The sequence below is a fragment of the Campylobacter sp. CNRCH_2014_2849 genome (genome assembly GCF_025772845.1).
Lineage (GTDB): Bacteria > Campylobacterota > Campylobacteria > Campylobacterales > Campylobacteraceae > Campylobacter_D > Campylobacter_D lari_D.
Genome location: NZ_JAKMSW010000002.1, coordinates 173,014 through 220,522 on the forward strand (window position 1 = coordinate 173,014; position 47,509 = coordinate 220,522).

Sequence of the window (47,509 nt, forward strand, 5' to 3'; positions counted from 1 at the left end):
AAATCACCTTTTTTTACAAATTGCCCTGCTTTGACAACATCCTGACGCGTCATATGCGCATAAACCGTTTTAAAACCAAAATTATGGATCAAAATCACTGAGTAACCATAGCCATTATTGCTATATGCAGCGTATTCAACCACTCCATTTGCAGGCGCATAAATAGGAGTTTTTAAAGCTGCTCTTAAATCAATACCTGGATGAAATTCTTTTTTATTTAATATAGGATGATGACGCCATCCGAAATTACCTGTGACTCCATTATCTTCTATCACATGACCATTTGGAATTTGTGTTAAAAATAAATAAGCTTGATCATTAGTAAGTTTGACTTTTTCTAATCTTTCTGGTATATCTAAACTTTCATCTTGCTTTAAGCCTAAATTATCCTCAATATCTGCAAGTTGGGTTTGGAGTTCATCATATAAGGCTGTTTTTTCCTCTAAACTTTTTTGCATACTCTCATTTTGAGAAAACAATTTAGTATTCTTTGAAGATAATATTTCTTGTTCTTTTAAAAGCTCTGAACGCTTATCTGCTAGATAATTAATATATAAAGCACCTAAAACTATAACAACAAAAACAAAAGTAGTAAAATAAATTATTACTTTTTTTATAATCTGACTTAATAAAAAATGTCTAGAACCATTTACATCTGTAATAGTTAGCGTAAATTTATCTTTCATTATAGCCTCTTAAAAATTTTTCTACCAATACAAAAGAACCAAAAACTAAATATAACTCATCTTTTTTTATTTGTTCAAATTTTTGATAAACAATATCTAATTTTTCTAAATTTTCTAGCAAAACAGAACCCGCCAAAGGTCTATCTTTACTTTCATAATCATAAATTTCAACTATTTTTATTATAGGTTTTAAAACCTTTAAAATTTTATAAGAATCTTTATCTAAAAAGCAATTATAAACTAAATGAACTTTTTTTTCCTTGAAAATTTCAACTAAAGCTAAAGCCGCCATTTCATTATGTCCTACATCAATAAAAATATTTTGACTTATTTGCTCGCACCTTCCTTTTAAATCAAGTTTTGGTAGATTTTTGATACTTTGAATTAATTCTTTTTCATTTTTAGCACAAATTTTAGAAAAAGCTTCTAAAGCTAAAAAAAGATTATCTTTTAAAAAAGTTGCAAAATTGTGCTTTTGAATATATTCTTGCACATAAGGATAAATAAAATTATTTTTTTCTAGCAAACTGATACTTAAACTAGCTCGTTTTAAATTTGCTATTTTTTGAGCCAAATTTAATACTTTTGCTTCTTGCTTATGATTAATTAAAGCTTTGGCACTCATGGCTTTTAATTTTGTTCTTGCTATTTCTTCTAAATTTTTACCTAATAAATCTTGATGATCAAATCCTATTTTAGTAAAAACACTAAAATTTATTTCAAAAACACTTGTCGCATCATACTCCCCACCTACTCCGGCTTCTAAAATCACATAATCACAATCTTTAAAAATAAAAAAAGCTAAAAAAGTAGCGTATTCAAAATAACTAAGTTTTTTTACATCTTCCAAAAAAACACTTTCTAGTTTTTCATGCGCTTTTTCTAAAAGTTCATTGCTTACAATTTTGCCATTTAACCAAAATCTTTCATTAAATTCAAAAATATGTGGACTTGTATAATGACCTACTTTATATCCTTGATCTAAAAGTAAAAGCGCTAAAAATCTACCCGTACTTCCTTTGCCATTAGTGCCAATAATTTGGATATTTTTAGTTTTTGGAATAAATTTTTTATACTTCTCATACATACTAAACATAAAAAATCTACTAATTTTTTGCACATACATAGTTTTTTGTGAAAGTATTTGTTGAAATTTCATGCTAAGCTTTTTGGATTAATTCTTTTAAAATATCGCCATCTGGAAATTCTTTTTTTTCTATGTAAGAAGATGATAAAATAAGTTTAACTACTTCTTCTTTATAAATAAATTTATAATCATCTATAAGCTTTAAGGCTTTTTCTATAAAAATCTGAGCACTTTCTAAATTTTTACCCGGAAGTATAACCAAATAAGAACTTTCATCTAAAATCCAAATTTCACCCATATCTTTACATAAATCTTTAAGTATCTTTTTAAACTTTCCACTAATTGCCTTAAAGCTATCAACACCATAGATATTAATAACATGCTCTATATTATTAATTTTAAAAAAACATAATGCATAATTAACAGCATAAAGCTTATAGTTTTCATCAAGTTTTTTAAGTTCTTGAGTAAGACTCCACTGCTCTCTTTGCTCATCATCACTTGTAGCTTGAATTTGAGTTTTAATTTGCGCTATTTGCTCGTTTGCATATAAAAGTTTATCTTTTAGTGTATCAAAATTAATTTGAACATTACCATTTTCATCTTTAGTTAAAGCATTAATAAATTTCACATCTTCTTGGCTGTTATCATAAAGCTTTGATACCATTTCATTTAAGCTTTCTAAGTGCTGATTAAAAAAAGAAAGGTTTTTTTGTATATAATATTTATCTGTTGCTTCTTTTTTTTGCAACATTAAATAATACTCATGTGCAAATTCTTTCCTAGCAATTAATTTAGGATTTTCTTTTAAATTTTGTTTAAACTGCTCAAGCTCTTTACTTACTCCAAACAAAGACTCCAAAGAAGCTAGTAAAAGTTCAGCCTGCTTCTCATAAGATCTCTCCTTTAACATAACAATGAGTTTTTCAACTAAAGTGTGAAAATCCAAAAACGCTCGAATATTAAATTCTTCTAGTTTTTTTAAAAGCTCATAATCCTCATAAGATTTTTCAAGCTCTCTCCATTTAGCCCTTAAAAGATATATGGTTTCTAAATCCATAGCTTGAGATAATCTGTGTTGAGTAATTTTTGCTAGTTCTTTGATTTTTTTATCTTTGCTAATACTAAGCTGTTGCACAATCAAATCAAGCAAAGCATAAACATCTTCATATTTTCTACTTACTTGCCTATTAAGCCTAGAAACTAAAAACATCAAAAACTCATCAATAGTTCGAATGCTTTTTCCTTTTAGCTCTTGCTTATAAATATCATCTAAAAGATTAGTATATTTTTCTATCCTTGCTTTATTAAAACTCATCACTCCCGCTTTTTTAGCGCATTCTTCAAATACCTCACTATAATTTTCAGGAGTTGGATGCAACTTACGCTCTTTTAATTTTATCAATGTTTCTTTTGCAATCTCATTGATATGACTTGCCATTTATTTATAACCCCTAATAGCTATAATAGAAACAAATTCATCAAAAGCTTCACTTGATGCATTTTTAATTGCTTCAAATCTAGCTTGATCGCTAATAATAGAATTTGGATTAATATCAAAATTATAACTTCCCTTAGTATTTACAACTTCTTCTTTACCATTTTTATAACGCATAAGAAATTCCAAGTAAAGCTCTGCTTTATAATTAACTACATAACCATTTCTATCATACACCATAGGATGAAATTCTAACTTTTTCATCGTAACTATAATAGAACTATCTGCATTATGCTCATCTGTGACTTTTCTGCCAAGCTTATTAAGCATAGCTTCTCTTAAAATATCTGTTATATAAACACTATTTTCGGGATCTTGTTTACTAATATTGATTTTCAAAAATACATTTTCACCCAAAACCCTACTTGCCATTTGAGATGATGGGATATATCCACAAGATATAATAAAAAAAGCAAAAAAAGATATTAAATATTTTTTCATTTAACCACCAAATTTACCAATTTCTTATCAATATAAATTTCTTTTACAATGGTTTTTCCTTCTAGCCATTTTGCAACATTTTCTTTAGCCAAAGCTAAAATCTCATCTTCTTTAGCCTCTGAATTTATTTCAATCTGTGCTCTTTTTTTACCATTAACACTAATAGCTATATTAAAACTATCTTTTACAAAAACTTCTTCTTTTATTTTTAATACTTTAAAATTTTCACATTTAAACAAATGCTCGCTAAGCTCAAAACAAACATGAGGGATAATAGGCTCTAAAATATTTAAAATAATATAAAAAGCTTCTTTTAAAACTTCTTTATGATTTATAGCATTTAAGGCATTTAAAGCTTCCATACATGCAGCTATTAAGGTATTAAAGGCAAAACTTTCTTCATAAACTTCAAAAGATTTTTTCAAAGCTTCATATACTTTTAATCTAGCATATTTTTCTTCTTTATTTAAACTTTGATGATCAATTTCTTGTAATTTTCCACATTCTAAACTCATAGCCTTTTCATAAAGCCTATTGATAAATTTAAACGCACCCTCTAGCGCACTATCGTTCCATTCAAGTTCTTTAGCAGGTGGTGCAGCAAACAATATAAACAATCTTGCACTATCTGCTCCATATTTTTCTATAATATAATCAGGATCTACTACATTACCCTTAGATTTACTCATCTTAGCACCATCTTTAGTGACCATTCCTTGGGTTAAAAGTCTATTAAAAGGCTCATCATCTTTTAAATAACCCAAATCTCTAAGTGCTTTTTGGAAAAATCTAGCATAGAGTAAATGCAATATCGCATGTTCAATCCCTCCAATATATTCATCAACATTCATCCAATAATTAACACTTTTTTCATCTACCGCTTTTTCTTGCCATGTTTTATCATCACTTGCAAAACGCGCAAAATACCAAGAACTTTCAAAGAAAGTATCTAAAGTATCGCTTTCTTTTTGTGCTTTTTTGCCACATTTTGGACAAATGCACTCTTTCCATATTTCATGCTTATCAAGTGGATTTCCCTCTCCATTTATAATCACATCTTCAGGCAAGGTAATAGGTAAATTTTCTATTTTTTGAGGAACTATGCCACAAGAATTACACTTAATCATTGGTATAGGAGCACCCCAATATCTTTGTCTAGAAACACCCCAATCACGAATTTTAAAATTGGTAACCTTTTTACCAATACCCAAAGATTCAATTTTTAAACTAATTTTTTCTCTAGCATCATTACATTCTAATTGATCAAATTCGCCACTATTGGTTAAAACACCTTCTTTTAAAGTGTAACATTGTGCGTCATTTTCATCTTTATAAATTACTTTTTTTATAGCTAAATTATAAGTTTTTGCAAACTCATAATCTCTTTCATCATGAGCAGGCACACTCATAACAGCCCCACTACCATAATCACTTAAAACAAAATTAGCTACCCATAAAGGAATTTTTTCTTTACTTAGTGGATGGATTACATGAAGATTTAAAAAATATCCTTCTTTTGGTGCAGCTTGTCTTTGGCGGGGTGTTTGATTTTGTATATTTTGAATTTTTATGATAGTATCTTGATCTAGTAATTTTTTATCAATTAATTCGTTTACTATTTCATGATCAGGTGCTAAAGCAATATAAGACACTCCATAAATAGTCTCAGCTCTTGTTGTAAAAACATTGATCTTTTTTGCACTGATTTTATCATTTTCTTCTATATCAAAATCAAAACTAAGTCCTGTGCTTTTACCTATCCAATTTTCTTGCATAGTCAAAACCTGACTTGGCCATTTTCCTTCTAATTTTTTAAGATCTTGCAATAATTCATCTGCATAAGCGGTAATTTTTACATAATATCCTGGCATTTTTTTTCTAATGACTTCATGTCCACAACGCCAACATTTGCCATCTTCAACTTGCTCATTTGCTAAGACTGTTTTATCATTCTCACACCAATTAACTTCAGCTTCTTTAGTATAAACAAGTCCTTTTTCATACATTTTAATGAAAAATTCTTGCTCAAATTTAGTATATAAAGGATCAGAAGTAGCAAACATTCTTTTTTTAGAAAAGGAAAAGCCCAAAGAAGCAAGTTCATTTTGCATATAATCAATATTTTCATAAGTCCATTTCTTAGGATGAATACCGTGTTTTATCGCAGCATTTTCAGCAGGCATACCAAAACTATCAAAACCTATAGGATGTAAGACATTAAAACCTTTTTTTCTATAATATCTAGCCATAGCATCACCTATGCTATAGTTTCTCACATGCCCCATATGAATTCTACCACTTGGATATGGAAACATAGATAAAATGTATTTTTTTGGTAAAGAAAAATCATCTTTTGGCTCAAAATATTCTTTTTCTTGCCAAATTTTTTGCCATTTTTTTTCTATTTTACCTGCCTCATATGCCATTTTAACTCCTAATTTTCTTCTTGACTTTTTACTGAATCAACTATAACTAAAATCATTGAAAAGATATTAGCTATCAAAGCACCAATTGCTAAAGTATAAACCATAACATTAGCCTCTGGATTAATTTGTATTAAAGCAAAAGCTGGAATTAAATGCAAATCAGCCACTAAAGAACTAGCAAATAATTCAGCTGCTAAGAAATTTCTAACTCCGATTTTCAATAAAGTAGAAATTAAATTCACACAAGCTGCAATAAATAATGCAACTTCATTTTGATCATATAAAAATCCTGCGGTTGTAGTTAAGCTCATTAGAGCAAAAAAGATATAAATAACCTTACCCCAATTCATTTTTACACCGTTCCTTTTTCATACATCGCTCTTAATTTCTCTTTTTCTTGTTTTTTCTTTACTTTTTCTAATTCTTTTTGACGATACTGCGTAACACTAAATTTAAACCATAAAAGTGCTGGACTTGCTACAAATATAGAACTTGCAGTACCTGCTACAATACCCACTATCATAGTTAGAGCAAAACCTTCTATCATAGATCCACCAAAGAAATAAAGCACTACAACAGTAATCAAAGTTAATCCCGTTGTTAAGGTAGTTCTTGATAAAGTTGCAGAAACTGATTCATTGATAATTAAATCAAGTTTTGAATTTTTACTTGTTTTAACACCTTCTCTAATCCTATCAAAAATAATAATCGTATCATTTAAAGAATATCCAAGCACAGTTAAAACAGCCGCCAAAATATCTAAATTTACATCTATTTCAAATAATGCAATAGCACCTAAAGTAATGACTATATCATGAATTTCACACACAATAGAAGCCATAGCAAAACGCCATTCAAATCTCACAGCCAAATAAATCAAAATAGCAATCAAAGAAATTCCAACCGCCATAAGACCTTTATTACGCAGTTCATCTCCTACTTTTGGACCTACTACATCCACGCGGCGCACTTCAAATTTACCTGTATCTTTTAACAAATTTGCAATACTTACTCCAATATCACTTCCCAAGCTATCGCTACTTCCTGAAAAACGAATAATAACTTCATTAGCACTACCAAATTCGGTAACACTAGCTCCTTTTAAATTTTCATTTATAGATAAAGCTTTACGAATTTCAGCCAAGGGCGCTTTTTGCTCATATTGAAGTTGTACCAAAGTTCCACCGGTAAAATCAATACCAAAATTCAAACCCTTAGTAAAAAGGATAAAAATAGAACCAAAAAATAAAATAAAAGATAAAGAGATGGCTGCAAATCTCATTCTCATAAAATCATAAATATGCTTTTGACTAAAAAATTGCATTAAGGTCTCCTATATCCAAACCATAATCTTGTATTATTGCTTTTTTCCATACGGTTCATAAACATTTCAAACATACCATGAGTTCCAACAATAGAAGTAATCATTGAAACTAAAATTCCAATGCTTAAAGTCACCGCAAAACCTTTTACCGCACCTGTTCCATAAGCATAAAGCACCACTGAAGTAATAAGCGAAGTAATATTAGAATCTAAAATCGCGCTCATTGCATGCTTATAACCATTTTCAACACTTTGCCTTATACTAGCACCCTCTCGCAATAACTCCCTAATTCTTTCATTAATAATAACATTAGAATCTACTGCCATACCTACAGTAAGCACAAGCCCTGCCATACCAGGTAAAGTTAAGGTTGCACCAAACATAGCCATTACAGCAATAATCACTAAAATATTTGCCACTAAAGCAATATTAGCAAAAATTCCTGCTATACCATAATACATCACCATAAATGCAATAACTAATATAGAAGCACCTGCTAGGGCTATCATACTCATTTTAATACTATCAGCACCCAAAGATGGTCCAACACTTCTTTTTTCAAGCATTTTAACCGGTGCTAAAAGTGCCCCACTTCTTAAAGCAATGGCCACATCATGAGCTTCTTCAACAGTAAAGCTACCACTAATTTGACCACTACCTCCACCTATTCTTTCATTAATTCTTGGAGCTGAATATACTTTATTATCTAAAACTATAGCTAAGCGTTTGCCTACATTATTTCCTGTATAGTCTCCAAATTTTTTAGCACCTTCTGAATTTAAGGTAAAATTAATCACAGGAAGATTATTACTTTGCGCAAAACCTACTTTTGCATCTGTTAGCATAGAACCATCAAGAATAGGTATAGATTTTACTAGATATTTAATTTGAGGATTTTTTGCATCTTCAAAAATTAAATCTCCATATTCAGCAGCTTGAGTTGGAGTAAGATTATTTACCTGATCCATTCTAACATCATCTACTTCCATTAATTGCAAATGTGCAGCTTTTGCAATAAGTTCTCTAGCTCTAGCCTCATCTGCAGCAGTTTTAATACCTGGAAGTTCGACTAAAATTTTATCCTCACCTGATCTTGCTACATTTGGCTCTGCAAGACCAAATTGATCAAGTCTATTTCTAATTGTTTCTACAGCTTGCAAAATAGCTTGTTCATGAGTTAATTTAATTTCTTCTTGGGTTAAAGAAAGTGTGTAGTGTAAATTTTCGTGTGTAATAGCCAAGCCTTTAATGTCTTTTAACAACAAATCAACCTTAGCTACATCATTTTCATCCAATAAACTAAATTCAATACTAGTATCATTTACTTTGATTTTATCAACAATAATATCTTCTTTATTGATAGAATAACTAAGAGAAGAGGCTATGGATTTAACCTTTGACTTAACTGCCTCTTCCACTTCTACACCTAATAACATATGCAAACCACCTTGCAAATCAAGTCCTAGGTTAATCTTAGCACCACTTTGGGTTTGCATAAAAGAAGGTATAGAAAAAACAAGCCCTATAAGAAAAACTACAAAGAAAATAATACTTCTATAAGTAATTTTTCCACTACGCATCAATTTTCTTTGCTATAAAATCTCTAGAAATTTTTACAACTACATTTTCATCATTAAGCTTAACTTTGATAAAATCCTCTTCTGGTTTTACCACCTCGCAAATTATCCCACCATTTGTGATGATTTTATCTCCTTTTTCTAAAGATGAAACCATCAATTTATGGTCTTTTGCTTGTTTTTGTTGTGGTCTAATAACCAAAAAATAAAAAATCGCAAAAAGCACAATGAGAGGCAACAATGAAGTCCAAATATTTCCGTTTTCTGCCATTTCTTCCCCTTTTTTTAAAGTTCATAAATTCTAATTCTACCACTTTTAAAATAATAAAAGCCTTTTTTTCTGCACTTTTATTGTCAAATTTTATTTATTTTTCTTTTTTTGAAAATTTACTTTTCGAATTTATCTCACCATTTTTAAGCATATATGGTTTAATTTTATTACTAAGAAACAAAAGTAAAGCAGGATATTTTTACACCGGTTTTTTTATAGGAATTTTATGGTTTTGGTGGATAGGTTTATCATCAATTTATTTTAATTTAGCTTATTTAATTCCTTTAGAAATTATCTTAATTGGATTAATTTATGGATTTTTGTTTTTTATATGTTTTTTTCTTAAATATGATTTTTTAAGACTTTGTGGAATTTTTTTACTTTGTTTTATTCATCCTTTTGGCTTTGATTGGCTAAATTGGGGTGTTTTAAGTGTATATGGAATCTTTGATGCAAGTTACCAAGGTATTATAGCTATGTTTTTGATTGCTTATTTTTATTATGAAAAATATATTTCAAGATATTATAAAATAGCAATTATTCTAATCCTTATTCTAATCGGAGCTCAATATAATCAAAAACAATCACAAACACTAAATTTAGACTATAAATTAATCCAAACTAATATCTCTCAAGATCAAAAATTCATACAAGAAAATTTACAAACTCATTCTAAAGATATATTTTATCAAATCAACAAGGCTATAAAAGAAGGTAAAGAAGCAATTATTTTTCCTGAAACTGCTTTTGCTTTTGCATTAAATAAAACACCAAGTTATTTACAAGCCTTAAAAGATTTATCAAAACAAATCATCATCATTGCAGGTGCTATAAGCACTACACCTAATCATCTATACAATAGTACTTATGTATTTGACAATGGCAACATACAAGTTTTTAACAAACATTATCTTGTACCTTTTGGAGAAGAAATTCCTATATTTAAAAACTTTTTTAAAAAATATCTTTTAAATATTGATGAATTTTCAAAAGGAAAAGAATTAAATCAATACACTCTAAATAATCAGCTCATCACTAATGCTATCTGCTTTGAAGCTACAAAAGAAAAACTTTACAAACACTCAAAAATCATCATCGCCATTTCAAATAATGCTTGGTTTAATTTTTCAAGTGAGTATAAATTACAAAATTTTCTAATGCGTTTTTATGCAAATAATTATAATGTAAGTATATATCATGCAGTTAATGGAAAAGAAAATGCAGTAATTAAGCCAAAAGAAGTATTGATTTTAAAGATAAAAGAAAAACTTTTAAAGCAAAATGAAGCTTAAAAGCTTCATTTTATAATGCCTTAAATTCATCAAGTGCGTCTAATTTTTCCCAAGGATAATCAGCCTGCCCCACTTGACCACGAGCAGCTACATCAGCATACATGAAAGTATCTTTACTTGGTTTATCAAGATTGAATTTATTTTTAATCCAATTTGGAGTTAATGGGAAAGTTTTCATCACAAAATCACTTAAAATATCATCATCTAATCTTGTATTTGTTCCCATGCAATCCACACTTACAGAAGTTGGTTTAGCCACACCTATAGCATAAGAAAGTTGTACTATACATTTTTTAGCAAGCCCTGCTGCTACGATATTTTTAGCAAGCCATCTTGCAGCATAAAGCCCACTTCTATCAACCTTAGTATAGTCTTTAGAAGATTGTGCACCACCTCCTATTGGAGCATAGCCACCAAAGCTATCTACTATAAGTTTTCTTCCTGTTAAACCACTATCATGTAATGAGCTGTGATTTACATATTTTCCCGTTGGGTTGATTAAAATTCTTGTTTTTTCTGGGCAAAAAAGCTCTTTTGGTAAATTTGAATCCAAAATCAAATCCATCACCAAAGCTCTTAAATCTTCTATTTTCATACTTTCAACACAAGGAGCCGAAACTACAATAGTATGGATACTTTGAGGTTTACAATTTTCAAAATTTTCTTTATTTGCATAATCAATTGTAACTTGAGTTTTAATATCTACTCCAAGTTTATCAGGATTGTTTTTTGCAAACTCATATACTTTATCACAAAGCATTCTAGCATAAGAAATAGCTGCTGGCATATATTCTTTTGCTTCATTGCTTGCAAAACCAAACATTATACCTTGATCACCTGCTCCAATCTCTCCATCTTCTTGATCAACACCTTGATTGATGTCAGGACTTTGCTCATTTAAAAATACCATTACATCTAAATCATCAGGGTGTAAACATTGTTTTTTGCTAAAATGCGGATTTCCATTGTAACCAATATCTACTAGAGCTTTTTTTACAATATTTTCATAATCTTGTTTTTCTAGTTTATATTTTGATTTAATCTCACCACCAATTACTACTTTATTTCCTGCTACAAAAACTTCACTAGCAACCCTTGAGTCTTTATCATGAGTTAAAAAGGCATCAACTATAGAATCAGCTACAATATCAGCACATTTATCAGGATGTCCTGCACTAACAACTTCAGAAGTAAATAAATACATATTTTATATTCCTTGCATCATCTTTTTCGTTAAATTAAAAATTTTCTAAAATATAATAACATAAGCTAACTTAAAAATCAAAAAGCTTATTTAAGCTTTACTTTGTTAGAATAAATTTAAATTTATCACTACAAAAAAAGGTAAGAAATGAGTTTATTTTCTTATGCAATCAAACGCTATAAAGATGGAAATCTTATTTTACAAATTTGCATAGGTATTGTTTTAGGAATTTTAGTAGGTATTTTTTCTAAAGATTTAGCTATTTTTGCAAATATTTTTGGTGCTTTATTTACAGGCGCGTTAAAAGCTATAGCGCCAATTTTAGTTTTTATTTTAATTTTAACAACCATTTGCACAAAAGAATTTAATCATGGAAGTGAGAAAATAAAACACATTATTTTCTTGTATATTTTTGGAACTTTTTTAGCTTCTTTAAGCGCAGTTAGTATAAGTTTTATCTTTCCTGTAGAATTAGTATTAACCGATATTGAAAAAGCTTCCACTACAAGCCCTGCGCATATAGGCGAAGTATTTAAAACCTTACTTTTTCAAGTAGTAGACAATCCGATCCATGCCTTATCTTCAGGAAATTATTTAAGCATATTAGCTTGGGCTATTGGTGGAGGTTTTGCTCTAAGACATTGTTCTAATGATGCAAAACAACTTTTTACTGATATAAACGAGGGTGTATTAAAAATCGTTAAATTTATAGTCAAGCTTGCTCCTTTTGGAATTTTTGGACTTGTGGCTAATTCAGTTGCTCAAACAGGAGCAGCAGGACTTTTTAGTTATATTAAATTATTAATAATTTTAGTTTTGACTATGTTTTTTGTAGCTTTTGTGATTAATGCTTTAATTGTCTTTGCTTATACAAAGAAAAATCCTTATCCTTTGATTTTTATTTGTTTAAAACATAGTGCTGTTTTTGCATTTTTTACAAGAAGTTCTGCAGCAAATATTCCTGTAAATATGGCACTTTGCTCCAAATTAAATATCAATAATAACCTATATAGCATTTCTATTCCACTAGGTGCTACGATTAATATGGCAGGAGCAGCTGTAACTATTGCTATATTAAGTCTTGCAGCAGCTCACACAGTAGGTATTGAAATAAATTTTTTACAAGCTATACTTTTGAGTGTTTTAGCTGCATTTGCAGCTTGTGGAGCTAGCGGGGTTGCTGGGGGTTCACTCTTACTTATACCACTTGCTTGCTCTTTGTTTAATATTGATTATGACATAGCTATGCAAGTAGTTGCGGTTGGTTTTATCATAGGGGTTATCCAAGATAGTGTTGAAACTGCATTAAATAGCTCAACAGATGTTTTATTTAGTGCTATTTGTTCAGATAATGAGCTTAATTTAAAAATTTAAGGAGGACTTATGAGGCATTTAATTACTACAAAAGATTTTAACAATGATGAAATCTTGGCTTTATTTAAAGAAGCAAAAGAATTTTTGGATGAAAAACCGCGTACATTTTTAGAAGGAAAAAGTGTTACAACAATTTTCTTTGAAAATTCAACACGCACTCAATCAAGCTTTGAAACAGCCGCAAGAAGACTAGGTGCTAAAGTTTTAAAATTAGATGTTTCAAGAAGTAGTTCAAGCAAAGGTGAAACACTTTTTGATACTGCTGCGAATTTAGATGCAATGGCACCAAGTGCTATTGTAGTTAGACACAAAAACTCAGGTGTACCTCATACTTTAGCAAATTATACTCATTGTCCTATAGTTAATGGAGGTGATGGTAAACACGCTCATCCTACCCAAGCTTTACTTGATCTTTTTACCATAATGGAGCATTTTGATTATAATGTCAAAGGTAAAAAAATAGCCATAGTAGGAGATATTAAAAACTCACGCGTTGCTGCTTCAAATTTAGAATTATTACCTCGTTTTGGTATAGACATTACCCTAGTAGCCCCACCTCATTTTATGCCAAATTATCCTATTAAAAAAACAAATAAACTAAAAGAAGTTATTGATGATGTAGATATTATCATGAGCCTTAGAACACAAACTGAAAGACACAATATTCCAACCTATGCATCGCTTAAAGATTATGCAAATGATTTTTGTATTAGCAAAGATTTAATAAAAGATAAAAATCTCATTATCTTACATCCTGGTCCTGTACATAGAAATATCGATATTAGCGATGAAGTAATGGCTGATAAAAGATGTAAGGTTTTAACTCAAGTTAAAAATGGTGTTGCCATTAGAATGGCTGTATTAAAAAAACTCATTTTAGAAAGCTAAAATCATGCAAAATTGGAACTTAAGTACATTATTTAAAGATGAGCAAGAATTAAATCTTTTTTTACAAAAAACCCAAGATGAAGCTTGTGAATTTAAAAAACAATATGAAAATAATCTTCATAGTTTAAGCAATGAACAATTTTTACAAGCTTTAAAAAACTATGAAGAATTAATCTTAAAACTTTCTCACATACTAACCTATGTGTATTTAAATTTTGCTCAAGATACTACCAAAGGTGCTTTTTATGCAAAATATGAAAATTTAAGTAAAAAAATAGAAGAAAATCTTTTATTTTTTGAACTTGAATTTTGTGAGTTAAAAGAAGAAAAAAGTAAAACTTTCATCACATTTTGCAAAGATTATGAGTTTTATTTAAATAATCTTATCAAAAACAAAAAACACAATCTTTCTAAAAAAGAAGAAAGAGTTATCCTAGCTCTATCAAGTACAGGTTCAAATGCATTTGCAAGATTATTTGATGAAACCTTTAGTGCTTTAAAATTTAATTTTGAAGGACAAAAATTAAGCGAGGAAGAAATTCTAAGCAAGCTTTATGATAAAGATAGAAGCATTAGAAAAAAAGCTTCAAAATGCTTTAGTAAAACCTTAAAAAAACAAAACAAGCTTTTAGTATATATTTTTAATATGATTAAAAGTGAACTTGCTAGCATTTGTGAGTTAAGATCTTATGAAAGTCCTGAAACTCCAAGACACATAAGAAATCAAATTTCTAAAAAAAGTGTTGATGCACTTATTAGTGCTAGCGAGAATAGTTTTGATATTGTTTCTAAATTTTACAATGCAAAGAAAAAAATTCTAGGGTATAAAAAGTTAAAAGATTATGATCGTTATGCACCTATTGGAAAAGAAATGCAAGTTGATTTTGATCAAGGAAAGGATATCGTTTTAAAAGCCTTTAAAAAATTTTCTAAAGATTTTTATATGATAGCAAAAGAAGCTTTTGAGAATAATTGGATTGATATCTATCCTAAAGAATTTAAACAAAGTGGAGCATTTTCTCACTCAAGCACGCCGCTAAGTCATCCTTTTATACTTTTAAACTATACCAACCAAAGACGCGATCTTTTCACCCTAGCACATGAGCTAGGCCACACTATACATCAAAAACTTTCTTATAAAGTAAGTTTTTTAAATCAAGATACACCGTTAACTACAGCAGAAACTGCTTCAGTGTTTGCAGAAATGTTGATTTTTGATTATATTAAAGAAAATTTAGACAAAGAAGAGCTTTTATCTTTATATGCAGCAAAAATTGAAGATATTTTTGCTACTCTTTATAGACAAATTAATTTTACTACTTTTGAACGCAGATTTCATGCTAAAAAAGAAGAGCTAAGTGCGCAAGAACTAAGTGAAATTTGGCTTGAAGAATCAAGAAAAATGTTTCAAGATAGCGTAGTTTTAACCAAAAATTATGACCTTTGGTATTCTTATATACCACATTTTATACACTCTCCATTTTACTGCTATGCTTATGCTTATGCACAACTTTTAGTTTTAGCACTCTATGGTCTATATAAAAGTGGCAAATGCTCTAATTTTACTTCAATTTATATTGAGTTTTTAAGTAGTGGGGGAAGCAAAAGCCCAAAAGAACTTGTAGCTATGTTTGGCTTTGATATAGAAAGTGATGAATTTTGGAATATAGGCTTAGAGCAAGTTAGGATACTAGTAGATGAATTTTTAAGGCTAAGCAATGATTGATAAAATTTTAAATAATAAAAATTTTATAAGTTTAATGCAAAAAAGCATTTATGAATGTTTGCAAATTTTAATCCAAGAAGATATTGAGTTTAATATCATTGTAAATACTAAATTTGTTACACTAGAACCTCCTTTACCACCAGAATTAGATGTAGTGAGTAAAAATCCTTATTGTCTTTTTGCACTTGGCGGTTATACTTTTAAATCTATAGTTTTAACAAATGAGCATATAGAATTTCATGCAGGTTTTGGACCTGATGATTTTGCAACCTTTGTGAAAGTAGATTTGGGAGCAATTACTCAAATTCAAGTTGAAGATAATATCATTTTTGTTAATTTTTCAAACTATTTCAAAAAGCAAAATGATCAAAAATTAAAAGAAAAATCTATGAATGCTTTTTTAAATAATCCTAACAATAAAGATTTATTTAAAAAATGAGTTTTTTTGAAGGTTTAAATGATAGCCAAAAAGAAGCTATCATGCATATTGATGGAGCTATGCTAATACTAGCAGGTGCAGGTAGTGGAAAGACTAAAACCATTACCACTAGACTTGCCTATTTAATCGATCATGTGGGTATTCCTGCACAAAATACCCTCACGCTAACCTTTACAAATAAAGCTGCTAATGTAATGAAAACAAGAGCCTTAGCACTTTTGCAAGATCAAAATTTACACAATCCCCTTTTATGTACTTTTCATAAATTTGGTTTGTTATTTTTAAGACTTTATAGCGAAAGAATTAATAGAGCAAATAATTTTGTCATTATTGATACAGATGATAAAAAGAAAATACTAAAAGATTTAGCTAGCGAAAATTTGCAAAGCTCTTTAGCAAGCATAGGTGCTTATATTTCAAATTTTAAAAATCAAAACAAAAGCGCTCAAGAAATACGCAAAGAATTAGAATTTTTAAAAGATGAAAAAAACAAAAATTACGAAGAAATCATTCATTTATATGAGCAATATGAGCATTTTTTAATCCAAAATAATTTCATGGATTTTGATGATTTACTCATGCTAACTAATAAAATTTTAGAAGATGAACAATTTGCACAAGAGCAAAGTCAAAAATATACCTATATAACAGTAGATGAGTATCAAGATACCAATGCCTTACAATATCAAATTCTAAAAAAACTTTGCGTGTCTCATGAAAACATTTGCGTGGTGGGTGATGATGATCAGAGTATTTATGGTTGGCGTGGAGCTAAAATAGAAAATATCTTAAATTTCAAAGAACAATTTAACAATGTAAAATTAGTCAAACTAGAGCAAAATTATCGCTCAACTAGCGCTATTTTGCAAGCTGCAAATGAGCTTATAGAGCATAATAGAAAAAGACTAGGAAAAACTTTGATTTGCACCAAAGATGAGGGCGAAGAAATTACAATTTTACAAAATGATGATGAAAAAATTGAAAGTTTTAAGGTTGCAAGAGAAGTTTCAAAACTTTTAAACTCGGGGATTAATCCTAGTGAAATAGCCATACTTTATAGAGTAAATGCCCTATCTCGTGCTCTTGAAGAAGCTTTTAGCAAAGAAAAAATTCCTTTTAAATTGCTAAGTGGAATTCGTTTTTATGAAAGAGCTGAAATTAAAGATATTATTTCTTATTTAAGATTGCTTTCAAATTTAAATGATGATTATTCTTTTAAACGCATTATCAACCGCCCTAAAAGAAACTTTGGTAATGCAAGTTTAGAAAAGCTAGAAAATTATGCTAAAGAAAATCATTTGTCTTTATTTGAAAGTCTATGTGCTTTGCAAGGAAGTGGTTTTTTTAGTAAAAAAACAGACAAAGAGTTAGAAAAATTCATACTAAGCATACACAAAATCAAAGAAAAAGATGATTTGCTTGCAATGATTTTAGCCTTAGAAGAAGAATTTAAAATCAAAGAATTTTATAAAGATAATCCAGAGGGTGAAGATAAACTTTTAAATATAGATGAACTTTATGCTAATTTAAAAGATAAAATTACTCATGGAAATTATAATGGCTTAGATGATATTTTAAATGAAATTTCTTTACTTAATGAGCAAGATGGACTTGATAAAGAAAGTATTTGTATTATGAGTATTCATGCAAGTAAAGGACTTGAGTTTGATTATGTTTTTATCATAGGTTTAGAAGAAGGATTTTTCCCACTCACTAGCGAATCAAGCAATATAGAAGAAGAAAGAAGACTTGCCTATGTAGCAATCACTAGAGCCAAGAAAAAACTTTATTTAAGTTATGCTAATTCTAGATTTTATAAGGGAAGTCGCACAAGATTAGAAAAAAGTAGATTTTTTGGTGAGAGTAATGTAATCAAAAAAGAATTAACACTAGATCATCAAAAAAATTGCTACAAAAAAGGCGATTTAATCAAACATAAAATTTTTGGCATAGGCAGAGTCACTGGGGTAAGTAAAATAGGTGCTGAAGAAAAACTCACGATTAATTTTGGAGGCATAGAAAGAATGATAATGTCAAGTTTTGTGGAAAAAGTGATATGAATAAACTTTTTGTAGCTTACAAACCAAGTGGTATGAGTTCTAATACTTTTTTAGGCAAACTCAAGAAAAAATATAAAAATAAAAAAGCAGGTTTTTCAGGAACACTTGATCCTTTTGCAAAAGGTGTTTTACTCATAGCCTTTGATCAATACACAAAACTTTTTCGTTTTTTTGATAAAAATCCAAAAGTTTATAAAGCAACACTTTGGCTAGGCGTGCATTCACTAAGCCTTGATAATCAAAATATCAAAGAAATCAATCTTATAAATGCTTTTGATGAGCAAATTTTAGAACAAATTAAAAATGAACTTTTAGGTAAAATCACCTACACCCCACCCGCATTTTGTGCAAAAAAAATAGATGGAGTGCGCTCTTATGAGCTTGCAAAAAGAGGTTTTGAAGTCAATTTAAAATCCTGCGTTATGGAAATTTTTTATACTAAAATTTTACACTATAACCACCCCTTTTTAACCATAGAAATAGCAGTTAGTGAGGGTTCTTATATACGCTCTTATTGTGAATTATTTGCTAGAAAACTTGGTATTAAAGCCACATTAAGCTCATTAGAGCGTTTAAGCGAGGGAAGGTTTTTTTATGAGAATGAAAAAGAGTTAAATCCTTTAGCTTATTTAAATCTTAGAAAAAATACGATAAAATACCCCCAAAAATTACACAATGGACAAAAAATATTTTTGGACGATTTGGAAATTCAAGAAGAAGGTAGCTATATTTTAGAAGAAAAAGATTTTTTTTCTATCATTTCTATCCAAGATAATCAAGTGCAATATTATTTAAATAAGGTATTAAAATGTTAATTTTATCAAGAAAAGAAAATGAAAGTATAAAAATCGGAGATGATATAGAAATCAAAGTAGTTCAAACAGGCAAAGGCTATGCTAAAATAGGCATCGAAGCTCCAAAGTCTTTAATGATACTACGCAAAGAGCTTATCGAGCAAGTAAAAAGTGAAAATTTACATGCAATTAGCGATGAAACGATAAAACTTGACGATCTAAGTAAAAAGCTTAAAAAATGAAAGCTTACGCAAAAGCTAATATTTTTTTAAAAATTATAGGAATTGATTTAAGATCTTATCATTTATTACAATCACGCTTTGTTTTATTAAAAGATATTTTTGATGAGCTAAGCTTTAGTGATGAAAAAACTAAAGAAGGATTTGAAATCACTGGAAATTTTACTCAAGATACTATCATACACAAAGCTTATAAAGAATTAGAAAATTTAGGTTTTTCTAATGAGTTAAATGAATTTTTTAAAGACAAAAGTTTAAAGCTTACCAAAAACATTCCCATAGGTGGAGGCCTTGGTGGAAGTAGCACTGATGCGGTTGTATTTTTATTAATGATCAACGAAACTTTAAATTTAAAACTCAACCAACAACAACTTAAACAAATCTGCCAAAAACTTGGCTCTGATTTAATCTTTTTTTTAAGCGGATATGATAGTGCAAATGTTAGCGGGTGTGGCGAGATTGTAGAATATTTTGAAGATGATTTTGCCCAACTTGATTTTACTTTTCCAGCTATTGAATGCTCAAGTGCAAAAGTATATAAAGCATTTGATGAAAGTTCATATGATTTAACAGCGAATTTAAATTTAGCCAAAACACTTAAAACACTCAAAACAAGTGAAATTTTAGAGTATAAAAATACTGATTTAAACGACTTATTTGCTCCTTGTGTAAAAATTTATCCTAAAATGCAAACTTTTCTTAATGAGGCTTATTTTTTAAGTGGAAGTGGAAGTGGAGTTTTTAAGGCTAAATGATGAAAAAAACTATAGTAAAAAACAAAAAAGCTTTTTTTGATTATGAAATTTTGGAAAAATTTGAAGCAGGTATTGTTTTAAAAGGTTCTGAAGTAGTGGCATTAAGAGCTAGTAGAGCAAATTTGAAAGATTCTTTTGTGCGTATTATCAAAGGTGAAATTTTCTTACTTAATGCTCATATTTCTCATCTTAGCACCACTCATTCTTTTTATAAGCATGATGAAAAAGGTGCGCGAAAACTTTTAATGCATAAAAAGCAAATCGATAGGCTTTTTGGTAAAATTAGCACCCAAGGCTTTACTATAGTGCCATTAGAACTTTATTTTAATGAAAAAAATAAAGCAAAAGTCTTAATAGCCTTAGCCAAAGGAAAAAACTTACACGATAAAAGAGAAAGCTTAAAGAAAAAACAAGCAGATCTTGAAGCAAGAGCTGCTATGAAAAATCATTATTAAAAAAGGATTTTGATGAAAAAATTTACTTATTTGTTTTTTACATTTGCTTTTGCATTTTTAATAAGTGCTTGCTCAAGTGAAGAAAAAATCGAAAATGAATTTGCATTTGCTGAGTATAAAATGGGTGATGAAATTCTTTTAAAAAGTGTCAATGGTGGTGAGAAAACCCTAGTAAGAACACAAAATGGTTTTACAGTAAAAGGTGAAGAGAGTAAAATTTTAATGTTTGATTTTTTTGGAACCTTTTGCACACCTTGTCAAGAAGAAGCCACTCATCTAACAAGTTTGTGGCAAAAAAATGCTGACAATTTTATCATCATAGGACTAAGTCATTTTGAAAATGTTAGCGATCAAGCTGTAAAAGATTTTGCCATTAAATATGGGGCGTATTATTTCTTAAGCAATTCTAAAGAAAATGATAGAATTGTTGCACAAGCATTAAAAGATATCAACTATCAAAGCATGGAACAACTTCCTTTTAAAGTAGTTTTAAAAGATGGAAATTATCAAGATCTAACAGATTTTTGGAATAAAGACTCAAAAAGTTATGTGAAATATTATCTTGGAAAAGTTTCTACTGAGATTATGCAAGAAGATATTACTAGGATATTAAATGAGTCTAAAAAATGAAATTTTAGAACAACAAAAACTAGCAGAACCTAAAATGTTTAAGGTTTTGCTTTTAAATGATGATATTACCACCATGGATTTTGTAATTGAAATTTTAATGAATATTTTTCATCATGATTTTGAAAAAGCAAGTGCAATTATGCTTGAAATCCATCATCAAGGAAGCGGAGTTTGTGGCATATACACAGAAGAAATTGCACTTAGCAAAAAACAGCAAGTTGACATGGCAGCGAAAAATAAGGATTTTCCACTCCAAACAAGGATAGAAGAACAATGAAATATAAAGAATTGATTGACTCATTTATACCAAATGCAAGACATTTAAGCTTTATCAATCATCATGAATTTATCACTTGTGAGCATTTGCTTTTTGCTTTAGTTAAGCTTAGCAATGATTTTAAAAATCTACTTGAAGAAATCGGAGATGGTGATTTACAAGGCTTTGAAAATGAATTAAAAAATTATCTAGCTAAAAATAATGAAATTTTAAAAAAAGAAATAGAACCTATTTTTTCTGTGATCTTGGAAAATATATTACACAAGCTAAATGCAAAAAATCAAACAAGTGTGATTGATTTTATCATTGCACTTTGCAAAGAAGAAAAAGCTTATTCTTATAATATCTTAAAAAAACACCTAATAGAAGAAGAAAAAATAAAAGAATTGTTACAAAATGCTGAATTTGAAAATTTAAAAACCCATACCATAGAGCTAGTTGAGCTTGCAAAAAAAGGCAAAATAGATCCTGTTATAGGTAGGAAATTTGAACTTGAAAGAATGATGCAAATTCTAAGCCGTCGTAAGAAAAATAATCCTATTTTAGTTGGTGAACCAGGTGTTGGTAAAAGTGCTATTATAGATGGGCTAGCACTAGCTATAGCTGAAGAAAAAGTGCCAAAACATTTAAAAAACTCAAAAATTTATAGCCTTGATATGACAAGCTTGCTTTCGGGGACAAAATATAGGGGTGATTTTGAAAAAAGGTTAAAAGATATCATTAAAGAATTAGAAAATATCCCTAATGCTATTTTATTTATAGATGAAATTCACACCATAGTAGGAACCGGCGCAAGCAATGAAAGTCATGCAGATATGTCAAATTTATTAAAACCTGCATTAAGTAATGGCAACATCAAATGCATAGGTGCAACTACTTTCATAGAATACAAAAATACCTTTGATAAAAACAAAGCTCTAAGTAGAAGATTTGCAAAAATTGATATAGATGAGCCAAGCGAAGAAGAGTGTTTTTTGATCTTGCAAGGCTTAAAAAGCAAATATGAAAATTTTCACAAAATCAAAATCAGTGATGAAATTTTACAAACAAGCATAAAACTAGCAAAACAATTTTTACATGATAAATTTTTACCCGATAGTGCAATTGATTTAATTGATGAACTTGGCGCAAGCTTTGCTTTAGAAGATAAAAAAAGTAAAAAAATAGTAAAAATAAAAGATTTAGAAAATACTTTAGCAAGAATGACACATTCTCATAAAATTTATGAAAGTGATCAAGGTAAAATCTTAAAAAATTTAGAGCAAAACTTAAAGCAAAATATTTTTGGACAAGATGAAGCCATTAAAGCTTTGTGTTCTATTTTAAAACAAAGCTATGCGGGGTTAAAAGGCAAAAATACCCCAAAAGGCGTGTTTTTATTTACCGGTTCAAGTGGAGTTGGTAAAACCGAACTTGCAAAAAATTTAGCACAAATTTTAAACCTTAATCTTGAAAGATTTGACATGAGTGAATACTCGCAAAAACATGATGTGAGCAAACTCATAGGAACTTCAGCAGGTTATGTGGGCTATGAAGATGGCGGCTTGCTTAGTAATAGTATTAGAAAAAATCCATTTAGCGTAGTCTTATTTGATGAGATAGAAAAAGCTCATCCTGATTTAACTAATACCTTTTTACAAATTTTTGATAATGCAAGTTTAACAGATAATAGTGGATTAAAAGCTGATTTTAAAAATACTATTATCATTATGACTTCAAATTTAGGTCTCAAAGAAAGTAATGAACTTGGTTTTTTAAGCAGTGATAAAGAAAAAAGTAATAAAGCCATAAAAGATTTCTTCGCACCTGAATTTATCAACCGTATAGATAAAATCATTCATTTTAATGACTTAAGTCAAGAAATTTTAGAACAAATCGTTCAAAAAGAACTAGATTTAATGGCAAAAAATTTAAACAACATCACCATGGAAGCTGATAAAAAAGTAAAAGAATTTCTTGCTAAAAAAACTAATAATAAAGAATTTGGAGTAAGATTATTAAAACGCATTATTGCCGAAGAATTAGGCGAGAGATTAAGTGATGAAATTTTATTTGGAAAATTAAAAAATGGTGGTAAATTAAAACTCAAACTTTCCAAAAATGAAAAAATTGAATTTGTATTCTAAACTTTTAAAAAGCCCTGATGATGCGCCTGTTTTTATTAGTGAAAAACTAGAAGTAGATTTTATATCTCATGCTTATAGCTTAGGGCTTTTTCCATGGACTAGCAATCCTGTTACTTGGTGGTGTCCTTCTCCTAGAATGGTGCTTTTACCTGATGAAGTGCGCATACAAAAAAGCATAAAAAAAGCTTTAAAAACTTATGAAATAAGACTTAATTTTGATTTTAACTCGCTTATCAAACATTGTGCAAAAAGAAAAAAAACTTGGATAAGTCAAGAATTTATACAAGTTTATACAAAGCTTTTTGAGCAAAATTTAGCTCATAGTGTTGAAGTTTATGAAAATGATATTTTAATTGGTGGTTTATACGGACTTATAATAGGTAAAATATTTTTTGGTGAAAGCATGATAAGTCTTAAAAAAGATGCCTCAAAAGTAGCCCTAATAAGACTTTGTGAGCTTTTAAAACCATATGATTTTTTAATAGATTGTCAAGTGCCTAATGAGCATTTAAAATTTATGGGTGCTAAAGAAATGACAAAAAAAGATTTTTTGAAAACACTAGAAAAAAAAGTTTCACTTGAAAGTGGCTTTAAAAATTTCAAAAATTTACTATAAAAAGATATACTTATACATAAATAAAATTGCATAAATATTTTGGAATGATTTTTGCTTTTAGTCTATAAAAGCTTTATTTTAAAGGAAAAATTATGATAAGCCCTTTTAAGTCAAAAGAACTTATTGTTGATGCTTTAGCAGGAAGAAACCTAAGAAGTCAAATGATTAATTCTAACCTTGCAAATGTTGATACTCCTTTTTATAAAGCAAGAGATATAGAATTTGAAACTGCTTTAGTTAATAGAGCAAATGAAATTTTCAAAAAAAAAGATACTAAAGAGCTTGAATTAGCAAGCACAAATACGAATCATCAAAAACCTTGGAAATTTCCAGATCCTAATAAATCAACTATTTATTTAAGAGATGGGCATTTGGCAAGAAATGACGCAAATACAGTAGATCTTGATGTAGAAACTACTGAAATGAGCAAAAATACTATGATGATTTCTGCTTTAGATGGTATTTTAAGAAGACAAAGTAATATTTTTTCAACCATCATAGAAACAAGCTCTAAATTAGGCTAGGAGAAAAATAATGGCTTATTTAAGTGATTTTGATATTAGTGGATATGGACTTAGTGCTCAACGCTTTAGAATGAATGTAATTAGCTCAAATATAGCTAATGCTAATACTACTAGAACAGCAGAAGGTGGTCCATATAGAAGAAGAGAAGTGATTTTTAAAGCAACTGATTTTAATGAATTACTAAATAAACAAATCGCTAAAGATAATAATTTTTTAGAATATGAAAATCCTTTAAACGATCCTGCTTCACAAAAAGATGCAAAACCTGCTATAATGAGCGTAGTAGTTGATAAAGTTGTAAGAGATGATAAAGATTTTCGTATGAAATTTGACCCATCTCATCCAGATGCGAATGAACAAGGTTATGTTGCTTATCCAAATATAAATCCTGTTATTGAAATGGCCGATTTAATAGAAGCAACAAGAGCTTATCAAGCTAATGTAAGTGCCTTTACTAGCACCAAAACTATAGCACAAAGTGCGATAGATTTACTAAGAGGTTAATAAATGAACACTATTAATGGTATAAATCAATTTAACAATGTTAATAACAAAAACAATAATAACAACACAAGCAACATAGGAGATGAGTTTTCGAGTTTATTAAAAAATTCCATCAATGATCTTAATAAAACTCAAGAAACAGCTGAAGCTGCTATGGTAGATATCGCAACAGGTGAAGTAAAAGACTTACACCAAGCAGCAATTGCGATTAGCAAAGCTGAATCAAGTATGAAATTTATGCTTGAAGTTAGAAATAAGGCTATAAACGCATATAAAGAAATTTCAAGAACTCAAATTTAATATATGCTTTCAAACACCATTAGAAATAGAGTTTCAAAGGTAGCTTTTGCTTTTTGTATGGCTCTATTTTTTATGGCCTTGTTTTTACTTTCTACTTTTTTTCTAACCTCAAAACGCCATATACCAAATACTCAAAAAGAACAATATTTTTCCGCTCTTAGAGGTAATATCATCACAAGCGATAATTTTACCGTAACTTCTAGTAGGCAAATTTATAGAGCTGAAATTGATCTAAGGAGCTTGAATCCTGATAAAAAGGATTTATTTTTAACTCTTTTTCAAATTTATAGTGGCGCAAGTGATGAACAAATGCAAGATATAAAAAAAAGAATGCTTGCAAAGAAAAAAAGAAGTTATAATTTTATTTTACTCCAAGATATTAACTCAAAAGACGCAAGTTATTTAAAAGAACTAGCTAAAAAACTTTATACTCAAGGTTTTTTTAAATCTTTCACAAATAATAATGGCAGAGTGGAGACAAGAGGGCTTGATATTATAGAACACAAAGAAGATCGTGTATATATGCCAAAAGATTCACTTACTCCAATCATAGGCTACACAAGAACCTATATGGATGAGCAAAGTGAAATTTTTAAAAATGTCGGCATAAAAGGTTTGGAAAAATACTATAATGAATGTTTAAATCCTTTGCAAAATGCTAAAATTCAAGGTTTAAGAGATATAGGTGGTAATATTATCTTAAATTTGCATTCTTATGAACAACGCAAAATAGATGGTTGTAATTTATACTTAAATATTTCCTTAAAACTTCAAAAAGGTTTAGAAAAAGCTATCGATAAAAGAAATGAAGATCTAAAAGCCAATGAAATTATAGTTGCCATCATGGAAAGCAAAAGCGGAAAAATTCTAGCACTTGCTAGCTCAAGAAGATACGATCCGCAAAATCGCGGAAAAGATCTATCTGTGCTCAATGCAAGTGCCATAGAATATGGCTATGAAGCAGGATCTGTTATAAAACCTTTTATATTTACCACTGCATTAATGCTTGATAAAATCAAAGTTGATGAAATCATTGATACTCAAGGTGGACAATACAAACTTGGTCGTTTTACCATACGCGATGATCACAAAAAAAACAAAATGAGCATGGAAGAAGTTATTACCTACTCTTCAAATGTCGGTATGATTAAAATTGCCCAAAGATTAAGTAATCTTGAAATTATCTCAGGCCTTAGAATTTTTCGTTTTGGAGAAAAAAGCGGTATTGATCTTCCTTATGAGCAAAAAGGAGAAATACCAAATCCAAAAAGATTAAGAGAAGTAGAAAAATCTGTATTAAGTTATGGTTATGGCTTGAAAACAACTTTTATACAACTTTTAGCTGCTTATAATGTATTTAACAATGATGGAATTTACATCACCCCACAAATTGCAAATAAAATTTATCAAGATGGGCGTTTAATAAAACTTGATGATGAAGTTAAAAAAGAAAAAATTCTTTCAAGCAAAGCTGCCAAAGAAATGCAGCAAATTTTAATTAATGTTATAGAAAAAGGAACCGGTAAAAAAGCACGAACTCAAGGTATCATTATAGGTGGAAAAACGGGTACAGCTAGGATTGCTGAAAGAAAAGGCTATACTTCAAATCGCTATAATGCCTCGTTTTTTGGCTTTGCAAATGATGAGAAAAATACCTATACCATTGGAGTTTTAGTAAGACATCCTACCAAAGCTTATAGTTATTATGCCGCACAAAGTGCTTTACCTATGTTTAAAGATACAGTAAATCTTTTGATTAAAGAAAGTTATTTAAAACCAATAGAAAACAAAAACAATGACATTAAAAAATAAAATTACAATAATAATCTTTTTTTATATTGATTTTTTGTTTCGCTTATTTAAAACATTGGGTTTTATTATTTATAACTTTACTTGTGTTTTTAATTATATTGTATTTACTCAAACTGCAATCAAAAAAGATAATCCACAAACCAAAAACAAAAGAAACTCTTAAATATTTGATACTATCAGATATTCCGCTTAAAAATATAGATACAAGCAATGTTGACAATATTGAAGGAGTGTTTTAGGATATAAGATCCAACAAGCTCTAAATAACTACAACAAAAAAGCTTAAAATTCATTGCTGGGATGTTTCAAATGTATTATGGATGGAATATGCATTTTTTTGTGAATCTATTTTCAAAATTCCTTTTTCAAAAACTCCAAAATTTAATCAAGATTTAAACAATTGGAATATTGATAGTGTTATAAACACACAAAGTATGTTTAGTGGATGTATAAATTTCAATCAAAAACTATCAAACTGGAATTTAGAAAATATCCCGAGAAAAAAATATATGTTTTTTAATACCGCTATAAAACATTAATATAAAAACTATATTTTTACTTGATTTAAAATAAACTCTATAAACTCATCACTATCATTAGGACATTTAATAAGCTCATAATCGCTTTTTGCTAAGTGCCTATATTCAACTCCAAGCTCAAAAATCGTTTCAGAGCAATCTATACAAAAAGATATAGGATAAATCAAAGCTTTTTGATCTAAACTTTCTAAAATATCACTTGTGTTAGGCTCAAGCCATTTAACTGGACCTAGTTTTGATTGATATGATAAAATGATTTGGTCAAATTTATTTTTAAGTTTTCCTTTTAAAATATCCACATGCTCTTGCACATGTTTTTCATACAAATCACCTTTTTTAATCACTGAAAGTGGTAAAGAATGCGCAGAAAAAATCAAAGTTTTATAATCGTATTCTCTTTTTTTTTCTAAAATATGCTTTATAATCATTTCATTATAAAGTTCATCTTTATAAAAAACATCAATGATTTTTACATTAGCTTGGTTTTGGATATTTCTTAGCTCATTTTCCACTACTTCTAAAGAACTAGTTACAGTGGTTTTAGAATGATGAGGATACAGAGGAAATAAAATAATTTCATCATTTTTTTGAAAATCATATTTTGAAAAAACCTCATTTGCAAAAGGTGGTACATAAAGACTAATAAAATCGAATTTATATTCTCTAGTTTTAGAATTTAATTTATCACATAAACTTTGTGTGATTTGAGTAAGTGGGGATTTCCCACCCATTTTTTCATAGTTTTGTTTCATAGCTTTTAATCTTGATTTTCTTATTATAAAGGCTACAAATTTTCTTAAAAAAACATTTTTTATCCCTAAAATATAAGGATCATTAAACATATTTTTTAAAAAAACTTCACATTCGTCAAGTTTATTCACTCCACCCATATTTAAAAAAAAGACATATTTCACTATCAAACACCTTCTAAAATTTCTTGTACTCTCAAAGCATCTTCAATGCTAGCCAAATTTTCACAAACCCCATTTTGTAAAAACTCGAAAAAAGCCTCATGCTCAGCATATAAAGGAGAATTTTTATATAAATTTGGAATTTTTTGCATATTAATAAAAAGTTCAAAATTTTTAAGATCAAGTTCATAAGTATGTTTTTTACCTAAAAGTGTGATCTTTCTTATAATGCATTGTCCATTCCAACTATCATGGATATTTGCTAAAATATTTTCCAATTTTAAACTTATCATTACCTCATCTTCAAATTTATCATGATGAAAGCTTTTATAAACATTTGCTTTTAAAATTTGTTCTTGACTTAAAAATCTAACTAAGTCAATATCATGCACACTAAGATCACTTAAAACACCCACATCATTTATTCTTTGTGGATAAGGAGAAATTCTTTGTATGTTAATACTTATAATCTCATCTTCTAAAAGTTTTTCTTTTAAAGTTAAAATAGCCGGATTAAATCTCTCACAAAAGCCCACCCCTACTCTGACTTTATTTTCTCTAGCTTTTTGCTCTAAAATTAAAATTTCATCTACATTTAATGCCAAAGGCTTTTCTATTAAAACATTTTTTATTTTAGGAAAAACCTTTAAAGCTATATCTAAATGCGTATGAGTAGGCGTGGCAATGATAACACCATTAAGATTTTGTGCTAAAAAATCATCAAAATTTTTATGAAAAAAGTGTTTAAATTTATCTTTACAAAAAGGATCATAAAGATGAATTTCTTTTACTTTTAAATTACGCTCGAGTTCTCTTAAATGGTTTTTACCCATTTTACCAAGGCCTATAAGCCCTATTTTCATTTAAAAGCCTCAATCACTCTAGCTTGGTGCTCTTCTTTTAAAAATGCACTCATAGGTAAGGATAAAATTTCATCACTTAATAGCTCCGTATTTGGCAAATTACCTTTTTTATGAGCAAGATAATCGAAAGCTTCTTGCAAATGAAGCCCCAAAGGATAATGCACCGCAGTAGGTATACCTTGCTCTTGTAATTTTTGCATGAATTTTTCTCTATTCTTTACACGCACGCTATATTGAGCCCAAGCACTCACAAAATCATCTTTTTTTGGCGGTAAAATACAATTTTTTAAATTTTCATCATAAACTTTTGCTATTACTTCTCTTTTTTTAATCTCTTCATCTAAGTATTTTAATTTCACATTTAAAACAGCCGCTTGGATGGTATCAAGCCTTCCATTAATACCGATGTATTTATGCTTATATCTTTGCACTTGTCCATGATTTAAATAAATTTTTATTTTTTGCGCTAATTCATCATCTTTGGTAAAAATCGCCCCGCCATCTCCATAAGCACCTAAAGGCTTAGACGGAAAAAAACTCGTGCAAGATATATCAGCTATAGCACATGATTTTATACCCTTTTGACTAGCTCCAAAACTTTGCGCACTATCTTCTATCAAAGCAATGTTTTGACTTTTACAAAGTTCTTTTAAAGCAAATATATCAGGCATAAGCCCAAAAATACTCACAGCAATTACAGCTTTAGTTTTAGGCGTGATAGCGCTTTGAACTTTTTCTAAGCTAAGATTATAATCTTTAAAATCAATATCTACAAAAACAGGCTTAGCACCGATTAGAGCAACCATTTCAGCCGTAGCTATAAAGGTAAAACTTGGCACTATTACCTCATCATCCCTACCCACACCCAAAGCCATCAAGGCTAAAAATAACGCGCTTGTACCACTTGAACAGCCTATTGCATGTTTAACACCTACATATTTAGCCAAATTGTTTTCAAATTCTTCTAATTTTGTACCACCTATAAAAGAGGTGCTTTGTAAAACTTCACCAATAGCCTCATCGATTTCATTTTTATAAGCATTATATTGAGCATTTAAGTCTATAAAAGGAATTTTCATTATATTAACCTTATAAATTTAAAATCATGATTATAAGATAGTTTTACTTAATTTAAAGTATTTTTGGTATTATTTTAAGCAAAAAACTAGCTAGGAAAATCTATGGATATAAGAAAAGAATATTTAGAATTTTTTAAATCAAAAGGACACGAAATCACTCCTTCAAGCCCTTTGGTGCCTGATGATGTGACTTTACTTTTTACTAATGCAGGTATGGTACCTTTTAAAAGCATATTTACCGGAGAAGTACCACGCCCTAATCCTCCGCGTAAAACAAGCTGTCAAACTTGTATAAGAGCCGGTGGAAAACATAATGACTTAGACAATGTAGGCTATACGGCAAGACATCATACTTTCTTTGAAATGCTTGGGAATTTTAGTTTTGGAGATTATTTTAAAGAACAAGCCATTGCTTATGCTTGGGAATTTGTAACTGAAGTTTTAAAATTACCTAAAGAAAAATTATATGTAACCGTTCATGAAAGTGATGATGAAGCATATGAGCTTTGGCAAAAACATATAGAAAAAGAAAGAATTTATAAATTTGGCGATAAAGATAATTTCTGGCAAATGGGCGATACTGGACCATGTGGGCCTTGTAGTGAAATTTTTTATGATCAAGGCGCTGAGCATTTTAATTCTAGTGAAGATTATATGGGTGGAGATGGAGATAGGTTCTTAGAAATTTGGAACCTAGTTTTTATGCAGTATGAAAGAAGTGCAGATGGAACGCTTACTCCATTACCAAAACCAAGTATTGATACAGGCATGGGGCTTGAAAGAGTTAGTGCTATAAAAGAAGGAAAATTTAGTAATTTTGATAGTTCTTTGTTTATGCCTATTATTGAGAGTATTGTAAAACTTTGCGGTAAAACTTATACTTATGAAAGCGGAGCTAGTTATAGAGTAATTGCTGATCATATAAGATCAAGTGTATTTTTACTTGCTCAAGGAGTTGGGTTTGATAAAGAAGGCAGGGGCTATGTTTTAAGAAGAATTATGCGTCGTGCCTTAAGACATGGATATTTGTTAGGTCTTAAGAGAGCTTTTATGTATGAGCTTGTAGATGTAGTTTGTGAGTTAATGGGTGGGCATTATACTTACTTAAATGAAAAAAAAGAATTTATTAAAGAACAAATCAAACTAGAAGAAGAAAGATTTTTAAGCACTATTGAAAATGGTATAGAAATTTTTAACGAAGAGCTTAAAAAAACTAAAGATATTTTTAGTGGTGAAGTAGCTTTTAAACTTTATGATACTTATGGTTTTCCGCTTGATTTAACCCAAGATATGCTAAGAGAAAAAAATCTTAGTATAGATGAGGCTAAATTTAATGAGCTTATGCAAGAACAAAAAGATAGAGCTAAGGCTTCTTGGAAAGGAAGTGGGGATAAAGCGGTTAGCGGGGACTTTAAAGTTTTATTAGAAAAATTTGGCAAAAATACTTTTAGTGGTTATGAAAATTATGAAGAAAAAACTAAAATCATGGCTATTTTGGATGAAAATTTTAAAATCATAACCGAAACTAAGGCAGGAGATATAGCGTGGTTAATGCTTGAAAAAACTCCATTTTACGCAACAAGTGGAGGGCAAAGTGCTGATATAGGTTTTATCAATGAAAATGAGGTTTTAGATACACAAAAATTCTTTGATATTAATCTTAGTCAAGTGAAATTAAAACAAGATCTTAAAACAAACGATGAAGTGTTAGCTTGCATAGATACTAAAAAAAGAGAACAAATCGCAAGACATCATAGTGCGACACATTTATTACACCATGCTTTAAGAGAAATTCTTGGCTCACACATTAGCCAAGCAGGCTCTTTAGTAGAACATAATAAATTAAGATTTGATTTTACTCATCCAAAAGCTCTAAATAAAGAAGAATTAAAGCAAATAGAAGCTTTAGTAAACACTTACATCATACAAGCAAATGAAGCTAAAATTGAAATTTTAGCTTTAGATGAAGCTAAAAAAAGCGGTGCAATAGCTTTATTTAGTGAAAAATATCAAGAAAAAGTAAGAGTTTTAACCCTGGGAGCTAGCAAAGAGCTTTGCGGTGGTACTCATGTGAAAAATAGCTCTGAAATAGGAAGTTTTTACATCATCAAAGAAAGTGGTGTTAGTGCTGGGGTTAGAAGGATAGAAGCGGTGGTGAGCAAAGCTGCGCTTGATTATGTTAGTGAAAATTTAAAAGAGCTTAATCAAGCCAAAGAAGAGTTAAAAACTCAAGATATTTTAGGCTATGTAGCAAAATTAAAAAATGAAATAGCCAGTTTAAAAAATGAATTAAAAAATTCAAACAAAACAGAATTAAACTCTAAAGAACTAAATGGTATTCAATATTGTGTGCAAAAAATAGATAATGGTGATATAAAAACTATGATAGATGAGTTTAAAAACAAATTTAGCAAAGCTGTGATTTTACTTTTACAAGAAAAAGAAGGTAAGATTATCATAGCAGCAGGTGTTAAAGACACTTCGTTAAAAGCTGGTGTTTTGGTAAAAGAAATTGCACAAATGCTTGGTGGAAACGGTGGCGGTAGAGATGATTTTGCAACAGCTGGCGGTAAAGATACAAGTAAAATAGAACAAGCACTTGATCATGCTAGAAAAATTATAGAAGAAAGTCTTGCTTAATGCTTTATTTAGCTTCAAGTTCGCCTTCACGCGTTGCTTTATTAAAAGAAGCAAATATCGCTTTTGAACAAATTATTATCGATTATGATGAGAGTTTAATAAAAAAAGATAATCCAAGCTCTTATGTGCAAAAAATTGTTTTAGAAAAAGAAAGACAATTTTTTGCAAAATATCCTGATTTTAAAAATGTTTTATTTGCTGATAGTATAGTTTGTACTCAAAATATCATTCTTACTAAAGCTAAAAGCGATAATGAAGCTTTTAATATGCTCAATTTACAAAGTGGTAAAAGCATTAGCATTTTAAGTGCAATGATTTTAGTTTTAGAAGATAAAAAGATTTTTAATCTTAGCAAGTGTGATTTGATCTTAGATAAATTTGATTTAAAAGATATGCAAGAATACATTGAGTCAAAACTTTATCAAGGTAAAGCCGGAGCTGTGATGTGTGAGGGATTTCATAAAAAATACATTAAAAAAATCATAGGTCATCAAAGTACAGCGCTAGGGCTTAATATAGAACTTTTGAAAGCATTTTTATGATAAAAATTTTAAAAATATTTCTTTCTTTTTGTATAGTGTGTGCGGTTGGAGTTTTTATATTTATTGCATATTTATTTTCTGATTCTGATTTAAATCAATACACTTTTAAAGATTATAAACCACCTCTTACAACACAAATTTTTGATAAAAATGGAAAATTAGTTGCAAATGTTTTCGAGCAACACCGCTTTTATGCTCCTTATGAAGAACTTCCTCCAAGACTTATAGAGGCTTTAGTAGCCATTGAAGATACTAGCTTTTTTGAACATGGTGGGGTTAATATAGATGCGATTTTTAGAGCAGCCATTAAAATCATAAGAAGCGGTGGAAAAACTATGGAAGGAGCTTCCACTCTTACACAACAATTCATAAAAAACACAGAATTAACTCCTGAGCGTACTTTGAGCAGAAAGCTAAAAGAAGCTTTGCTTGCATATAAGATAGAAAATACTTTAACTAAAGAGCAAATTTTAGAAAGATATTTAAATTTCATCTTCTTTGGACATGGATATTATGGAGTAAAAACTGCTGCGCTTGGGTATTTTAGAAAAAATTTAGATGAGCTTAGTTTAAAAGAGATTGCTATTTTGGTAGGTATGCCAAAGGCTCCAAGTACTTATGATCCTACTAGACATTTAGATCTTTCTTTAGCTAGAGCAAATAGCGTAGTACAAAGAATGTATAATCTTGGTTGGATTTCTAAAGAAGAGTATGAAAACGCCTTAAAAGAAATTCCAAAAGTATATGATGATACTTTAACACAAAATGCAGCCCCTTATGTTACTCAAGAAGTTTTAAAACAACTAAGCGGGATTAAAGACTTAAAAAGTGGTGGCTACAAAATAGAGCTTGCCATTGATCTTGATGTGCAAAATATTGCAAGAGAAGCTTTAAAATTTGGCTATGATGAAATAGTTAAAAGAGATAAAGATGCAAATTTAAGCACACTCAATGGAGCTATGATAGTAGCAAATCATCAAAATGGAGACATTTTAGCCTTAGTTGGCGGGGTAAATTACACAAAAAGTAATTTCAACCGCGCCACTCAAAGCTTAAGACAACCGGGGAGTTCTTTTAAGCCTTTCTTATATCAAATTGCCATTGACATGGGCTATTCTCCTATGAGTAAGGTTGCTGATATTTCAAGAATTTTTGAAAGTACTAAAAAAGATGAGAAAGATTGGAAACCTAAAAATTATGGTGGAAAATTTCTAGGACTCATAAGTTTAAAAGAAGCGCTAACTGGCTCAAGAAACCTAGCTACCATAAATTTAGCTCTTGCCCTAGGACTTGATGTAATCCACGATAAGCTTCAATTTATGGGCTTTGAAAACATACCAGTTGATTTATCTATAGTTTTGGGTAGCTTTGGAATTTCCATTTATGATTATGCTAAACTTTACACGGTATTTGGAAACTATGGTGTGCAAAAAGACTTATTACTCATTAAAAGAGTAATCGATAAAAATGGTAAAATAGTAGTAGAATTTAATTCCGGAGAAAAAAAAATCAGCGAACCTGAACAAGCCTTTTTAGTCAATGATATGATGCAAAATGTTGTAAAAAAAGGCACTGGGCGTAATGCTAGAGTAGAAGGGATTGAAATAGCTGGAAAAACAGGCACTTCAAATAAAAGCATTGATGCGTGGTTTTGTGGCTTAACTCCTGAAATAGAAGCTATCATTTGGTATGGAAATGATGATAATAAGCCTATGAAACAAATAGAAGGTGGGGCAAGAACTGCTGCGCCGGTTTTTAAAGAATTTTTAACAAAATACTTAGAACTTTATCCTGATAGCGCTAGAAAATTTATCATCCCAAAAGGGGTTTATCAAGGAATTTATGAAAAACAAAGAGAGTACTACACCAATACTTCTCCATTTCCAAAAAACAACCCTGCTCTATCTGAAAATAATGAGGTAATTTTTTAAAAATATTTTTTATAAAATAATAAAAATTATCCTTCTATTTTCCTTTATATGTTTTAATATAACAAAATATATAAAGGATGCTTCATGAATATCACAAACGAACAATTATATAACAAAAGACGCCATTTTTTAAAACTAGGTGCTGGAGCTTTAGTTAGTTCAGCTTTAGTTCAATCTGAATTAATGGCATTAAATTTCTTTCCTGATCCTAACAATGAAAAATTAAATTTAAGTGAAGAAAAAATTGCAACTAATTATGTTAATTTTTATGAATTTTCTACTGATAAAAAAAGAGCTGTTGAGCTTGCAAAAAATTTCAACACAAATGGTTGGAAAATAGAAGTTAGCGGGGAAGTTGAAGAACCTTTGACTTTAACTATGCAAGATTTATTGGCTTTTCCATTAGAAGAGAGAATTTATAGATTTCGCTGCGTTGAAACTTGGTCCATGGTGGTGCCTTGGGTTGGTTTTGAATTGCGTGCTTTAATAGAAAAATGTAAAGTTAAAAGTGAAGCTAAATTTATAAAATTTACCACTCTTTTTGATAAAAATCAATTTGCCGATCAAGCCTCATTTTTTCCAACTCTTGATTATCCTTATGTAGAAGGCTTAAGATTAGATGAGGCTATGCACCCACTAACACTTATGGCTGTGGGCATGTATAAAAAGCCTTTATTAGGACAAAATGGAGCACCGATTCGCCTTGTAGTTCCATGGAAGTATGGCTTTAAAAGTATAAAATCTATTGTAAAAATAGAATTTACCAAAGAACAACCTAAAAGCACATGGGAGTTAGCAAACCCTAGAGAATATGGATTTTATGCTAATGTTAATCCAAATGTCTCTCACCCAAGATGGTCTCAAGCAAATGAGCGTCCTTTGGGAGATTTTTTCACTAAGCCTACGCAAATGTTTAATGGCTATGAAAAAGAAGTAGCGCATTTGTATAAAGATATGGATTTAAAGGTTAATTTTTAATGAGCAAAAAAGTTTATAATATCAGTGGATTTTTAGCTTTTGTTTTAAGTATTGTTTTTAGTGTTTATCAAATCATGCAAGAATTTGATATTGTAAAATCTGTATATTTTTATAGTGGTGTATTTGGCTTAATCTTTTTTGGGTTAAGCCTATTTTTTTCACTTTTAAAGTATAAACACACAAAAGATTACCCTAAATTTTTAGGTTTTTATGCATTTTTTTGGGCTTTGATTCACTTTTTTAATTACTTTGCTTTTAGTAAAAATTTAGATTTAATGCTTTTTTTCAAAGATACTTTTAGTAAAAATTTAGAATTTAGTGGTTTTATAAGCTTTTTCATACTCACACTTATGTTTATAAGCTCATTTAAGCTTTTTAAAAAATTAAGTAAGATAAGAAAACTTGGCTATTTTTGCTTTTTACTAGTATCTTGGCATTATTTTTTATCTGCAAAAATACCGCAAATTCCACATTTTTTAGTACTGAGTCTAGCTTTAATTTTTTTGTTTTTTAAATTATGGAACAATTACAAAAAAAGAAGAAGTAAATATTTACAAGCTCAATCATTATAAAAACATTTTATATTTTCCACAAACCCTCAACAGAGAGTTTGTGATTTAATCATCGTTTTTAATACTAATATAAACTAACGCTAAAAGCATATAGGTTACTAATCTAGTAGCATCAGGCAAACCATTCCAAGTTTTACTCATCCACATGCCAAACCACTCTGCAGCCACCACTTGAAAACCAAAAAACCATAACAAACAACAACAAGTTAAAGCAATGATTCCAAATTTTTTAGCTTCATGGAAAGTTTTTGCATCTAAATTTCTTGCTTTAAACATATCTAAAGCACCTTTTAAAGCAGTCAGCATAATAAAAGCTTCAAAACAAATAATAAAGATATAGGCAATATGATGGATCGTAGAATTTGTAATAGCCCTATAAATAATAGCATTACCTAAATAATCAGGCTTAGTATCCATACTCATAACATGTTTTACAAACTGAAAATTTGAATTATAATCAGTTATATTACCAAAAACAACAATAGCAGCCAAAGAGGCAACGGTAAGCAAGATAATCATTTTAGAATATCTTATTACACTCATCATAGAAAAACTACAATTGCAATTCATTAAATACTCCTTTTTGTTAAAATTATATTAATATAATACAACAAATATTAAATAAAACTGAAATATCTAACGCAATCTTAAAGAATTGACTACAACCGTTACTGAACTAAAACACATTGCTAAAGCTGCCAAATGCGGACTAAAACTTATAAATGGCACAAGACCTGCCGCAATGGGAATACATAAAGCATTGTAAACAAAAGCCCAAAAAAGATTAAGTTTGATGATATTTTTAGTTCTTTGAGAAAGCTCAAAACAATAAGCTACTAAAGATAAATCATCTTTTATCAAAATCAAATCTCCGCTTTTTTTAGCAAGCTCACTTGCTTTAGAAAAACTTATGCTTGCGCTAGCTAAATTTAAAGCAGGAGCATCATTGATACCATCTCCTACAAAAAGAACTTTTTCTTTTTTGATTTTTTCTTTTATGAAATCAAGTTTTTGCTCAGGTTTTAAATCAGAATAATATTCATCAACATTAAGCTCATTTGCTATTTTAGTAACACTTTTTTTATTATCACCACTTAAAATAATACTTTTTATACCTTTTTGTTTTAAATTTGCTATCAAATTTTTAGCTTCGTTTTTAAGTTCATTTTTTAAACAAACCCCGCCAAGACAAATATTATTTTTTGCAAAATACAAACATATAGGTGCTTGATCTTCAAATTCTTGCAAAAATTGCTTGCTTTTTTGTATATCAACACTATTTTCAAGCATTAATTTTTCATTGCCTATTAAATATTTATCATCATTTTCCTCATAAAGCAAACCACTACCCACTAAAACACTTAATTTTCCTTGTAAATTTAAATTTACATTCAATTTTTTAGTAAAAGCCTTTGCGATTGGATGTGAGCTTAAATTTTCAATTTGCGTGAGTTTTTGAAAATTTTCTTGAGTTAGATCATGCTTATAAACACTTAAATCATCTTGACTTAAAGTGCCTGTTTTATCAAAAATAGCAAGTTTTATACTAGCTAAATTCTCTAATACCGCTGGATTTTTTACTAAGATAAAATTTCTTGCACCATTTGCTAAAGCACTAACTATGGCTATAGGAGTTGCTAAGCCCAAAGCGCAAGGACAAGAGATTAAAAGAGTGGCACAAGCATGTAAAAATGCTGCGTTGACTCCTTCTTTAAAATACCAAAAAACAAACACAAAAAGCGATAAAACAATAATACAAGCTACAAAATAAGCTGAAATTTTATTAGCTAAATTTGCTAAAGGTGTTTTGATATTGCCTGCTTTAAAAACAAGATCTTTAATTTGTTCTAATGAGCTTTCAATCGCCTTTTTACTAGCTTTAATCTTTAAGCTTCCATTAATCAACACACTTCCTGCTAGAATTTCATCATTTTGCTTTTTCAAAAGTGGTAAAAATTCTCCTGTTAAAAAACTCACATCAACCTCAGCCTCGCCTGCTATAATCACCCCATCAACAACAACGCTTTCACCCTCTTTCACTAAAATCACATCATTTTCTTTTACAAAAGCACTAGGTATGCTTTTTATACTTGCATCTTCTAAGATTATATTAGCTTTTTTAATATCTATATTTTTTAGTTTGTTTTGATATTCTAAGGATTTAATTTTAGCCTTTTCTTCTAAGTATTTACCTAATAAAACAAAGCTTACAATCATCGCTCCGCCACTAAAATACAAATAACCATCTTTACTAAATACCTCAAAATACACAAAAAAAGAATATATAAAAGAAGTAAAAGCACCTAAGGATATCAAGGTATTCATATCTAAATTTTTATGTTTTAATCCTTTAAGAGCGTGGATAAAAAAACCTTTTCCACAATAAAAAATCGCTATCATAGATAAAAACATTTGAATTAAAGCAGAAACATTTCCTTGAACAAACATTTCAAAATACATCACAATAGAGCTTAAAATTATACTCATAATAAGCTTTGTTTTCATATTTTTAAGCTCTTTGAGTTTAAATTCGTATAAATTTTGTTCTTCTTGTAATATTTCAAAACCCAAAGCTTTGATTTTTTCTTTGATCTTTGCTTCTAAAGATAAATCTTTAAGCAAAAACACTCCACTAGAATTGACATAAGAAACACTTACATCTTCTACCCCGTCAATTTTTGCACAAACTTTTTCTATAGCATTAGAGCAATTAACACAAGTCATATTGCCTATTTTTAGCTTTAACTCATGCTTCATCTGTCTCAAAACCTAAATCTTGCAATTGTTTTTTAAACTCTTCAACTTGCTCTGCTTTTAAATCAATCTCTATGCTTTTATTTTCAACACTTATTTGCATAGCACCAAATTCATCTTCCAATGAAGCTTTGATTAAATTTACACAACTTTGACAATTAATATTTTTAGTTTTTATAATCATTTATTCTCCTTTTTCTCTGTATTCATATTTATGAGCGTGAAAAATTTTATTTTTTATAAATTTAAAACCCATTTTTTCATAAAGCATTTTTGCATTTATATTTTCATCTTCTACGATTAATGAAAGCTTTTTACCATTTTTCAAAGCTTCATTGAAGGCATATTTAATCAATTTCTTAGCAATACCTTTCCCTCTTGCCTTTTCATCCACGCAAATACTATCTAAGTAAAACTCATTTTCGCATTCTTTTAAAACTTTTTCATTAATTCCTAAAAATTCTAAATGCTCATTTAAAGGCTTATCTAGCTCATCTGCCAAAGCCCCATCATAAAAACAAATCACACCTAAAATTTCATTATCTTCTTCATAAACATATATATTTTCATAGCTTAAACGATTATTTTCTTGAGTGAAGAAATTTTCTAAAACCTCTATGGCTTTTTGATGATCATTATAGCCACTAAGTTTATATATAAAATGATCCATTGCCAAAGCAAGTAATTGTATGCATTTTTTAACATCATCTTTCCTAGCTTTTCTGATCACTCTTTTGCTCCTTTAAAATCAAATTTAGACTTCTTAGTTTATACTTTTAACTTTAAAACAATATAAGAAAGAGAGAATTTATGGGAAGAGCGTTTGAATATCGCAGAGCCTCTAAAGAAGCAAGATGGGATAAAATGAGCAAACTTTTTCCAAAACTTGCAAAGGCTATACAAGTAGCAGCAAAAGAAGGCGGAGCTGATCCTGATATGAACCCAAAGCTTCGTAGTGCCATAGCTACTGCAAAAGCTAATAATATGCCAAAAGACAATATCGATGCAGCTATTAAAAGAGCAAGTGGAAAAGATAGTGCTGATATTAAAAATATCCACTATGAGGGAAAAGCAGCACATGGGGCTTTAATCATTGTTGAGTGTATGAGTGATAATCCTACACGCACAGTGGCTAATGTAAAAGCAATTTTTAGCAAAAATGGTGGAGAAATTTTACAAAATGGCTCTTTAACTTTTATGTTTTCACACAAAGCTGTTTTTCATCTTGAAAAATATGATGGAGATTTAGAAGAACTTGAACTTGAACTCATTGATGCAGGACTTGAAGAACTTGAGAAAAATGATGAAGAATTACTAATTATAGGTGATTACACTGCTTTTGGTGAGCTTAGTAATGCCATAGAAAAAAAAGGCTTAGTGTTTAAAAAAGCAGGACTTGAATATCTTGCTAATAACCCCGTAAGCTTTAGCGAAGAGCAACTTCTTGATATTGAAAAATTGCTTGATAAATTAGAAGATGATGATGATGTACAAGCAGTTTATACCAACATAGAATAGGAGCAAAAAATGCTTAAAAAAATCGACATAAAAGATGCAAAAAAATACAATTTTGCTATCATTAGCACCGAAAAAGGTGATATGAAATTAGAATTATTTCCCGATGAAGCACCACAAACTGTGTGTAATTTTGCTAATTTAGCTAATGAAGGTTTTTATGATGAGCTTGTTTTTCACCGTGTGATTCCAAATTTTGTAATACAAGGTGGTTGTCCTTATGGTATAGGTTCAGGTGGTCCTGGTTATGAGATAGAATGTGAATGTGACGATCAAAAACACAAACATTTAAGAGGTAGTTTATCTATGGCTCATGCTGGTAGAGATACAGGTGGTTCACAATTTTTTATTTGTCACAGCCCACAGCCTCATTTAGATGGAGTGCATACTATTTTTGGACAAATCAATCCTGAAGACAAAGAAAGTTTAGAAGTACTAGATAGCATTAGAGCAGGAGATAAAATCAAAACTATCCAAATTTTAGAAAAACTTTAATTTTACATCTCCTTAAAATTGTGCTATGATTTTTTAAGGAGATTAGTTATGCATTTTATTTTTATTTGTATTCATCTTATCTGTGCTATATTTTTTATAGCCTATGTATTTTTTGATGTTTGTGTTTATTGCTTTGCTTATAAACACGAAAGCAAAGAAGATTGCGATAAAATTAAAAAAGCCTATACCAAATCAAGTATTTTTATTTTTGCTGGTATTTTTATCTTGCTTTTATTGAGTGGTTTTTATCTTTTAAGTTTTTATGAATTTAATTCTTTTTGGGATTTTTTTGCAAGCAATTTTGGAGTATTTTTATTTATCAAGCTTTTGCTACTAATAACAATGTTAGCTTTAACTTGTTATTCTTTGTTTTTTATAAAAATTTTAAAAAGAAAAGATCCTTTAAAATCTCACTTGATTGCATTGATTTTATGCATTTTAATAGTCATTTGTGCAAAAGCCATGCTATATTTTTAAAACATTAAAACTAAATTTATATCATTAGTTTAAAAAATTAAAGGGTGTTTATGCTTGGTGATATTATAGATTTTTTACTTACTCTTGCAAAAGATTGGGGTTATTGGGGGATTATCTTTCTTATGTTTATAGAAAGCTCCTTTTTTCCTTTTCCTAGTGAAGTAGTGATGATACCTGCTGGATATTTAGCTCATCAAAACGAACTTAACTTTTGGTTATGTCTACTTTGTGGGACTTTTGGAGCTCTTTTGGGTGCTTTATTAAATTATTACTTATGTTATTTTTTAGGGCGTAATGTTGTTTTAAAAATATGTAAATATTTTGGAGTTAATGAAACAAAATTTGCTCAGTTTGAAACCTTTTTCAATAAACATGGTGAAATATCAACATTTAGTGGTAGATTAATCCCTGGATTGCGTCAATACATTTCTTTACCTGCTGGACTTGCAAGAATGAATTTGAAAAAATTTATATTTTATACTAGTTTAGGAGCTGGAATTTGGTGTTTAATTTTACTTATATTAGGTTATATTTTAGGTAAAAATGAAGACTTACTTAAAGAATATCTACATTTTGTTATTATTGCTTGTATTATTTTTACAAGTATGCTTTTAGCTACTTATATTTATATACAAAAAAAGAAAAATCGCACTTAAATTTTATTAACTTCCTTAAATTACCTAGTGCATATATTTTTAATATTTTTACAAAAATATTTTAAATTTATAAGATTTTATATTTTAATTTTGATAAAATCTTTAAAAACTATTTTAAAGAATATTTATGCAAAAACCATCAATTCAAAATTTAACTAATTTTTTAATCGAATATATTAGCGTTTTTCTAAGTGCAGGAACTTACACAGCAAGAGTAGCAAAATGCGTTGGAAGGATAGCTAATGCGTATGGTTATGAAATTAATATGAATTTTTTCTTTCATCATACTACGCTAAATATTTTTGATAAAGATGACAATTCTATACAAAGAACCTACATCATACCTAACAAACACAATCATATTAATTTTAAACTTATTTTAGAACTTAGTGCATTAAGTTGGCAAATTCATGATCATAAATATAACCTAGAAGAAGCCAAAATTTCTCTTTTAAAACTCAAACAAACCAAAAGAAATCCTTTTTTAGCTAATTTATTTTTAGTTTCAGCAGCAAATTCGGCCTTTTGTAAGCTATTTGGGGGAGATTTTTATGGATGTTTATTTGTATTTTTAGCTACTTTGGTGGGTTTTAGTTTGAGAGTTTTACTCACTAGAATAAAAATTGATTTAAGAATTCAATATATTTTTTGCTCTTTTTTATCTTCTTTTATTGTGTTTTTTGGAGTGGATTTAAAGCTTATACAAGAAGCAAATATTGCTTTGGGTTCTAGTATCTTGTATTTAATACCTGGAGTTTATTTTATAAACTCAATTATAGATATTTTAAAAGATCACATACTTATGGGTTTTAGTCGTATTATTAGTGTGGTGATATTAGTATGCTGTATTGCCATTGGAATTTATACCACTCTTAGCATTAGTGACTTTGGAATTTTAAGATGATTGATTATTCTTCTATACTTTGGGATATGTTTTTTGCAGCTTTAACAGGATTTGGTTTTGCTTATGTGTGTAATCCACCCTTTAAAACACTCATACTCTCAGCCATATTAGCCGCTATAGCACATGGTATGCGTTTTACTCTAATGGGGTATTTTGGCTTTCAAACTTTAGCTATTGCGACCTTTGTAGCTTCTTTTAGCATAGGTTGTCTTGGTTTGTTTTTGGCTAAGATTTTTAAAACACCTGCTGAAATTATAGCTTTTCCCGCTCTTATCCCTATGATACCCGGAATTTACGCATACAAAGCTATATTGTATTTGATTTCTTTTATACGCTCAGAGGATATTGGCGAAAAAACTAATTTTTTGATTCATTTTTTTGATTATTTCTTTACAACACTTTCGGTAACATTAGCTCTAGCAGTAGGAGTAAGCATAACCTTGCTTTTATTTTTTGAACAAAGCTTTATGATGACAAGAAGTATTAAAAAAAGCAAAAATCACGATCAAAATTAATCGTGATTCATTTTATTCTTTGCCTCTATTCCCATAAGCGCAAAAGCTGTTTTAATACTCAAGGCACATATGGCAAAAAGTTTTAAAAGCTCATCTTCATTGCTTGAGCCAACAACTTTATTTTCATTATAAAATTTATGAAATAAAGAAGCTAAATTTTTTAAATAATCAGGAATTTTTTGCAAGGCTCTTGATTCGAATGCATCATTAAGTACTGCTTTTAAATTTAAACTTTCAAACAAAAGATTCATACCATCTTCATTTAAACTCTCAAATTTAGCATATATAACATCATTTACACTCTTGCCTGCTTTGGCAAATACTTGATGAATTCTCGCATGAGCATAATTAATATAATACACAGGATTAGAGCTATCTTCTTTTTTAAACTCATCTACATCAAATTCCAAATGCGTATCACATTTTTTGCTGATAAAAATATATCTTAGTACATCACTACCAAGTTCTTCTAAAACATCACCCATTAAAATGAAATTTCCTGCTCTTTTACTCATCTTATAAGGCTCGCCATTTTTTAACAATGAAACCATTTGTGCTAAGATAATTTCAAGATTTTGACTATCATGACCTAAAAATTCCATAGCAGCTTTCATTCTAGCTATATAGCCGTGATGATCAGCCCCCCATATATTGATACACTTATCATAACCACGACTCATTTTATCTTTATGATAAACTATATCAGCAGCTAAATAAGTTCCTTTTCCATCATCTTTAATAATCACACGATCTTTTTCATCACCTTTAGCACTTGATGCAAGCCATATTTTACCATCTTGCTCATAAGTACCACCATGCTCTTTTAAGGCTTTTAAAGTATTTTCTAATTTACTATAATAGCTTGTTTCACTCACATAAGTATCAATAAATATCTTAGCATCGGCTAAATTTTGCTTAATAATTTTTAGCATTTTATCCTTAGCCCAAAGCGCTAATTGTGGAATATTTCCTTCTATAAAAAAATCTTTTTCAAATTCAGCAAAAGCCTCTTTTGCCACATCTATGATATATTCACCTTTATAATACTCATCAGGATATCGAACTTGCTCTTTTAAACAATGCTCTTTTACTGCAAGCAATATAGAAAGACCTAAAAGATAAATTTGATTACCCGCATCATTAACATAATATTCTGTATCAAATTTATATCCTAAATGTCTAGCAACCCTAGTTAAAGTATCACCAAAAATAGCCCCTCTAGCATGCCCTATGTGTAAAGGTCCTGTTGGATTTGCACTAACATATTCAAGCAAAAAACTCTGCTCTTTTTTTTCATCTTTTGCAAAATTTTCACTATCACTCAAAGCTTGCGTAGCCAAAGAATTTAAAAAAGTCTTTGAAAGCTTAAAATTTACATAACCATTTAAAGCCTCTACACTTTCAAAACAATCACAATCTTTTAACTTAGCAACAATATCATTAGCAATTATTATAGGGTTTTGCTTTAATTCTTTAGCTAAAGAAAAAGCCAAAGGTGTAGCAAAATGGGCTAAATTTTTATTCTTAGGATTTTCTAAGATAAAATCTCTTCCTAGTTTCTCTTTAATTTCTTTATAAACTAAAGTTTTCAACATATCGCCTTAAGCTTTTTTTGTTTCTTCATTATTTTCTTTTACCAGCACATCTTTCTCGTTGATTTTTTCAATTTTTTGTGCATCTTCTTGAACGATTTTTTTATCATCATCAGTATTCATTTCATCTTTAAAAGTTTTAATACCTTTTCCTAAACCTTTAGCAAGCTCTGGAATTTTTTTAGCACCAAAAAGTAATACTACAATAAGTAATATGATTAACCATTGGGTTCCACTTGGCATATGCATTTTATTCTCCTTTATTCCATTGAATTTGAATTTGTTTTAAATCATGTTTTGTACTTTTTAATTTTGAAGCTTCAAAAACTGCTTCTAACTCCCTATAACTTTTTTCTAGATCATCATTTATGATTAAAAAATCATATCGATCCAAATAAGCCATTTCATCACTAGCATTTTCTAATCTTTTGCTAATATCTTCTATTTTATCAGTATTTCGCTTAAGCAATCTTTTTTCAAGTTCTTTTTTATCTTTAGTTGTGATAAATACAGAAGTAATATAATTAGGCATTTTTTCTTTAGCTATGCAAAAGCCTTGCACATCTATATCAAAAATGACACTTTTACCCTCTTGCAATGCTTTTTTTACAGGAATTAACGATGTACCATAGTAATTTTTATGCACTAAAGCCCATTCTAAAAAATCACCTTTTTCTATACCTTGTTTAAATTCTTCTTCACTGATAAAAAAATAATCTACTCCATTTTTTTCATTTTCCCTAGGAGCTCTTGTTGTGCTTGAAATAGAAAAATAAATATTATCTTTTTCTTTAAAAAGTTTTTGAAGCAAGGTGCTCTTACCTGCTCCACTTGGCCCTGAAATAATTAAAATTTGACCGCTCAATGTTTATCCTCATCAAAGCTTATATTGATGTTTATATTCATCTTCATACCTTTCAAGGCTGCCTTTAAAGTATCATCAGTAATACTTGAAGTAATGGTTTGAGCTATACTCTTACTAAGCTCATTTACCATTTCATCTTCTTGTAAATTTTCTATTTTTTCTTGAGTGCTTAATCTATTTTCTTCTTTCTTTTCTACAATAGCTGGAGCAAGCTCTTCGCCTAAAGCCAACATAATATCATTTTCATTTAAATTTGCAAACTCATCTTGTGTATCGTCTAAAATTTCGCTCATATTTTCCTCTATATTTTCCTCTATATTTTCCTCTATATTTTCCTCTATATTTTCCTCTATAT

General features: G+C 29.3%; 50 protein-coding genes and 1 pseudogene (1 of these 51 cut by a window edge). 30 read left to right on the forward strand and 21 right to left on the reverse strand.

What is annotated here, in order from left to right:
- The 9 genes in view from L8X33_RS02275 to yajC are tightly spaced (at most 8 nt apart) and all read right to left on the reverse strand, a layout consistent with a single transcriptional unit that may run on beyond the window.
- Positions 1-689, reverse strand: the 5' portion of a protein-coding gene (locus L8X33_RS02275) for a M23 family metallopeptidase (RefSeq protein ID WP_243705623.1). It extends 223 nt beyond the left edge of the window; 689 of the gene's 912 nt are visible here — the first part of the coding sequence; it begins with the start codon at positions 687-689; its stop codon lies beyond the left edge, outside the window.
- Positions 676-1,845 carry a Mur ligase family protein gene (locus L8X33_RS02280; RefSeq protein WP_263669837.1) on the reverse strand — a complete coding sequence of 390 codons (1,170 nt, stop codon included), beginning with the start codon at positions 1,843-1,845 and terminating at the stop codon, positions 676-678. Before L8X33_RS02280 ends, L8X33_RS02275 begins: the two co-directional genes overlap by 14 nt.
- Before the next feature lies 1 nt (position 1,846).
- Positions 1,847-3,214 carry a hypothetical protein gene (locus tag L8X33_RS02285; RefSeq protein WP_263669838.1) on the reverse strand — a complete coding sequence of 456 codons (1,368 nt, stop codon included), beginning with the start codon at positions 3,212-3,214 and terminating at the stop codon, positions 1,847-1,849.
- Positions 3,215-3,712, reverse strand: a complete 498-nt coding sequence (lptE, locus tag L8X33_RS02290; protein WP_133318709.1) for an LPS assembly lipoprotein LptE — start codon at positions 3,710-3,712, stop codon at positions 3,215-3,217.
- The gene (gene leuS / locus L8X33_RS02295) at positions 3,709-6,138 is read right to left on the reverse strand and encodes a leucine--tRNA ligase (protein ID WP_263661829.1); all 2,430 of its coding nucleotides are present in this window, start codon (positions 6,136-6,138) and stop codon (positions 3,709-3,711) included. Before leuS ends, lptE begins: the two co-directional genes overlap by 4 nt.
- An 8-nt stretch (positions 6,139-6,146) precedes the next feature.
- Positions 6,147-6,488 carry a DUF6394 family protein gene (locus L8X33_RS02300; protein WP_133318707.1) on the reverse strand — a complete coding sequence of 114 codons (342 nt, stop codon included), beginning with the start codon at positions 6,486-6,488 and terminating at the stop codon, positions 6,147-6,149.
- 2 nt (positions 6,489-6,490) lie between these two features.
- Entirely contained in the window at positions 6,491-7,462 is a 972-nt protein-coding gene (secF, locus tag L8X33_RS02305) for a protein translocase subunit SecF (protein ID WP_220566868.1), read from the reverse strand.
- Positions 7,462-9,042, reverse strand: coding sequence for a protein translocase subunit SecD (gene secD / locus L8X33_RS02310; RefSeq protein WP_263669839.1), 1,581 nt, complete (start codon positions 9,040-9,042; stop codon positions 7,462-7,464). The genes secF and secD overlap by 1 nt, the downstream gene beginning before the upstream one ends.
- On the reverse strand, positions 9,035-9,310 hold the full coding sequence (yajC, locus tag L8X33_RS02315; RefSeq protein ID WP_039618686.1) for a preprotein translocase subunit YajC: 276 nt from the start codon (positions 9,308-9,310) through the stop codon (positions 9,035-9,037). The genes secD and yajC overlap by 8 nt, the downstream gene beginning before the upstream one ends.
- Between yajC and L8X33_RS02320 the strand changes: the two genes are divergently transcribed.
- A complete protein-coding gene (locus L8X33_RS02320; protein ID WP_263669840.1) occupies positions 9,280-10,602 on the forward strand; it encodes an apolipoprotein N-acyltransferase in 1,323 nt (440 codons plus the stop codon). The genes yajC and L8X33_RS02320 overlap by 31 nt on opposite strands.
- Before the next feature lie 10 nt (positions 10,603-10,612).
- Here L8X33_RS02320 and metK read toward each other — a convergent pair whose 3' ends face one another.
- A complete protein-coding gene (gene metK / locus L8X33_RS02325) occupies positions 10,613-11,806 on the reverse strand; it encodes a methionine adenosyltransferase (protein WP_263669841.1) in 1,194 nt (397 codons plus the stop codon).
- 147 nt (positions 11,807-11,953) lie between these two features.
- Between metK and sstT the strand changes: the two genes are divergently transcribed.
- From sstT to L8X33_RS02415, 18 genes are all read left to right on the forward strand, one after another.
- Positions 11,954-13,180 (forward strand): serine/threonine transporter SstT, encoded by a 1,227-nt coding sequence (gene sstT / locus L8X33_RS02330; RefSeq protein WP_263660132.1) that lies wholly within the window; start codon positions 11,954-11,956, stop codon positions 13,178-13,180.
- 9 nt (positions 13,181-13,189) lie between these two features.
- Complete coding sequence (locus tag L8X33_RS02335) at positions 13,190-14,068, forward strand: aspartate carbamoyltransferase catalytic subunit (RefSeq protein ID WP_039664243.1); 879 nt, start codon at positions 13,190-13,192, stop codon at positions 14,066-14,068.
- Positions 14,069-14,072: 4 nt separating this feature from the next.
- Positions 14,073-15,794, forward strand: coding sequence for a M3 family oligoendopeptidase (locus L8X33_RS02340; protein ID WP_263669842.1), 1,722 nt, complete (start codon positions 14,073-14,075; stop codon positions 15,792-15,794).
- Entirely contained in the window at positions 15,787-16,233 is a 447-nt protein-coding gene (locus L8X33_RS02345; protein ID WP_074691700.1) for a hypothetical protein, read from the forward strand. The genes L8X33_RS02340 and L8X33_RS02345 overlap by 8 nt, the downstream gene beginning before the upstream one ends.
- Entirely contained in the window at positions 16,230-18,293 is a 2,064-nt protein-coding gene (locus tag L8X33_RS02350) for an ATP-dependent helicase (RefSeq protein ID WP_263669843.1), read from the forward strand. The genes L8X33_RS02345 and L8X33_RS02350 overlap by 4 nt, the downstream gene beginning before the upstream one ends.
- Positions 18,290-19,108, forward strand: coding sequence for a tRNA pseudouridine(55) synthase TruB (gene truB, locus L8X33_RS02355; RefSeq protein ID WP_263659033.1), 819 nt, complete (start codon positions 18,290-18,292; stop codon positions 19,106-19,108). Before L8X33_RS02350 ends, truB begins: the two co-directional genes overlap by 4 nt.
- Positions 19,102-19,329, forward strand: coding sequence for a carbon storage regulator CsrA (gene csrA / locus L8X33_RS02360; RefSeq protein ID WP_012661763.1), 228 nt, complete (start codon positions 19,102-19,104; stop codon positions 19,327-19,329). Before truB ends, csrA begins: the two co-directional genes overlap by 7 nt.
- Positions 19,326-20,081 (forward strand): 4-(cytidine 5'-diphospho)-2-C-methyl-D-erythritol kinase, encoded by a 756-nt coding sequence (locus L8X33_RS02365; RefSeq protein ID WP_263669844.1) that lies wholly within the window; start codon positions 19,326-19,328, stop codon positions 20,079-20,081. The genes csrA and L8X33_RS02365 overlap by 4 nt, the downstream gene beginning before the upstream one ends.
- Positions 20,081-20,536: an SsrA-binding protein SmpB gene (smpB, locus tag L8X33_RS02370; protein WP_039668585.1), complete on the forward strand. Its 456-nt coding sequence runs from the start codon at positions 20,081-20,083 to the stop codon at positions 20,534-20,536. Before L8X33_RS02365 ends, smpB begins: the two co-directional genes overlap by 1 nt.
- Positions 20,537-20,548: 12 nt before the next feature.
- On the forward strand, positions 20,549-21,166 hold the full coding sequence (locus L8X33_RS02375) for a TlpA family protein disulfide reductase (RefSeq protein ID WP_263669845.1): 618 nt from the start codon (positions 20,549-20,551) through the stop codon (positions 21,164-21,166).
- The gene (locus L8X33_RS02380) at positions 21,150-21,443 is read left to right on the forward strand and encodes an ATP-dependent Clp protease adaptor ClpS (RefSeq protein ID WP_263660137.1); all 294 of its coding nucleotides are present in this window, start codon (positions 21,150-21,152) and stop codon (positions 21,441-21,443) included. The genes L8X33_RS02375 and L8X33_RS02380 overlap by 17 nt, the downstream gene beginning before the upstream one ends.
- Positions 21,440-23,569 carry an AAA family ATPase gene (locus tag L8X33_RS02385; protein WP_133318694.1) on the forward strand — a complete coding sequence of 710 codons (2,130 nt, stop codon included), beginning with the start codon at positions 21,440-21,442 and terminating at the stop codon, positions 23,567-23,569. The genes L8X33_RS02380 and L8X33_RS02385 overlap by 4 nt, the downstream gene beginning before the upstream one ends.
- Positions 23,544-24,185 (forward strand): leucyl/phenylalanyl-tRNA--protein transferase, encoded by a 642-nt coding sequence (gene aat, locus L8X33_RS02390; protein WP_263669846.1) that lies wholly within the window; start codon positions 23,544-23,546, stop codon positions 24,183-24,185. The genes L8X33_RS02385 and aat overlap by 26 nt, the downstream gene beginning before the upstream one ends.
- 92 nt (positions 24,186-24,277) lie before the next feature.
- On the forward strand, positions 24,278-24,709 hold the full coding sequence (gene flgB, locus L8X33_RS02395; RefSeq protein WP_263666131.1) for a flagellar basal body rod protein FlgB: 432 nt from the start codon (positions 24,278-24,280) through the stop codon (positions 24,707-24,709).
- Between the two features lie 10 nt (positions 24,710-24,719).
- Positions 24,720-25,214, forward strand: a complete 495-nt coding sequence (gene flgC, locus L8X33_RS02400) for a flagellar basal body rod protein FlgC (protein ID WP_133318691.1) — start codon at positions 24,720-24,722, stop codon at positions 25,212-25,214.
- Between the two features lie 3 nt (positions 25,215-25,217).
- The gene (gene fliE, locus L8X33_RS02405; protein WP_133318690.1) at positions 25,218-25,514 is read left to right on the forward strand and encodes a flagellar hook-basal body complex protein FliE; all 297 of its coding nucleotides are present in this window, start codon (positions 25,218-25,220) and stop codon (positions 25,512-25,514) included.
- A gap of 3 nt (positions 25,515-25,517) precedes the next feature.
- On the forward strand, positions 25,518-27,326 hold the full coding sequence (locus L8X33_RS02410; RefSeq protein WP_220566884.1) for a peptidoglycan D,D-transpeptidase FtsI family protein: 1,809 nt from the start codon (positions 25,518-25,520) through the stop codon (positions 27,324-27,326).
- Positions 27,327-27,613: 287 nt separating this feature from the next.
- On the forward strand, positions 27,614-27,865 hold the full coding sequence (locus L8X33_RS02415) for a BspA family leucine-rich repeat surface protein (protein ID WP_263669861.1): 252 nt from the start codon (positions 27,614-27,616) through the stop codon (positions 27,863-27,865).
- A gap of 8 nt (positions 27,866-27,873) precedes the next feature.
- On the opposite strand, the gene hemH is transcribed toward L8X33_RS02415, so the two are convergent.
- Genes hemH through L8X33_RS02430 form a run of 3 tightly spaced genes read right to left on the reverse strand, consistent with a single transcriptional unit; the run spans position 27,874 to position 30,712 of the window.
- Positions 27,874-28,779, reverse strand: a complete 906-nt coding sequence (gene hemH / locus L8X33_RS02420) for a ferrochelatase (protein ID WP_263669847.1) — start codon at positions 28,777-28,779, stop codon at positions 27,874-27,876.
- Positions 28,780-28,781: 2 nt separating this feature from the next.
- The gene (locus L8X33_RS02425) at positions 28,782-29,639 is read right to left on the reverse strand and encodes a Gfo/Idh/MocA family protein (protein ID WP_263669848.1); all 858 of its coding nucleotides are present in this window, start codon (positions 29,637-29,639) and stop codon (positions 28,782-28,784) included.
- Positions 29,636-30,712 carry a DegT/DnrJ/EryC1/StrS family aminotransferase gene (locus tag L8X33_RS02430; protein WP_263669862.1) on the reverse strand — a complete coding sequence of 359 codons (1,077 nt, stop codon included), beginning with the start codon at positions 30,710-30,712 and terminating at the stop codon, positions 29,636-29,638. Before L8X33_RS02430 ends, L8X33_RS02425 begins: the two co-directional genes overlap by 4 nt.
- 108 nt (positions 30,713-30,820) lie before the next feature.
- On the opposite strand from L8X33_RS02430, the gene alaS reads away from it, so the two are divergent.
- The 5 genes from alaS to L8X33_RS02455 all read left to right on the forward strand — a co-directional run bounded on the left by alaS (position 30,821) and on the right by L8X33_RS02455 (position 37,381).
- Positions 30,821-33,358, forward strand: coding sequence for an alanine--tRNA ligase (alaS, locus tag L8X33_RS02435; protein WP_263669849.1), 2,538 nt, complete (start codon positions 30,821-30,823; stop codon positions 33,356-33,358).
- On the forward strand, positions 33,358-33,900 hold the full coding sequence (gene maf, locus L8X33_RS02440) for a septum formation inhibitor Maf (RefSeq protein ID WP_263669850.1): 543 nt from the start codon (positions 33,358-33,360) through the stop codon (positions 33,898-33,900). The genes alaS and maf overlap by 1 nt, the downstream gene beginning before the upstream one ends.
- Entirely contained in the window at positions 33,900-35,831 is a 1,932-nt protein-coding gene (locus tag L8X33_RS02445) for a PBP1A family penicillin-binding protein (RefSeq protein ID WP_263669863.1), read from the forward strand. The genes maf and L8X33_RS02445 overlap by 1 nt, the downstream gene beginning before the upstream one ends.
- 84 nt (positions 35,832-35,915) lie before the next feature.
- Complete coding sequence (gene msrP, locus L8X33_RS02450; RefSeq protein WP_133318683.1) at positions 35,916-36,809, forward strand: protein-methionine-sulfoxide reductase catalytic subunit MsrP; 894 nt, start codon at positions 35,916-35,918, stop codon at positions 36,807-36,809.
- A complete protein-coding gene (locus tag L8X33_RS02455; protein ID WP_263669851.1) occupies positions 36,809-37,381 on the forward strand; it encodes a sulfite oxidase heme-binding subunit YedZ in 573 nt (190 codons plus the stop codon). Before msrP ends, L8X33_RS02455 begins: the two co-directional genes overlap by 1 nt.
- Before the next feature lie 45 nt (positions 37,382-37,426).
- On the opposite strand, the gene L8X33_RS02460 is transcribed toward L8X33_RS02455, so the two are convergent.
- The 4 genes from L8X33_RS02460 to L8X33_RS02475 form a co-directional block, all read right to left on the reverse strand.
- Positions 37,427-37,951, reverse strand: coding sequence for a DUF2165 family protein (locus L8X33_RS02460; protein WP_220566893.1), 525 nt, complete (start codon positions 37,949-37,951; stop codon positions 37,427-37,429).
- Positions 37,952-38,017: 66 nt separating this feature from the next.
- Complete coding sequence (locus L8X33_RS02465) at positions 38,018-40,138, reverse strand: heavy metal translocating P-type ATPase (RefSeq protein ID WP_263669852.1); 2,121 nt, start codon at positions 40,136-40,138, stop codon at positions 38,018-38,020.
- On the reverse strand, positions 40,128-40,319 hold the full coding sequence (locus L8X33_RS02470; protein WP_263659023.1) for a cation transporter: 192 nt from the start codon (positions 40,317-40,319) through the stop codon (positions 40,128-40,130). Before L8X33_RS02470 ends, L8X33_RS02465 begins: the two co-directional genes overlap by 11 nt.
- Positions 40,320-40,865: a GNAT family N-acetyltransferase gene (locus L8X33_RS02475; RefSeq protein ID WP_263669853.1), complete on the reverse strand. Its 546-nt coding sequence runs from the start codon at positions 40,863-40,865 to the stop codon at positions 40,320-40,322.
- 80 nt (positions 40,866-40,945) lie between these two features.
- Between L8X33_RS02475 and L8X33_RS02480 the strand changes: the two genes are divergently transcribed.
- The 6 genes from L8X33_RS02480 to L8X33_RS02505 all read left to right on the forward strand — a co-directional run bounded on the left by L8X33_RS02480 (position 40,946) and on the right by L8X33_RS02505 (position 44,697).
- The gene (locus L8X33_RS02480) at positions 40,946-41,653 is read left to right on the forward strand and encodes a YebC/PmpR family DNA-binding transcriptional regulator (protein ID WP_263669854.1); all 708 of its coding nucleotides are present in this window, start codon (positions 40,946-40,948) and stop codon (positions 41,651-41,653) included.
- A 9-nt stretch (positions 41,654-41,662) separates the two neighbouring features.
- Entirely contained in the window at positions 41,663-42,145 is a 483-nt protein-coding gene (locus tag L8X33_RS02485) for a peptidylprolyl isomerase (RefSeq protein ID WP_133318677.1), read from the forward strand.
- A gap of 48 nt (positions 42,146-42,193) precedes the next feature.
- Entirely contained in the window at positions 42,194-42,622 is a 429-nt protein-coding gene (locus L8X33_RS02490; protein WP_263669855.1) for a trehalose-6-phosphate synthase, read from the forward strand.
- 50 nt (positions 42,623-42,672) lie between these two features.
- Positions 42,673-43,278 (forward strand): DedA family protein, encoded by a 606-nt coding sequence (locus L8X33_RS02495; RefSeq protein WP_263669856.1) that lies wholly within the window; start codon positions 42,673-42,675, stop codon positions 43,276-43,278.
- A gap of 127 nt (positions 43,279-43,405) precedes the next feature.
- Positions 43,406-44,182 (forward strand): threonine/serine ThrE exporter family protein, encoded by a 777-nt coding sequence (locus L8X33_RS02500; protein WP_133318674.1) that lies wholly within the window; start codon positions 43,406-43,408, stop codon positions 44,180-44,182.
- Positions 44,179-44,697 carry a threonine/serine exporter family protein gene (locus L8X33_RS02505; RefSeq protein WP_263669857.1) on the forward strand — a complete coding sequence of 173 codons (519 nt, stop codon included), beginning with the start codon at positions 44,179-44,181 and terminating at the stop codon, positions 44,695-44,697. Before L8X33_RS02500 ends, L8X33_RS02505 begins: the two co-directional genes overlap by 4 nt.
- Here L8X33_RS02505 and argS read toward each other — a convergent pair.
- The 4 genes and pseudogenes from argS to L8X33_RS02525 all read right to left on the reverse strand — a co-directional run.
- Positions 44,694-46,292 carry an arginine--tRNA ligase gene (argS, locus tag L8X33_RS02510; protein ID WP_412175222.1) on the reverse strand — a complete coding sequence of 533 codons (1,599 nt, stop codon included), beginning with the start codon at positions 46,290-46,292 and terminating at the stop codon, positions 44,694-44,696. The two genes, L8X33_RS02505 and argS, sit on opposite strands and share 4 nt — an antisense overlap.
- 6 nt (positions 46,293-46,298) lie before the next feature.
- Positions 46,299-46,538: a twin-arginine translocase TatA/TatE family subunit gene (locus tag L8X33_RS02515; protein ID WP_133318671.1), complete on the reverse strand. Its 240-nt coding sequence runs from the start codon at positions 46,536-46,538 to the stop codon at positions 46,299-46,301.
- 1 nt (position 46,539) lies between these two features.
- Positions 46,540-47,154, reverse strand: a complete 615-nt coding sequence (gene gmk, locus L8X33_RS02520; RefSeq protein ID WP_220566902.1) for a guanylate kinase — start codon at positions 47,152-47,154, stop codon at positions 46,540-46,542.
- Positions 47,151-47,509, reverse strand: a pseudogene (locus tag L8X33_RS02525) (highly acidic protein); the annotation flags it as partial. The gene gmk and the pseudogene L8X33_RS02525, both read right to left, overlap by 4 nt.

What these genes read in the sequence shown, in the direction of transcription:
- L8X33_RS02280 (WP_263669837.1), bottom strand. Translation starts at nt 1,845, where the DNA reads ATGAAATTTCAACAAATACTTTCACAAAAAACTATGTATGTGCAAAAA.
- L8X33_RS02285 (WP_263669838.1), bottom strand. Translation starts at nt 3,214, where the DNA reads ATGGCAAGTCATATCAATGAGATTGCAAAAGAAACATTGATAAAATTA.
- lptE (WP_133318709.1), bottom strand. Translation starts at nt 3,712, where the DNA reads ATGAAAAAATATTTAATATCTTTTTTTGCTTTTTTTATTATATCTTGT.
- leuS (WP_263661829.1), bottom strand. Translation starts at nt 6,138, where the DNA reads ATGGCATATGAGGCAGGTAAAATAGAAAAAAAATGGCAAAAAATTTGG.
- L8X33_RS02300 (WP_133318707.1), bottom strand. Translation starts at nt 6,488, where the DNA reads ATGAATTGGGGTAAGGTTATTTATATCTTTTTTGCTCTAATGAGCTTA.
- secF (WP_220566868.1), bottom strand. Translation starts at nt 7,462, where the DNA reads ATGCAATTTTTTAGTCAAAAGCATATTTATGATTTTATGAGAATGAGA.
- secD (WP_263669839.1), bottom strand. Translation starts at nt 9,042, where the DNA reads ATGCGTAGTGGAAAAATTACTTATAGAAGTATTATTTTCTTTGTAGTT.
- L8X33_RS02320 (WP_263669840.1), top strand. Translation starts at nt 9,280, where the DNA reads ATGAAGTCCAAATATTTCCGTTTTCTGCCATTTCTTCCCCTTTTTTTA.
- yajC (WP_039618686.1), bottom strand. Translation starts at nt 9,310, where the DNA reads ATGGCAGAAAACGGAAATATTTGGACTTCATTGTTGCCTCTCATTGTG.
- metK (WP_263669841.1), bottom strand. Translation starts at nt 11,806, where the DNA reads ATGTATTTATTTACTTCTGAAGTTGTTAGTGCAGGACATCCTGATAAA.
- sstT (WP_263660132.1), top strand. Translation starts at nt 11,954, where the DNA reads ATGAGTTTATTTTCTTATGCAATCAAACGCTATAAAGATGGAAATCTT.
- L8X33_RS02335 (WP_039664243.1), top strand. Translation starts at nt 13,190, where the DNA reads ATGAGGCATTTAATTACTACAAAAGATTTTAACAATGATGAAATCTTG.
- L8X33_RS02340 (WP_263669842.1), top strand. Translation starts at nt 14,073, where the DNA reads ATGCAAAATTGGAACTTAAGTACATTATTTAAAGATGAGCAAGAATTA.
- L8X33_RS02345 (WP_074691700.1), top strand. Translation starts at nt 15,787, where the DNA reads ATGATTGATAAAATTTTAAATAATAAAAATTTTATAAGTTTAATGCAA.
- L8X33_RS02350 (WP_263669843.1), top strand. Translation starts at nt 16,230, where the DNA reads ATGAGTTTTTTTGAAGGTTTAAATGATAGCCAAAAAGAAGCTATCATG.
- truB (WP_263659033.1), top strand. Translation starts at nt 18,290, where the DNA reads ATGAATAAACTTTTTGTAGCTTACAAACCAAGTGGTATGAGTTCTAAT.
- csrA (WP_012661763.1), top strand. Translation starts at nt 19,102, where the DNA reads ATGTTAATTTTATCAAGAAAAGAAAATGAAAGTATAAAAATCGGAGAT.
- L8X33_RS02365 (WP_263669844.1), top strand. Translation starts at nt 19,326, where the DNA reads ATGAAAGCTTACGCAAAAGCTAATATTTTTTTAAAAATTATAGGAATT.
- smpB (WP_039668585.1), top strand. Translation starts at nt 20,081, where the DNA reads ATGAAAAAAACTATAGTAAAAAACAAAAAAGCTTTTTTTGATTATGAA.
- L8X33_RS02375 (WP_263669845.1), top strand. Translation starts at nt 20,549, where the DNA reads ATGAAAAAATTTACTTATTTGTTTTTTACATTTGCTTTTGCATTTTTA.
- L8X33_RS02380 (WP_263660137.1), top strand. Translation starts at nt 21,150, where the DNA reads ATGAGTCTAAAAAATGAAATTTTAGAACAACAAAAACTAGCAGAACCT.
- L8X33_RS02385 (WP_133318694.1), top strand. Translation starts at nt 21,440, where the DNA reads ATGAAATATAAAGAATTGATTGACTCATTTATACCAAATGCAAGACAT.
- aat (WP_263669846.1), top strand. Translation starts at nt 23,544, where the DNA reads ATGAAAAAATTGAATTTGTATTCTAAACTTTTAAAAAGCCCTGATGAT.
- flgB (WP_263666131.1), top strand. Translation starts at nt 24,278, where the DNA reads ATGATAAGCCCTTTTAAGTCAAAAGAACTTATTGTTGATGCTTTAGCA.
- flgC (WP_133318691.1), top strand. Translation starts at nt 24,720, where the DNA reads ATGGCTTATTTAAGTGATTTTGATATTAGTGGATATGGACTTAGTGCT.
- fliE (WP_133318690.1), top strand. Translation starts at nt 25,218, where the DNA reads ATGAACACTATTAATGGTATAAATCAATTTAACAATGTTAATAACAAA.
- L8X33_RS02410 (WP_220566884.1), top strand. Translation starts at nt 25,518, where the DNA reads ATGCTTTCAAACACCATTAGAAATAGAGTTTCAAAGGTAGCTTTTGCT.
- L8X33_RS02425 (WP_263669848.1), bottom strand. Translation starts at nt 29,639, where the DNA reads ATGAAAATAGGGCTTATAGGCCTTGGTAAAATGGGTAAAAACCATTTA.
- alaS (WP_263669849.1), top strand. Translation starts at nt 30,821, where the DNA reads ATGGATATAAGAAAAGAATATTTAGAATTTTTTAAATCAAAAGGACAC.
- maf (WP_263669850.1), top strand. Translation starts at nt 33,358, where the DNA reads ATGCTTTATTTAGCTTCAAGTTCGCCTTCACGCGTTGCTTTATTAAAA.
- msrP (WP_133318683.1), top strand. Translation starts at nt 35,916, where the DNA reads ATGAATATCACAAACGAACAATTATATAACAAAAGACGCCATTTTTTA.
- L8X33_RS02455 (WP_263669851.1), top strand. Translation starts at nt 36,809, where the DNA reads ATGAGCAAAAAAGTTTATAATATCAGTGGATTTTTAGCTTTTGTTTTA.
- L8X33_RS02460 (WP_220566893.1), bottom strand. Translation starts at nt 37,951, where the DNA reads ATGAATTGCAATTGTAGTTTTTCTATGATGAGTGTAATAAGATATTCT.
- L8X33_RS02465 (WP_263669852.1), bottom strand. Translation starts at nt 40,138, where the DNA reads ATGAAGCATGAGTTAAAGCTAAAAATAGGCAATATGACTTGTGTTAAT.
- L8X33_RS02470 (WP_263659023.1), bottom strand. Translation starts at nt 40,319, where the DNA reads ATGATTATAAAAACTAAAAATATTAATTGTCAAAGTTGTGTAAATTTA.
- L8X33_RS02480 (WP_263669854.1), top strand. Translation starts at nt 40,946, where the DNA reads ATGGGAAGAGCGTTTGAATATCGCAGAGCCTCTAAAGAAGCAAGATGG.
- L8X33_RS02485 (WP_133318677.1), top strand. Translation starts at nt 41,663, where the DNA reads ATGCTTAAAAAAATCGACATAAAAGATGCAAAAAAATACAATTTTGCT.
- L8X33_RS02490 (WP_263669855.1), top strand. Translation starts at nt 42,194, where the DNA reads ATGCATTTTATTTTTATTTGTATTCATCTTATCTGTGCTATATTTTTT.
- L8X33_RS02495 (WP_263669856.1), top strand. Translation starts at nt 42,673, where the DNA reads ATGCTTGGTGATATTATAGATTTTTTACTTACTCTTGCAAAAGATTGG.
- L8X33_RS02500 (WP_133318674.1), top strand. Translation starts at nt 43,406, where the DNA reads ATGCAAAAACCATCAATTCAAAATTTAACTAATTTTTTAATCGAATAT.
- L8X33_RS02505 (WP_263669857.1), top strand. Translation starts at nt 44,179, where the DNA reads ATGATTGATTATTCTTCTATACTTTGGGATATGTTTTTTGCAGCTTTA.
- argS (WP_412175222.1), bottom strand. Translation starts at nt 46,292, where the DNA reads ATGTTGAAAACTTTAGTTTATAAAGAAATTAAAGAGAAACTAGGAAGA.
- L8X33_RS02515 (WP_133318671.1), bottom strand. Translation starts at nt 46,538, where the DNA reads ATGCATATGCCAAGTGGAACCCAATGGTTAATCATATTACTTATTGTA.